The organism is Paractinoplanes tereljensis (assembly GCF_016862435.1).
Lineage (GTDB): Bacteria > Actinomycetota > Actinomycetes > Mycobacteriales > Micromonosporaceae > Actinoplanes > Actinoplanes tereljensis.
Genome location: NZ_BOMY01000051.1, coordinates 112,233 through 169,903 on the forward strand (window position 1 = coordinate 112,233; position 57,671 = coordinate 169,903).

General features: G+C 69.8%; 46 protein-coding genes (1 of these 46 only partly in view). 24 read left to right on the forward strand and 22 right to left on the reverse strand.

The window, feature by feature from the left end; all coding sequences use genetic code 11:
• Window positions 1-186: 186 nt before the first annotated feature.
• From cydC to Ate02nite_RS40500, 5 genes are all read right to left on the reverse strand, one after another.
• Window positions 187-1,848 carry a thiol reductant ABC exporter subunit CydC gene (gene cydC / locus Ate02nite_RS40480; RefSeq protein WP_203813224.1) on the reverse strand — a complete coding sequence of 554 codons (1,662 nt, stop codon included), beginning with the start codon at window positions 1,846-1,848 and terminating at the stop codon, window positions 187-189.
• Complete coding sequence (gene cydD, locus Ate02nite_RS40485) at window positions 1,845-3,461, reverse strand: thiol reductant ABC exporter subunit CydD (protein WP_203813225.1); 1,617 nt, start codon at window positions 3,459-3,461, stop codon at window positions 1,845-1,847. The genes cydC and cydD overlap by 4 nt, the downstream gene beginning before the upstream one ends.
• Complete coding sequence (cydB, locus tag Ate02nite_RS40490; protein WP_203813226.1) at window positions 3,458-4,453, reverse strand: cytochrome d ubiquinol oxidase subunit II; 996 nt, start codon at window positions 4,451-4,453, stop codon at window positions 3,458-3,460. The genes cydD and cydB overlap by 4 nt, the downstream gene beginning before the upstream one ends.
• 17 nt (window positions 4,454-4,470) lie before the next feature.
• The gene (locus Ate02nite_RS40495; protein ID WP_203813227.1) at window positions 4,471-5,865 is read right to left on the reverse strand and encodes a cytochrome ubiquinol oxidase subunit I; all 1,395 of its coding nucleotides are present in this window, start codon (window positions 5,863-5,865) and stop codon (window positions 4,471-4,473) included.
• 74 nt (window positions 5,866-5,939) lie between these two features.
• The gene (locus Ate02nite_RS40500; protein WP_203813228.1) at window positions 5,940-6,584 is read right to left on the reverse strand and encodes a response regulator; all 645 of its coding nucleotides are present in this window, start codon (window positions 6,582-6,584) and stop codon (window positions 5,940-5,942) included.
• An 80-nt stretch (window positions 6,585-6,664) separates the two neighbouring features.
• Here Ate02nite_RS40500 and Ate02nite_RS40505 point away from each other — a divergent pair, with 80 nt between their 5' ends.
• The 4 genes from Ate02nite_RS40505 (at window position 6,665) to Ate02nite_RS40520 (ending at window position 10,968) form a co-directional block, all read left to right on the forward strand.
• Window positions 6,665-8,353 carry a GAF domain-containing sensor histidine kinase gene (locus tag Ate02nite_RS40505; protein ID WP_203813229.1) on the forward strand — a complete coding sequence of 563 codons (1,689 nt, stop codon included), beginning with the start codon at window positions 6,665-6,667 and terminating at the stop codon, window positions 8,351-8,353.
• Between the two features lie 53 nt (window positions 8,354-8,406).
• Complete coding sequence (locus Ate02nite_RS40510) at window positions 8,407-9,366, forward strand: Acg family FMN-binding oxidoreductase (RefSeq protein WP_203813230.1); 960 nt, start codon at window positions 8,407-8,409, stop codon at window positions 9,364-9,366.
• 2 nt (window positions 9,367-9,368) lie between these two features.
• On the forward strand, window positions 9,369-10,340 hold the full coding sequence (locus Ate02nite_RS40515) for an Acg family FMN-binding oxidoreductase (RefSeq protein WP_203813231.1): 972 nt from the start codon (window positions 9,369-9,371) through the stop codon (window positions 10,338-10,340).
• Window positions 10,341-10,407: 67 nt separating this feature from the next.
• A complete protein-coding gene (locus Ate02nite_RS40520) occupies window positions 10,408-10,968 on the forward strand; it encodes a DoxX family membrane protein (protein WP_203813232.1) in 561 nt (186 codons plus the stop codon).
• A gap of 83 nt (window positions 10,969-11,051) precedes the next feature.
• Here Ate02nite_RS40520 and cpt read toward each other — a convergent pair whose 3' ends face one another.
• Window positions 11,052-11,585, reverse strand: coding sequence for a chloramphenicol phosphotransferase CPT (gene cpt, locus Ate02nite_RS40525; protein WP_203813233.1), 534 nt, complete (start codon window positions 11,583-11,585; stop codon window positions 11,052-11,054).
• A 62-nt stretch (window positions 11,586-11,647) separates the two neighbouring features.
• Window positions 11,648-12,019: a tautomerase family protein gene (locus tag Ate02nite_RS40530; protein WP_203813234.1), complete on the reverse strand. Its 372-nt coding sequence runs from the start codon at window positions 12,017-12,019 to the stop codon at window positions 11,648-11,650.
• 70 nt (window positions 12,020-12,089) lie between these two features.
• Between Ate02nite_RS40530 and Ate02nite_RS40535 the strand changes: the two genes are divergently transcribed.
• A complete protein-coding gene (locus Ate02nite_RS40535) occupies window positions 12,090-12,539 on the forward strand; it encodes a MarR family transcriptional regulator (RefSeq protein WP_239148069.1) in 450 nt (149 codons plus the stop codon).
• Window positions 12,540-12,560: 21 nt separating this feature from the next.
• Here the strand turns inward: Ate02nite_RS40535 and Ate02nite_RS40540 are convergent, their stop codons facing one another.
• Complete coding sequence (locus tag Ate02nite_RS40540) at window positions 12,561-13,616, reverse strand: LacI family DNA-binding transcriptional regulator (protein ID WP_203813235.1); 1,056 nt, start codon at window positions 13,614-13,616, stop codon at window positions 12,561-12,563.
• A gap of 89 nt (window positions 13,617-13,705) precedes the next feature.
• Between Ate02nite_RS40540 and Ate02nite_RS40545 the strand changes: the two genes are divergently transcribed.
• Window positions 13,706-14,845, forward strand: coding sequence for a glycoside hydrolase family 53 protein (locus Ate02nite_RS40545; protein ID WP_203813236.1), 1,140 nt, complete (start codon window positions 13,706-13,708; stop codon window positions 14,843-14,845).
• 19 nt (window positions 14,846-14,864) lie between these two features.
• Here Ate02nite_RS40545 and Ate02nite_RS40550 read toward each other — a convergent pair whose 3' ends face one another.
• Entirely contained in the window at window positions 14,865-15,977 is a 1,113-nt protein-coding gene (locus tag Ate02nite_RS40550) for an endonuclease/exonuclease/phosphatase family protein (protein ID WP_203813237.1), read from the reverse strand.
• An 11-nt stretch (window positions 15,978-15,988) separates the two neighbouring features.
• Window positions 15,989-16,420, reverse strand: coding sequence for a MarR family winged helix-turn-helix transcriptional regulator (locus Ate02nite_RS40555; protein ID WP_203813238.1), 432 nt, complete (start codon window positions 16,418-16,420; stop codon window positions 15,989-15,991).
• An 87-nt stretch (window positions 16,421-16,507) separates the two neighbouring features.
• On the opposite strand from Ate02nite_RS40555, the gene Ate02nite_RS40560 reads away from it, so the two are divergent.
• The 4 genes from Ate02nite_RS40560 to Ate02nite_RS40575 all read left to right on the forward strand — a co-directional run bounded on the left by Ate02nite_RS40560 (window position 16,508) and on the right by Ate02nite_RS40575 (window position 20,108).
• On the forward strand, window positions 16,508-16,714 hold the full coding sequence (locus Ate02nite_RS40560; RefSeq protein ID WP_203813239.1) for a hypothetical protein: 207 nt from the start codon (window positions 16,508-16,510) through the stop codon (window positions 16,712-16,714).
• 119 nt (window positions 16,715-16,833) lie between these two features.
• Window positions 16,834-17,721 (forward strand): hypothetical protein, encoded by an 888-nt coding sequence (locus Ate02nite_RS40565; protein ID WP_203813240.1) that lies wholly within the window; start codon window positions 16,834-16,836, stop codon window positions 17,719-17,721.
• Between the two features lie 4 nt (window positions 17,722-17,725).
• Complete coding sequence (locus Ate02nite_RS40570) at window positions 17,726-18,916, forward strand: serine hydrolase domain-containing protein (RefSeq protein WP_203813241.1); 1,191 nt, start codon at window positions 17,726-17,728, stop codon at window positions 18,914-18,916.
• A gap of 619 nt (window positions 18,917-19,535) precedes the next feature.
• On the forward strand, window positions 19,536-20,108 hold the full coding sequence (locus Ate02nite_RS40575) for a hypothetical protein (protein ID WP_203813242.1): 573 nt from the start codon (window positions 19,536-19,538) through the stop codon (window positions 20,106-20,108).
• 22 nt (window positions 20,109-20,130) lie between these two features.
• Here the strand turns inward: Ate02nite_RS40575 and Ate02nite_RS40580 are convergent, their stop codons facing one another.
• From Ate02nite_RS40580 to Ate02nite_RS40590, 3 genes are read right to left on the reverse strand one after another with little or no spacing between them, the layout of a single operon-like run.
• Window positions 20,131-20,847: a tetratricopeptide repeat-containing protein gene (locus Ate02nite_RS40580; RefSeq protein ID WP_203813243.1), complete on the reverse strand. Its 717-nt coding sequence runs from the start codon at window positions 20,845-20,847 to the stop codon at window positions 20,131-20,133.
• Window positions 20,840-22,870 carry a trypsin-like peptidase domain-containing protein gene (locus Ate02nite_RS40585; protein ID WP_203813244.1) on the reverse strand — a complete coding sequence of 677 codons (2,031 nt, stop codon included), beginning with the start codon at window positions 22,868-22,870 and terminating at the stop codon, window positions 20,840-20,842. The genes Ate02nite_RS40580 and Ate02nite_RS40585 overlap by 8 nt, the downstream gene beginning before the upstream one ends.
• A gap of 1 nt (window position 22,871) precedes the next feature.
• A complete protein-coding gene (locus Ate02nite_RS40590; protein WP_203813245.1) occupies window positions 22,872-23,192 on the reverse strand; it encodes a trypco2 family protein in 321 nt (106 codons plus the stop codon).
• Window positions 23,193-23,326: 134 nt separating this feature from the next.
• Between Ate02nite_RS40590 and Ate02nite_RS40595 the strand changes: the two genes are divergently transcribed.
• The 3 genes from Ate02nite_RS40595 (at window position 23,327) to Ate02nite_RS40605 (ending at window position 29,585) form a co-directional block, all read left to right on the forward strand.
• Window positions 23,327-27,970: a hypothetical protein gene (locus Ate02nite_RS40595; RefSeq protein WP_203813246.1), complete on the forward strand. Its 4,644-nt coding sequence runs from the start codon at window positions 23,327-23,329 to the stop codon at window positions 27,968-27,970.
• Window positions 27,967-28,335 carry a hypothetical protein gene (locus Ate02nite_RS40600; RefSeq protein ID WP_203813247.1) on the forward strand — a complete coding sequence of 123 codons (369 nt, stop codon included), beginning with the start codon at window positions 27,967-27,969 and terminating at the stop codon, window positions 28,333-28,335. Before Ate02nite_RS40595 ends, Ate02nite_RS40600 begins: the two co-directional genes overlap by 4 nt.
• Before the next feature lie 119 nt (window positions 28,336-28,454).
• Window positions 28,455-29,585, forward strand: a complete 1,131-nt coding sequence (locus Ate02nite_RS40605) for a glycosyltransferase (RefSeq protein WP_203813248.1) — start codon at window positions 28,455-28,457, stop codon at window positions 29,583-29,585.
• Window positions 29,586-29,653: 68 nt separating this feature from the next.
• Here the strand turns inward: Ate02nite_RS40605 and Ate02nite_RS40610 are convergent, their stop codons facing one another.
• On the reverse strand, window positions 29,654-30,748 hold the full coding sequence (locus Ate02nite_RS40610; protein ID WP_203813249.1) for an LCP family protein: 1,095 nt from the start codon (window positions 30,746-30,748) through the stop codon (window positions 29,654-29,656).
• Between the two features lie 597 nt (window positions 30,749-31,345).
• On the opposite strand from Ate02nite_RS40610, the gene Ate02nite_RS40615 reads away from it, so the two are divergent.
• On the forward strand, window positions 31,346-32,656 hold the full coding sequence (locus Ate02nite_RS40615) for a sugar transferase (protein WP_203813363.1): 1,311 nt from the start codon (window positions 31,346-31,348) through the stop codon (window positions 32,654-32,656).
• A gap of 65 nt (window positions 32,657-32,721) precedes the next feature.
• On the opposite strand, the gene Ate02nite_RS40620 is transcribed toward Ate02nite_RS40615, so the two are convergent.
• From Ate02nite_RS40620 to gmd, 6 genes are read right to left on the reverse strand one after another with little or no spacing between them, the layout of a single operon-like run.
• Entirely contained in the window at window positions 32,722-33,639 is a 918-nt protein-coding gene (locus Ate02nite_RS40620; RefSeq protein ID WP_203813250.1) for a GDP-mannose 4,6-dehydratase, read from the reverse strand.
• The gene (locus Ate02nite_RS40625; RefSeq protein ID WP_239148089.1) at window positions 33,636-34,778 is read right to left on the reverse strand and encodes a glycosyltransferase family 4 protein; all 1,143 of its coding nucleotides are present in this window, start codon (window positions 34,776-34,778) and stop codon (window positions 33,636-33,638) included. The genes Ate02nite_RS40620 and Ate02nite_RS40625 overlap by 4 nt, the downstream gene beginning before the upstream one ends.
• Before the next feature lie 2 nt (window positions 34,779-34,780).
• A complete protein-coding gene (locus Ate02nite_RS40630) occupies window positions 34,781-35,905 on the reverse strand; it encodes a glycosyltransferase family 4 protein (RefSeq protein WP_203813252.1) in 1,125 nt (374 codons plus the stop codon).
• Window positions 35,902-37,449, reverse strand: coding sequence for an O-antigen ligase family protein (locus Ate02nite_RS40635; RefSeq protein ID WP_203813253.1), 1,548 nt, complete (start codon window positions 37,447-37,449; stop codon window positions 35,902-35,904). Before Ate02nite_RS40635 ends, Ate02nite_RS40630 begins: the two co-directional genes overlap by 4 nt.
• Before the next feature lie 22 nt (window positions 37,450-37,471).
• On the reverse strand, window positions 37,472-38,914 hold the full coding sequence (locus Ate02nite_RS40640) for a flippase (protein ID WP_203813254.1): 1,443 nt from the start codon (window positions 38,912-38,914) through the stop codon (window positions 37,472-37,474).
• A 52-nt stretch (window positions 38,915-38,966) separates the two neighbouring features.
• A complete protein-coding gene (gene gmd / locus Ate02nite_RS40645) occupies window positions 38,967-39,992 on the reverse strand; it encodes a GDP-mannose 4,6-dehydratase (protein WP_239148071.1) in 1,026 nt (341 codons plus the stop codon).
• Window positions 39,993-40,383: 391 nt separating this feature from the next.
• On the opposite strand from gmd, the gene Ate02nite_RS40650 reads away from it, so the two are divergent.
• Window positions 40,384-41,193: an SGNH/GDSL hydrolase family protein gene (locus Ate02nite_RS40650; RefSeq protein ID WP_203813255.1), complete on the forward strand. Its 810-nt coding sequence runs from the start codon at window positions 40,384-40,386 to the stop codon at window positions 41,191-41,193.
• A 32-nt stretch (window positions 41,194-41,225) separates the two neighbouring features.
• On the forward strand, window positions 41,226-42,893 hold the full coding sequence (locus tag Ate02nite_RS40655; protein WP_203813256.1) for a glycoside hydrolase family 43 protein: 1,668 nt from the start codon (window positions 41,226-41,228) through the stop codon (window positions 42,891-42,893).
• A 52-nt stretch (window positions 42,894-42,945) separates the two neighbouring features.
• On the opposite strand, the gene Ate02nite_RS40660 is transcribed toward Ate02nite_RS40655, so the two are convergent.
• Window positions 42,946-44,721: an FAD-binding dehydrogenase gene (locus Ate02nite_RS40660; RefSeq protein WP_203813257.1), complete on the reverse strand. Its 1,776-nt coding sequence runs from the start codon at window positions 44,719-44,721 to the stop codon at window positions 42,946-42,948.
• A 111-nt stretch (window positions 44,722-44,832) separates the two neighbouring features.
• Here Ate02nite_RS40660 and Ate02nite_RS40665 point away from each other — a divergent pair, with 111 nt between their 5' ends.
• On the forward strand, window positions 44,833-46,212 hold the full coding sequence (locus Ate02nite_RS40665) for an amidase (RefSeq protein ID WP_203813258.1): 1,380 nt from the start codon (window positions 44,833-44,835) through the stop codon (window positions 46,210-46,212).
• Here Ate02nite_RS40665 and Ate02nite_RS40670 read toward each other — a convergent pair.
• Window positions 46,209-47,333: an ROK family transcriptional regulator gene (locus Ate02nite_RS40670; RefSeq protein ID WP_203813259.1), complete on the reverse strand. Its 1,125-nt coding sequence runs from the start codon at window positions 47,331-47,333 to the stop codon at window positions 46,209-46,211. The genes Ate02nite_RS40665 and Ate02nite_RS40670 overlap by 4 nt on opposite strands.
• Window positions 47,334-47,351: 18 nt before the next feature.
• On the opposite strand from Ate02nite_RS40670, the gene Ate02nite_RS40675 reads away from it, so the two are divergent.
• The 7 genes from Ate02nite_RS40675 to Ate02nite_RS40705 form a co-directional block, all read left to right on the forward strand.
• On the forward strand, window positions 47,352-48,179 hold the full coding sequence (locus Ate02nite_RS40675; protein WP_203813260.1) for a LacI family DNA-binding transcriptional regulator: 828 nt from the start codon (window positions 47,352-47,354) through the stop codon (window positions 48,177-48,179).
• Between the two features lie 132 nt (window positions 48,180-48,311).
• A complete protein-coding gene (locus Ate02nite_RS40680; protein WP_203813261.1) occupies window positions 48,312-49,595 on the forward strand; it encodes an ABC transporter substrate-binding protein in 1,284 nt (427 codons plus the stop codon).
• Window positions 49,592-50,428 carry a carbohydrate ABC transporter permease gene (locus Ate02nite_RS40685; protein WP_239148072.1) on the forward strand — a complete coding sequence of 279 codons (837 nt, stop codon included), beginning with the start codon at window positions 49,592-49,594 and terminating at the stop codon, window positions 50,426-50,428. The genes Ate02nite_RS40680 and Ate02nite_RS40685 overlap by 4 nt, the downstream gene beginning before the upstream one ends.
• Window positions 50,425-51,237 carry a carbohydrate ABC transporter permease gene (locus tag Ate02nite_RS40690; RefSeq protein ID WP_203813263.1) on the forward strand — a complete coding sequence of 271 codons (813 nt, stop codon included), beginning with the start codon at window positions 50,425-50,427 and terminating at the stop codon, window positions 51,235-51,237. The genes Ate02nite_RS40685 and Ate02nite_RS40690 overlap by 4 nt, the downstream gene beginning before the upstream one ends.
• A gap of 11 nt (window positions 51,238-51,248) precedes the next feature.
• Entirely contained in the window at window positions 51,249-53,591 is a 2,343-nt protein-coding gene (locus Ate02nite_RS40695) for a glycoside hydrolase family 2 protein (protein ID WP_239148073.1), read from the forward strand.
• A 29-nt stretch (window positions 53,592-53,620) separates the two neighbouring features.
• The gene (locus tag Ate02nite_RS40700) at window positions 53,621-54,616 is read left to right on the forward strand and encodes a glycosyl hydrolase (RefSeq protein WP_203813265.1); all 996 of its coding nucleotides are present in this window, start codon (window positions 53,621-53,623) and stop codon (window positions 54,614-54,616) included.
• 96 nt (window positions 54,617-54,712) lie between these two features.
• On the forward strand, window positions 54,713-57,671 hold the 5' portion of the coding sequence (locus Ate02nite_RS40705; protein ID WP_203813266.1) for an NACHT domain-containing protein. Its footprint extends 1,394 nt past the window's final position; 2,959 of the gene's 4,353 nt are visible here — the first part of the coding sequence; the start codon lies at window positions 54,713-54,715; its stop codon lies off the right edge, out of view.

A 57,671-nucleotide genomic window follows, 5' to 3' on the forward strand; every position in this document is an offset into this window, starting at 1 on the left:
AGTTGGACTTCTTACGACGACGACTCACCGGACTCACCAATACATCGTGCCCGATCGCCCCCGCCGCCCCAACCACCTCACCCATCCGGTACGGATGCGTGAGGTGGCGCCTCCCGCACAAAAGGAACTCCCCGACACCACGGATCCGCGGGCGGAACAAACCTTGCGGCCGGGTGCATGCGGAATCTAGGCGTGGAGCGGCTCGGCGTCCGCCGCCCTCAGTGGAGCAATTGCCGGTTCGCCGAGGGTGACCACCCGGTCGACCTCGGCGGCGATGCCCAGGCGGTGGGTGATCAGCAGGACGGTGCGGTCGCCGGCGGCGGCCAGCAGATCGCGGGTCAGCGCAGCCGCCGTCTCGTCGTCGAGGTGCTCGGTGGGCTCGTCGAGGATCAGCACCTCGAAGCCCGCCAGCAACGCTCGCGCCAGCGCCAACCGGCGCCGCTCGCCGCCGGACAGCTCCATGCCGTGCTCCCCCACCGCCGTCTCCAGGCCGCGCGGCAGGCCGTCCACCCAGTCCCGCAGCCGGGCCTGAGCGAGGACTTCCCGCAGCTCGTCGCCGGTGGCGTCGGGGCGGGCGATCCGCAGGTTGGCGGCAATGGTGCTGTCGAACAGGTAGGCGTCCTCCGGCAGGTAGCCGACGATCTGCCGCACCCGGTCCGACGGAATGTCGCGCAGGTCCACCCCGTCCATGGTGATGCGCCCGGCAGTCGGGTCGAGGAAGCGCACGAGCAGCGCGGCAACCGTGCTCTTGCCGGACCCGCTCGGCCCGACCAGCGCAACCCGGTCCCCAGGCGCGAGGGTCAGGTCGAGGTCGTGCAGCACCGGCCGGCCCGGCACCCAGGCCGCGCCGACCCCGGCAAGCTCGAGGGTGTGCGGCCCCGCCGGCAGCGCCACCGCTGCGGGCTCGGAGACCGGGGAGACGGTGGCCAGCACCTCGGTGAGGCGGCGCATGGCGGCGCGGCACGCGGCGAAGCGCTGGGCCGCGGCCGGCAGCGTGCCCACCGTTTCGAAGACGGCGAGCGGGGTCAGCACGACGACCGCGAGCAGCTCCCCCTTCAGGTCGCCGGAACGCACCGCGACCGCGCCGGCGGCCAGGCCGACCAGCACGGACAGCCCGGTGGCCAGGGTGGTGACCGCAGCCGCGAGTCCGGCCATCACGCTGGACCTCCGCTCGGCCGCCCGCAGTTCGGCGCCGACCCGGGCGAGCCGGTCGAGGCGGTCGGCGGCCGCGCCGTACGCGATGAGATCCGGCAACCCGTGCAGCAGATCGGCCGCGCCGGTGGCGAGCTCGCCGCGCAGCGGAGCGAGCCGGCCGTCCGCCCGCCGCGCCGCCCGCGCCTGCAGCAGCGGCACCCCCACGCCGACCAGCAGGATGCCGCCGGCCAGGGTGAGGCCGGCGATCGGCGACATCGCGCCGATCAGCAGCACCGATCCGGCGCCCACCACGATCGCCACCGCGTACGGCAACAGCACCCGGGTGAGCAGATCGAGCACCGCGTCGACGTCGGCGGCGAGCCGCTGGGCCAGATCGGCCCGGCGGAAACCGGCGAGACCGGCCGGGGCCACCCGCGCGAGGTGCCGGAAAACCCGCACCCGCAGGCTACCGAGCGCCCGCAGGGCGGCGTCGTGACCGAAAAGCCGTTCCAGGTAGCGCAGCGCGCCCCGGCCGACCCCGAAGGCCCGCACCGCGACGATCGCCACCATCAGATGCAGGACGGGCGGATGCAGGGCGGCCCGCGAGATCAGCCACGCCGAGGTGGCCATCAGGCCGACCGCGCAGCCGGCGGCCAGGGCGCCGGCCAGAACCGCAACCCAAAATCCAGGACGGAGAAGACGAAGGTACGTCATTGAGCACCGACCGGGGTGAGATCCAGGACGCGCCCGGCGAGCGCGATGAGTTCGGGCCGGTGGGCGGCCATCAGGACCGTACGGCCGTGTGCCAGCCGCCGGATCGCCGCCATGACTCCCTCGGCCGTGGCCGCGTCGAGGTTGGCGGTCGGCTCGTCGAGCAGCACGATCGGCGCGTCCCGCAGGAACGCGCGGGCCAGGGCGAGACGCTGCCGCTGCCCGGCGGAGAGCCCGGCCCCGTCGTCACCCAGCACGGTCTCGTAGCCGGCCGGCATGTCGGCGATGAAGTGGTGCGCGCCGGCGAGGCGGGCGGCGGCTTTCACGTCGGCGTCGGCGGGGGCGCCGAGGGCGATGTTGTCGCGGATGGTCCCGGCGAACAGATAGGGCCGCTGCGGCACCCAGGCGATGCGCTCCCGCAGGTCCGATGCGGACAGCTCGGCCCCGCCGACAAGCACCCGCCCCTCCTCGAGGGCCGCAAAGCCCAGCAGAACGTTCAGCGCGGTCGACTTGCCGCACCCACTGGGCCCGGTCAGCGCAACGAACTCGCCGGCCTCGAAGGTCGCGGAAAGTCGAAGCGCATCCCGCTCGCGATAGCGAACCACCACGTCCTCAAAGCGAATCGCACCACCGGTCGCCCCGGCCGCTGAGGCCGGCGCAGCGGCCGGAGACGGCGACTCCAGGATGGCGAAGGCCTCTTCGGCGGCGGCCACGCCCTCGGCGGCCGCGTGGTACTGCGCTCCTACCTGGCGCAGCGGCAGATAAGCCTCGGGAGCCAGGATCAGCACCAGCAACGCGGTGGCCAGGTCGAGTTTGCCGTCGACCAGGCGCAGGCCGATGCCGACCGCGACCAGCGCCACCGACAGCGTGGCCAGCAGTTCCAGGACCAGCGAGGACAGGAACGCGATGCGCAGCGTGCGCATGGTGACCCGGCGCTGCTCGGCGCTGACCCGGCGGATGTTGTCGGCCTGCGCCGCGGCCCGCCCGAAGATCTTGAGAGTGGCCAGGCCGGCGACCACATCGAGGAAGTGGTGGCCGAGCCGGGCCAGCAGCCGGAACTGTTTGCGGTTGGCCGCCTCGGTGTGCAGGCCGACCAGGGCCATGAAGACCGGGATGAGCGGCAACGTGAGCACGATGGTGACGGTGGCCAGCAGGTCGGCCGGCAGCAGCCGGGCCAGCACCACGGCCGGGATCAGCGCGGCCAGCACGAGCTGCGGCAGGTAGCGAGCGAAGTACGCGTCGAGCGCGTCCAGCCCCCGGGTCACCAGCGCGATCATCTCGCCGGTCTTGACCCGGCCGGGCCCGAGCGCGGCCGCCCGGGCGAACAGCCGGCCGCGCAACTCGTCCTTGACCGACGCCGACGACCGGGCCGCCGCGGCCTCCTGCAGCCAGCTGAGGCCGGCCCGCCCGACGGTGACCGCGGCGAGCGCGATCAGCGTCGGGGTGAGGCCGTCGAGTGAAAGTTCATCCAGGAAGACCGCGGCGATGCCGTGCGCGAGAAGGGTCGCCTGGACGACGATCAGGACGGCCTGGGCCACGCCGAGAACGACGGTGGCCGCGAGGTAGGCCCGGCTGGCGCGGGCGTACCTCAGAAGCCGCGGGTCCAGGGGCTTCATACTGGGATCTTCTCCACCGTGAGGCGCTTGCGGAACACCCAGTAGGTCCAGCCCTGGTAGAGCAGCACGATCGGGGTGAAGAACACCGCCACCCAGGTCATCACCTTCAACGTGTACGGCGTGGAGGACGCGTTGTCGACGTTCAGGCTGTTCGCGGCGTCGAGCGACGACGGCATGACGTCCGGGAAGAGCGTCACGAACAGGCCGACCACCGCCAGCACCAGGGTGGCGCCGGTCGCGATGAACGCCCAGCCCTCGCGGCCCAGCCGGTTCGCGACGAGCGCGCCGACCAGGGCGAGCGCGGCCACCGCGAACAGCGCCACGCCGACCCCGTCGAAGTGCGCGATCGCGGTCCAGATCAGGAACGCGGCCGCGATCGCCACGGCCGGGATGCCGATCCGGGAGGCCAGGGCGTTGGCCCGCTGCCGCATCTCACCGTCGGTCTTGAGGGCCAGGAACACCGCTCCGTGCAGGGTGAACAGCACGAGAGTGGTCAGGCCGCCGAGCAACGAATACGGGTTGAGCAGGTTGAAGAAGCTGCCGACGTATTCGTGGTGCTCGTCCAGGCGTACCCCCCGGACGATGTTGCCGAAGGCAACTCCCCAGAGGATCGCCGGCAGCAGGCTGCCCACGAAGATCGACCAGTCCCACCGGGTCTTCCACTGCTCGCCGTCGCGCTTGCCGCGGTATTCGAAGGCGACCCCGCGGATGATCAGCGCCGCCAGGATGAGCAGCAGCGGCAGGTAGAAGCCGGAGAAGAGCGTGGCATACCACTCCGGGAAGGCGGCGAAGGTGGCGCCGCCGGCGACGATCAGCCACACCTCGTTGCCGTCCCAGACCGGGCCGATCGTGTTGATCAGCAGGCGGCGTTCCCGGTTGTCGCGGCCGAGGAACGGCAGCAGGATGCCGACGCCGAAGTCGAAGCCCTCGAGCAGGAAGTAGCCGGCCCAGAGGATGGTGATGAGTGCGAACCACACCGTGGTCAATTCCATGATCAGCAAACCTCCTTTCAGTACGCGAAGGCCAGCGGGCGGTCTTCGGCGTCCTCACCGGTGTCCGGTGGGATCTCGGGCGCGCCGGCCTTGGCGTATTTGACGAAGAGCCCGACCTCGATCACCGCGAGCACGCCGTAGAGCAGGGTGAGCCCGATGAACGAGGTGGCGACGGTGCCGGCCCCGACCGAGGGCGAGACGCTGTCGGAAGTCTTGAGAATTCCGAACACCGACCAGGGCTGCCGGCCCATCTCGGTGAAGATCCAGCCGAACGAGTTGGCGATCAGCGGCGCCCCGATGGAGAAGATGCCGGCGATCCAGAGCCAGCGGCTCCGCGGTGACCGCCCGCCCCGGGTGAACCAGAGCGCGGCCGCCGCGACCAGCATGGCGAGCCCGCCGAACCCGATCATCAGGCGGAACGACCAGTAGGTGACCGGGACGTAGGGCTTGTAGTTTCCGGCGCCGTACGCCTGTTCGTATTCCTTCTGGAGGTTGTTGATTCCTTCGACCTCGCCGTTCGGGCTGCCGGTCGCCATGAAGGAGAGCAGCGACGGAATGCGAACGCTGAACACTTCCTCGTCGCCGTTGAGCGAGCCGAGCGTGAAGATCGAGAAGCTGGCCGGCTTGGAACTGTCGTAGAGCGCCTCGGCGGCGGCCATCTTCATCGGCTGCTGCTCGGTCATCACCCGGGCCTGCAGGTCGCCGGTGATCAGCACACCGACCCCGGCGATCAGCACCACCCAGGCGCCGAGCTTGAGGCTGGGCCGGAAGACGTCTTCCTGGTTGCGCCGCTTGAGGTGCCAGGCGCTGACCGCGACCAGCACGGCGCCGGCGGTCAGCAGGCAGGCGGTGATGGTGTGCGGGAAGGTGACAAGGGTGGTCGAGTTGGTCAGCACGGCTCCGATGCTCTTCAGCTCGGCGCGGCCGCGGGCCTCGTTGATCTCGTAGCCCACCGGGTGCTGCATCCAGGAGTTGGCGGCCAGGATGAAGTAGGCCGAGAGAATCGTGCCGAGCGAGGCGAGCCAGATCGTCGCCAGGTGCAGCTTCTTCGGCAATTTGTCCCAGCCGAAGATCCACAGGCCGAGGAAGGTCGACTCGAGGAAGAAAGCGAGCAGGCCCTCAATTGCCAGCGGGGCCCCGAAGATGTCCCCGACAAAGCGCGAATAGTCGCTCCAGTTCATGCCGAACTGGAACTCCTGCACGATTCCGGTGACCACGCCGATCGCGAAGTTGATCAGGAACAACTTGCCCCAGAACTTCGTGGCCCGCAGGTAATGCTCCTTGCCGGTCCGCACCCAGGCGGTTTGCAGACCGGCAACCAGAACCGACATGCCGATGGTGATCGGCACGAAGAGAAAGTGGTAGACGGTAATGACCCCGAACTGCCATCGGGCCAGGTCTAGCGCGTCCACGAGCGGATCCTTTCAACAGATTCGCTCGTATCCTTTCGATCGGTGCGTCCCGTCGGGCAGGGCCAAAGGTCCTGTCAGCTTGACCGGTGATCGCCGAGCAGCCGGGTGGCCAGAACCGCGGCCTGGGTGCGTCGTTCCAGGCCGAGCTTCGCGAGCAGGCTGGACACGTAGTTCTTCACCGTCTTCTCGGCCAGGAACATCCGGGACGCGATCTCGCGGTTGGTCAGGCCCTCGGCGATGAACTCGAGGATCCGGCGCTCCTGGTCGGTCAGCCCGGCCAGCTCGCGCGGCGCCTCCACACCGTTGCGGATGCGCTCCAGGACCCGCTGCGTGATCGCCGGGTCGAGCAGCGACTGCCCCTCGGCGACCCGGCGCACCGCGTCGACCAGGTCGGTGCCGCGGATCTGCTTGAGCACATAACCGGAGGCGCCCGCCATGATCGCGGCGAACAGGGCCTCGTCGTCCTCGTAGGAAGTGAGGATCAAGCCCTTGATCGACGAGTCGATCGCCCGGACGTCGCGACACACGTCGATGCCGTTGCCGTCGGGCAGCCGGGCGTCCAGCACCGCGACGTCGGGACGCAGGGCCGGGATGCGCCGGGCGGCCTCCTGGGCCGAGCCGGACTCGCCGACGACCTCGATGTCGCCGTCCGCTTGCAGCAGGTCGACAAGGCCCCGGCGGACCACTTCGTGGTCGTCGAGCAGAAAGACTCTGATCATGACTCTTTCCTATCGGAAGTTATCCACAGGTTCCAAGTGCCGAAGGTCCCGACAGCCGCCGGGCCGCTAGCCTTTGCGGCATGTCGTCGGAACCGCCTTCGCTGGGGCTTGGCCCGCTCTCCAGGGTCCGCCTGGACGAACTATTGCATGAGATGCTCGACCGGGTCAGCGATGTCATGGCCAGCCGCGAACGACTTCGAGCGCTGCTCGACGCCGTCGTCGGCATCGGCACCGACCTCGACCTCCGCAGCACCCTGCAGCGCATCGTCGAGGCCGCCTGCGCGCTGGCCGGCGCCAAGTACGGCGCTCTCGGCGTGATCGGCGCCGACCGCAACGACCTGGTCGACTTCATCACCCACGGCATCGACCCGGCCACGCACGCCAAGATCGGCGACCTGCCGCACGGGCGCGGCGTGCTGGGCCTGCTCATCACCGACCCGCACCCGGTGCGACTGCCCGACATCACCAAACACCCCCAGTCGTACGGTTTTCCCGCGCACCACCCGCCGATGCACAGCTTCCTCGGCGTTCCGGTGCGCACCCGCGACCAGATCTTCGGCAACCTCTACCTGGCCGAGAAGAAGGGCGCCGCCGAGTTCAGCCAGGACGACGAGGAGATCGTGGTCGCGCTGGCCGCCGCGGCCGGGGTGGCCATCGACAACGCCCGGCTCTACGCGATCGCCCAGCGCCGGGAGCGCTGGCTGGCCGCCACCGCCGAGATCACCGGCGTGCTGCTCGGCGAGGTCCGCAGCAACGACGCGCTGCGCCTGATCGCCCGGCGCGCCCGCGAGGTCTCCGGCGCCGAGCTGGTCATGGTCCTGCTGCTGGACGAGGAGAACAGCCGCTACACCATCGAGGTGGCCGACGGCATGGAGCAGCTGGCCGGCCGGTCGGTCTCGGTCGACCCGGAGATCTCGGCCGAGCTGGGCACCGAGAAATACCGGATCGTGGAGGAGCTCTACGAGATCACCGAGTGGCCCGAGGTGGTGCCCTCGACCCGGGCGCTGGCCGCCCCGCTCACCACCGCCGAGGGTCTGCGCGGCGTGTTGATCGTCACCCAGCCGCCCGACCGGATCGTCGACGACGAGGAGGCCGCGATGCTCTCCACGTTCGCCGGCCAGGCCGCCCTGGTCCTGGAGCGGGCCCGCGCCCAGGAGGAGCGGGAGCAGTTCGTGGTCCTCGAGGACCGCGAGCGCATCGCCCGCGACCTGCACGACGTCGTCATCCAGCGACTGTTCGCCACCGGCATGCAGCTGCAGGGCGCGGTGCCGCACGCGGCCCGCCCGGAAGCGGTCAAACGGATCAACTCGGCCGTCGACGACCTGGACGCGACGATCCGCGACATCCGCCGGTCGATCTTCGAGCTGCGCACCCCGACCGGCCCGTCGCTGCGCACCGAGTTGCGCGAGGCGGTCGAGGCCGCGGCCGGCACGCTCGGTTTCCGCCCGGTGCTCGACACGGTCGGCCCGGTTGACAGCGCGATCCCCGACGACATCGTGCCCGAGCTGATGGCCGTGCTGCGCGAGGCCCTGTCCAACGTCGCCCGGCACGCCCAGGCCACCAGCGCCCGGGTCACCGTGCACGCCACCGGTGACGAGGTGGTGCTGCGCATCGAGGACAACGGCGTCGGCACCGACGTGATGCAGGCCCGCGGCGGCATCGTGAATATGATCGACCGCGCCGGTGACCTGGGCGGAGAGTTCGAGATCGGGCCCGGCCCGGGCGACGTCGGCACGGTGGCGACCTGGCGTGCGCCCATAACCGGCTGATCCGGGACCTTCGGCCCTGACCGGCGGGACCCAGCGCGCGGCACTGTGGTCACATGACAGCACTGGAAGACGCCGCCCGCGCCGCTCAGCACGCCCCCTCGGTCTTCAATACCCAACCGTGGTCGTGGCTGGTCACGGGCGACACCATGGAGCTGTTCGCCGACGTGAGCCGCCGGCTCGACACCGTCGACCGCGACGGCCGGCTCCTGCTGCTGAGCTGCGGTGCCGCCCTGCACCACGCCCGGGTCACGCTCGCCGCGGCCGGTCGCCCGGCCGTGGTCGAGCGCATCCCCGACCCGGCCCGGCCCGAGCTGCTGGCCCGGGTGCGGCTCGGCGAGCCGGCCGAGCCCGACCCCGAGGCCCTGCGCCTGGCCGACGCGATCACCATCCGGCGCACCGACCGGCGCGCGTTCGGCCCCCGGCCGGTCGACGAGCAGGAGCTGACCCAGCTGCGCCGGCTGGTCGAGGCCGAGGGCGCCTACCTGCACGTCGTGCGCCCCGAGCAACTCCCCGAGCTGGCCGTGACCGCCGAGCTGGCGGCCCGCGCCGAGCAGGCCGACCCGGCCTACCGCGCCGAGCTCGGCCGCTGGACCAGCCGCCCCGACTTCGCCGGTGACGGCGTGCCCGCCAGCACCGCGGTGCGCGACGAGCTGCGCCGGGTGCCGGTCCGCGACTTCGCCCCCGACGGCGACGCCGGCCTGGCCGCCGGCACCGAGCACGACCAGGGCGCGGCCTACGTGGTGCTGTTCGGCACCACCGACGAGCCCGCCGACCTGCTGCGCGGCGGGGAGGCGCTGTCCGCCCTGCTGCTGCGTGCCACCGCCGACGGCCTGTCCACCGCGCCGCTCAGCGACGCCATCGAGGTCGAGTGGCCCCGCAACCTGCTGCGCGGCATGCTCTCCGGCCTCGGCGACCCCTACCTCGTGGTCCGCCTCGGTTACCTGCCCGCCGACATCCCGCTGCCGCGCGCCCCACGCCGGGACCCGCGCGACGTCATCACCATCGTGGAGTGATCATGGACGCCTACAACGAGGCCGACCTGCATCTCGCGGCCGCGGCCGCCGTTCGCGCGCCGTCGCTGCACAACAGCCAGCCGTGGTTGTTCCGCCGGTCCGGCGGGGCGATCGAGATCCTGGCCGATCCGGCCCGCCGGTTACCGTCGGTCGACCGCACCGGCTGGGCGGCCCGCATCGCCTGCGGTGCCGCCACCTTCAACGCCCGGCTCGCGCTCGCCTCGGCCGGCCGACCGGCCGTCGTGCAGCTGCATCCCGACCCGCGTGAGCCGGGCCTGATCGCCCGGCTCACCCCGGCCGCGGAGCGCCCGCCGACCTACGCCGAGGTGGAGTTGTTCGACGCGATCCCGCGCCGGCACAGCAACCGCCAGCCGTTCTGGCCCGACCCGGTGCCGACCGACGTGCGGGTCCGGCTGCTCGAGGCGGCCCGTTCCGAGAGCAGCTGGCTGGCGCTGCTGGTCGGCACGGTCGCGGTGGCCGGCTTCTCCGAGATCGCCACCAGCGCCGACCGGGTGCTGCGCCGCGACACCGGCTACCAGGCCGAGATGGAGGCCTGGCGGCACGCGATCCCGGCCTACGCCCGGGCGCCGATGGCCGAACCGCAGGACATCCTGCCGCAGCGCTTCTTCAACGAGCGCCGCCGCGCTCCCGGCCACGACTACGAGCCGGAACCGCTGATCGGCATCCTCGGTGTGCCCGGCGACAGCTCGGCCGACCAGAGCAACGCCGGCCAGGCCATGCAAAAGGTCCTGCTCACCGCGACCGCGGCCGGCCTGGACACGTCGCTGATCAGCCAGCCGATCGAGGTGCCCACGGCCCGCGACCAGCTGCGCCGCGCCCTCGGCCGGCCCGGCCACCCGCAGATCGCCATCCGCTTCGGCTACGGCACCCCCGGCCACCCCACCCCGCGCCGCGAGATGTCCGAGGTCCTCACCGGCTTGGGGACTTTGGTCCCGGGCATTCCGGGAGCTTAGGCCCAGGTGGAAGGCCCCTACCGAGAGGAGAGTCAAGCCCAGAGAGATTGAAATCTAGGAGGAAGAAATGACCACCATCGGCCGGAACAACGCGGCCCACCTCGAACAGGTGGAAGCCCCCGGCGCCATGCTCACCAAGGCAGGCGCCCGTGTCCTAGCCGCCCTTCGGGTAGCCACCGGCTTCGTCTTCCTCTGGGCTTTCCTCGACAAGGCTTTCGGCTTCGGCTACTCCACCCCGTCCGCCAAGGCCTGGATCAACGGCGGCAGCCCCACCAAGGGCTTCCTCGCCAGCGTCGAGGCCGGCCCGCTCAAGGGCTTCTTTCACAGCATCGCCGGCACCCACTTCGCCAACTGGGCCTTCATGATCGGCATGCTGGGCCTCGGCCTGGCCCTGATCCTCGGCATCGGCCTGCGCGTCTCGGCCGTCGCCGGCACCCTGATGATGGCCTTCATGTGGCTGGCCGAGTGGCCGCTGGCCAGCGGCTCGTCCAACCCGCTCGTCGACTACCACGTCGTCTACGCCCTGGCCGCGATCGTCTTCGCCCTCACCTACGCCGGCCAGACCTGGGGCCTGGGCCGCATCTGGGCCAAACTCCCGATCGTCCAGAAGAACCGCTGGCTGATCTGACCACCGAACCCCAATGCCCTGCCGGCCTTCCGGCAGGGCATTCGCGTGCGCAGACCCATCCGGTACGCCGTGGAAGCCGCCGGTCAGCTCACGTGCTGGGCGATGACGCGGGCGCAGTCCAGCGATTCGGCGTGGGTGGTGTCGACCTCGACGTCGTACACGACGCCCTGGTGCACTTTCTCGGCCTGCCCAGCCGCCATCCCGGGCGGCCGGTCACCTCGGGCGAATTCCCGCGCGGCGGCGGCCTCCGGCGCACAGTGCACGCCGACCCACAGCACCTCCAGGCCCCGCAGATGGCCACGGAGGCGCTCCTGCGAGGTCCGGCCGCCGAGGAAGACGTCGTCGATGATGATCCGTGCGCCCGCTCGGGCCATCGCGGCCACACCCGTCGTCCAGGCGGTTTCGATCGCACGCCAGTCGTCCCCGAGGACGACCTCGCCGGCCTGCCCGAACGAGATGCCGGCACCGGACTCGAGAAGTGCGGGCGGCAGCCGGTCGACCAGATCGTCCACGCCCAGGTTGATCCACGGCTGCGGAAGGATCGCCTTCAGACAGCGGACGATGCCGGACTTCCCGGAACTGGACCCGCCGTTCACCACGATGACATCAGTGCCCATGCGCTGAGCTCGCCCCCAGAGATCGTGCGACCTGCCAGGCTAGTGGCTCGGCCGCCAGCCGGTTACCGAATATCGGCCGGACCCCCCGGTGCCGTGCCGAGGAATTCGACGGCCGCCGCCGCGCGCACCTGTTCACCAACGGCGTCGGCCAGCGCGTCGGTCACCCCGGCCGCGAGCCGGCCCAGCACGTCGGACGCGTCGGGGCGATCGAGGACGGTCGCGCGAATGCCGAACGTGACCAGCGGGGCCGGACCCTCGGCCGGCCGGCCGCCGATCCCCCACCGCCCGGCCGGGACGCCCACGAGCAGAACCTGCACGCTCTCCCGAATCCAGTCGCCGTAGACCGCGACGACGGCATCGGTGAGCCCGGCGATCAGCGCGGCCTCCCGACCGGCAAGATCGCTTTCCGGTGCATGCACGGTGAGATGAGGCATGCTGCCCTCCCCTAGGATGCCTTTGACGACAAATAACCTTTGACTTCAAAGCTATTCGGGAGGCCGCCGAGTGTCAACGCCCGACAAGCTGGACGACGCCGTGCGCGAGCTGATCATGCTGCTGCCCCGGCTGGTGGGCCGGGCCAAGCGCATCACCCCGCCCGCCCGGCTGGAGGGCCTCGACCTGGCCCCGCGTCACCGGTCGCTGCTGTCCCTGCTGCTGCTCGACGGCCCGCAGACGGTGTCGGAACTGGCCGCCCGCCTGGAGGTCGCCCCCACCACGGTGAGCCTGCTGATCGGCGACCTGAGCCGCAAGGACATCCTGGTCCGCCGCGAGGATGACGAGGATCGCCGCCGCCGGATCGTCGACATCGCCCCCGACGCCCGCGACGCGATCTCGCAGTGGCTGTCCCCGTTCGCCGAGGCCTGGCGCCGGGCCTTGGCCCCGCTCTCCCCCACCGAACGCCAGCTGATCGTCGACACCCTGCTGACCTACGAGGCCGCCGTCTCCGACACTTGACCGTGAGCGCTCACGGGGAATTCAGGCCGACTCGCGGCGCACCAGGGTGGTCGGCAGGACTCGGGAGGACGGGTGCCGGCCGGCTATCAGCTGCACCAGGACCTCGACCAGCTCGGCTGCCACCTGGGCGAGCGGCTGGCGGATGGTGGTCAGCGGGGGCATGGTCGCCGACGCGATCGCGGAGTCGTCGAAGCCGCCCACCAGCACGTCCCCGGGCACGCTGCGACCGGCCGCGTGCAACGCCTGCAGCGCCCCGACGGCCAGCAGGTCCGACGCCACGAAGACCGCGTCCAGGTCGGGATATCCGTGCAGCAAACGGTCCATCGCGGCCCGCCCGGCCTCGATGCTGTACGACTCGGCGCGAGCGATCGCGCCGTCCGGAACGGCCTCGCCCAGCACGTCGCGGAAGCCGGCCAGTCGTTCCGCCCCGCCGGGGGTGTCCGGTGGGCCGGCCACCGTGGCGAGCCGCCGGGCGCCGCGGTCCAGCAGGTACTGCGTCATCAGGCGGGCGCCGCCGCGGTCGTCGGCCGCCACGTACGGCATCAGCGGGCCGGCGGCGGGCACGCGACCGCAAATGACCACCGGCACCCCGGTCTCGTGCAGCGCGGCCGCCAACGGGTCGCCGTCGTGCATGGACACCAGCAGGACCCCGTCCACGTGGCCGCCCCGGGCGAAGTGCAGCACGCGTTCGCGCTCGTCGGCGTTGCCGGCCAGCATCAGCATCAGGCCCCGGCCCTGGGCGCCGAGCAGTGCCGTGCAGGTGCGCATCAGGCCGCCCAGCACCGGGTCCTCGAAGAGCCGGTCGGGCGGCTCGGACAGCACGAACGCGACCGCCCCGGACCGGCGGGTGACCAGGCTGCGGGCGCTCTCGTTGACCACGTAACCGGTCTGCCGCATCGCCTCCCGCACGGCCTCGAGGGACGCCGAGCTGACGTGGTTGGCACCGTTGAGCACCCGCGACACGGTGCCGCGGGAGACGCCGGCGATCTCGGCGACGTCCTCCATGGTGGGTCCGCGGCGCTGGGCCCGCCGGGCCGCACCGCGCGATTTCGGGTGGGCGGGCGCTTCGTCGGACATCGGTGCACGATAACGCGCCCTTGACAGGAAACGTAGCGCCGGGCACCGTGAGCGCTCACAGTCTCCTTCGGACCGAGGAGCTCCTCAATATGTCGTCGTCCTCCATCACCCGCCGCGGGCTGCTCGCCGGCGCCGGCGGCCTCGCGTTATCGACACTTCTGCCATCAGTTGCGCAAGCCCACGGAAGAGCAACCACCCTCTCCGTGCGCGGCGCCGACCTCTCCTTCCTCCCCCAGCTCGAAGAGGCCGGTGTCCGCTACCGCGACCTGGCCGGCCGGGTGCGCCCGGCCGAGCAGATCTTCGCCGCGGCCGGCGCCAGCTACATCCGCCTGCGCGTCTGGGTCGACCCGCCCGACGGTTACAGCGACAAGGCTCGCGCGCTCGCCCTGGCCCGACGGGCCAAGCGCGCCGGCCTGAAGATCCTGCTCGACCCGCACTACAGCGACTTCTGGGCCGACCCCGGAAAGCAGCCGATCCCGGCCGGCTGGCCCACCGACCTGCCCGGCCTGACCAAGAAGATCCGCTCCTACACCCGCGAGCTGGTGCGTGACTTCGCCCGGCAGGGCACGCCGATCGACATGATCCAGATCGGCAACGAGATCACCAACGGCATCCTGTGGCCGGTCGGGCAGCTCTACCTACCGGACGGCACCCAGCAGTGGCAGGCCTTCACCGACCTGCTCAAGGCCGGTCGCCAGGGCGCGCTGGAGGGCCAGCCGGACGCCAAGATCGTGCTGCACATCGACCGGGGCGGGAAGCTGGGCGACACCCGCTGGTTCTTCGACAACATCACCACCTACGAGGTGCCGTACGACATCCTCGGCCAGTCGTACTACCCGATGTGGCACGGCTCCTTGGCCGAGCTGCAGGCCAACCTGATCGACTCGGAGCAGCGCTACGACAAGCCGGTGCTGATCGCCGAGCTGGCCTACCCGTGGACGTTCGAGGACGGTGACGGCCGCGGCAACATCGTCGGGCCGGACTCGGTGCTGCCCGACGTGGACCGCTTCCCGGCGACGCCCGCCGGTCAGGCCGGGTTCTACGAGGCCGTGCGCGACGTTCTCAAGCAGGTGCCGGACGGGCGCGGGCTGGGCTTCCTGGCCTGGGAACCCGAGTGGATCCCGGGGGTGGGCTGGCAGCCGGGCGCGGAGGCGTCCAACGACAACCTGACCCAGTTCGACTTCACCGGCCGGGCCCTGCCCTCGATCCGGGCCTACCGGCGGCCGTAGCAACAGACGCCGGCGAGGATCACGCCAGATCCAGATCCGCGTAGATCGCGGCGTGATCCGAGCCGGCGTGCACGGCACTCGTCATGGACGAGTAGATCGGCCACAGCGTGCCCCGCCGGCCACCCCAGACCCCCTGGCGGAAGATCCCGCCCCCGGTGGTGACGGCCCACAGCGCCGGCGAGAGCAGGACGTAGTCGAGCTTGTTGCGAGCGGTGCAATACCCGTACGTGCCGGGTCTGCCGTTGTCGTCGAAGCCCGGATGGGCGGAGATGTCCCGCAGATCGCTGCCGGCCAGCAGCGGCCGCAGTGGTTCGCTGTCGGGTGTGTCGTTGAGGTCGCCGACCACGGCCACGTGCGCGATCCCGTCGGCCACCAGGTCCCGGTAGATGTCAGCCACCCGAGCCGCCTGACGGAACCGGATAGCGTCCGAGGCAACCTTCCCGCCGTACCCCTTGCTCTTGAAATGATTGACCAGGACGGCGACCTTGACCCCCGCCGGGGTTCGAAAGTGGTATTCCGCGCAGTCGCGGCTGAAGACCCGCCCGACGTGGTCCACGTCGTCGACGTGGCTGCGCTGCGCGACAAGCGGAAACCCGCGGCCGGCCAGCACACCCACGTCGATGCCGCGTTCGTCGTTGCCATCGACGACCATGACGTGCGGATAGCGCGGCCGCCCGTCCACCACCAGCCCGGCGTCGGCGAAACGCTTGAGCGCGAAGCGGCTCTCCGCCTCGATCACCCCGACGATGTCGGCGCCGACGTCCTCGAGCACCCGCGCGGTGTGGCTGAGCGCCAGTTCGTCGCAGCGGTCGGTGGTCAGCTCGACCCAGCCGATCCAGTCGGCCCGCCCGCCCGCGACGACCGTGACCTGCCCATCTCGCGAACGCCGCAGCAACCGGCCGCGATTTTGCCGCAGCCGGGCGAATTTCGCCTGGTCACCGCGCCGCAGGCCGAGTTTCCCGAGCTCGCGGAGGATCTCCCGCTGGACAGTTTCGGTGTAGACAACCTCTTCGAGCAAAGAGCAAATTCGCTGGTACGCCTCCAGCACCGGCCGTCCCGACGACCACGTGCGCTGGTCGAGGGCGCGGGCCCGGTTGAAGAGGTTCTCGACGTTGAACGCAGCGATCCGCATCGACTTCAGTTTTACTGCGCGGCGGCAATCACCCGGGTTAGCGCGGCGTGCAGAGTGCGTAAATCTTCGATCGGCAGGCCGAGCCGCTGCACCACGGCCGGCGGGATCTTCTCGGCCTCGGCGCGCAGCGCGCGGCCGGTGTCGGTGAGCGTGATGGCCAGGCTGCGCTCGTCGCCGGCCTTGCGCTCGCGGCGCAGGTAGCCGATCGCCTCCAGGCGCTTGAGCAGCGGCGACAGCGTGCCCGGGTCGAGCTGCAGCAGCTCGGAGAGGCGGCGCACGGAGACCGGCGCGTATTGCCAGAGGGCCAGCATCACCAGGTATTGCGGGTGGGTCAGGCCCATCGGCTCGAGCAGGGGGCGGTAGACGGCGACCACGCCGCGGGCCGCCACCGACAGCGCGAAGCAGACCTGCTCCTCCAGCGCGAGTGGATCCTCGTCACTCAAATGCCCGTCCCCCTTCAGTTCGACCCCATCCTACCGATAGTTTGTACACCAACGGTTGGTGCACAAACTATCGACTCGGAGGCCGTCATGGCGAAAAGCCGGTTCGCGCAGTGGTTCCGCAACACGTTTCACGACTGGATGTTTCGATCGTTGATCGGACCGGCCCAGACCCAGAATGCTGTGCAAGGCTGTGACCAGAGTGCCCGCGAGCAATGGAAACGCGATCTCGCCGCGCGCAAGCGCTACACCCAGGAGCAGCGCGAACGCCGTCGGCAGGAGCGTTCGATTTCTTAGAGTAATTGCACGGTCACTAATAGCGACTTTTTCGCATTCCTAAATGTCCAGAGTTCTAGCCTCCGAGTACTACGCACGTGCGCACTTGAGTTGGCCGAGAATCGGACAACAATCAACGCATGACGTACGGCAAGAAGGACCTGCCTTACCCTTACAGCCAGGACTTTTCCGGCATCGTCACCCGCGTGAAGGGTGTCCGGGAGTCCACCCGTGCCGCGCTCGTCAACTCACTGAAGGTCGCCTCCTACCTCAAGGCGGGGGCAAATCTGGTGGAACGAAACCTCGGAGCCCCCAAGGAGGTCGCCCCGAGGAGTGACGGACGCAAGGAGTACTGGTCGGGTCTGAACTTCTTGTCGGAGCGGGCGCTGTCCCGGGAGGTGGCCGAGTTGGAGCCGCCGTTCCTGCGCCAGCGCGGCACCGGCCCCTACCGGTCAACCTGGGCCAGCCACGACGACTACCTGAACGACCTGCTGGCCTTCCTGTTCCACGGCATGAACTACGACCCGCAGTACGGCGCCGAGCTGGAGACCCGCGGCGACTGGCTGGTCGACGACGACAGCTTCGTCGACGCCGTGCACCGCGCCGCCTTCCACGAGATCCTCGCGGTCTGCCGGATGCCGCTGTTCCGCCTGCAACTGGTCGTCTGCGCGACGGCCGACCGCAACGACGGCATCCACGACGCGATCGCCAACAACTACGCGGGCGCCCTCCAGCCCTGGATGAAGGTCTACGAGCAGACCATCGCCGCCCGCGGGTTCCGGTTGCGCCAGGGCATCACCCTGGAGCAGTTCACGAACATCCTGGCCGCGATGACCGAGGGTTTCGTGATCCGGCACCTCGGTGACCCGGCGGCCGGCGTGCTCGGCGACGGGGCCACCGACAACCTGGCCGGCATGGCGATCCTGGCCATGATGAACAGCTATCTCGAACCGGTTGATGAACCACCTGGCCCAACTCTTCGTGAACTGTTCGAAGGCGCAGCGCAACCGATCGAGCACGGGGAGTGACGACATGACGAGCACCACGGAACGGCCCGCACCCCGCGCGGCTAAACCTCCCTCCTGGTGGGAACGCCAGGGTGACCTGCTTATGCGGCGTCCGTTCAGCGAGTTCACGTTCACCCACATGAACTGGCTGATGCCGACCGAACGGGTCCAGCGGGGCGAGGTGCACCGGCCGCTCCCGGCCGACCCGCACCGGCTCGACCTGACCTACCGCTTCGAGGACACCGACCACACCCTCGCCGACCTGCATCGGCACACCAACACCACGGCGTTCGTGGTCATGCACCACGGCCGCGTCATCCACGAGTACTACCCGGGCATGTTCGCCGGCCCGCGGGTCCGCATGCAGCTCTTCTCGATCTCCAAGTCGGTCACGTCGCTCCTGGTCGGGATCGCCATGGCCGAGGGCCTCATCGACAGCCTGCACGACCGGGTCATCGACTACCGCAAGGACTTCCTCGGTTCGGCCTACGAAGAGGTCACGCTGGCCGAGCTGCTCACCATGACCAGCGGGGTCGGCGACCTCGAGGCCTGGGACGTGCCCGACAGCGACATCAAGCGCTTCGAGCAGGCCGCGATGGGCGGCGGCGACCTGGCCGAGGTGGTCAAGTCGGCGCGCCGCCGGGCTCCGGCCGGCGAGGCCTTCAACTACTCGACGCTCGACGCCCAGGTGCTGGGCTGGATCCTGGAGGCGGCCACCGGCACCACGCTGGCCGGTTACGCCGCCGACCGGCTGTGGCGCCACCTGGGCGCCGACCGGGATTCCTACTACTGGCTGACCCGGGCCCACCCGCGCACCGCGCTGGGCGCCGGCTCGTTCAACGCCACCGCCCGCGACGTGGCCCGCCTGGGCCTGCTGATGACCCACGACGGCGTGGTCGCGGGCCGCCAGGTGGTCCCGCGCGACTGGGTCCGCCGCAGCCGCGGCAGCGACCTCCCGCAGCTCGCGGTGGGCGCGCTCGGCCCCAGCGGTTACGCCCACTACGGGTACGCCAATCAGTGGTGGACCCTCGGCAGCTCCAGCTTCGACGCCTTCACGGCGTTGGGCGTCCACGGTCAGTACCTCTACGTAGACCCGTCAGCCGACATCGTCATCGTCAAGTGCAGCGCCTGGCCGACCCAGGACGACGAGCGCCGCGACCGCGAGACCATCGCCGCCCTGCGCCGCATCTCCGATCACTTCGCCTGCACCCGCTGACCCCTGGACCACACCTCCAGCAACACCACGTTGGCTCCGCCGTGCCCTTTTGCACCAGGAAGGGAGGGACAAACCGGTTCACGGCGGTAATTGCCCAGCCCCACCCAACGGCGACGGCATCCCATGCGCCGACCCCCCGTATGGGGTGCCGTCGCCCCACCACCAAAGCAACACCCACCACGGCGACCCAGCCGCGCAGTGACTCGGTCGCCCGGCGTTGAACCCAACCGCAGCCTGACACGCCGCCACGCCGGGCGACCGTCCTGTTCCGACCCATCCGTCAGCCGGCTTGCCCAGATCCGAGCAGGCGGGTGGGTCGTCCGACCCCCTCAGTGGGAAGAGCTGATTGCCGGCCGGCAACCTCGCGGCCGGCCGGCAATCTCCCCCACGGTCACCCGCTCGGGGGCCACTGAACTCGCGACGCCGACGACCTCCACGGTCACGGCCGACCCGCGGGATACCGTAAGGAATGCCGAAAATTGGGTACAAATCAGTCAGACTTGCCGCCACCATCGCCGCCGGAATGGCACTCACGGCGCCCGTGCCGGCCATCGCATCGCCGGCCGCGCCCGCCACGCCCGGAGCGCCCGCGGCGGCATCCGCGCCCGCTCTCACACCCGTGCCCCACACGCCCCGGCCGAGGCGACTGACCGCCGCGCTGCTGACCATCAAGGACCTGCCCGAGGGCTACCAGCCGCTGGTGGGCACCACCGGAACGTCGATGATGGGCGACATCAGCACCGACGCCGACATCTGCGACAAGCGCGTCGGCCCCACCGTCGGCATCCCCAAGTCGGAAACGGCGAACGCGGGGTTCAGCAAGAACGGCGGCCCGATGCTCTTCGAGAGCCTCACGGTCACCGGCCCCCGCACGGCGCACGCGCTGGTCGCCGGGCTGGCCTCCGCCCCGCGCCTCTGCCCGTCGATGCTCACCACCGTCCCGTCCTCCGGCCAGCAGGCCCGCCTGCGGATCCGCCCGCTGCGGGTCCCCCGCCTCGGCGACGCGGCCGCCGGGCTGGCCTTCTCGGTCACCTTCCCGGCCCTCAAACTGACCGTCCAGGGCAAGCTGATCACCGTGGCCCACCGCGACGTGGCCCTCACCATCATGGTGATCGGCGTCCCGGCGACCAGCCCGCGCGAGGCCAACGCCATCACCGCCGCCGCGGTCCGCAAGCTGCAGCGCATGCGCTGACCGGGGAAAGCCGCCGGGCCGCTCACAGCTCGCGCCGGAGCTGGGCCACCGCCTCGACCAGGCCGGGCCGCTGCTCGGCGGCCGCCTCGGCCAGTGGCTCGAGGGTGGCGATGGTGCTCTCCAGCACGAAACGCTGCGGCCGCAGACGAAGGAGCCCCTGCAGGGTCGCCAGTCCTCGCCCGCTCGCCGGTTCGGCCAGCAACTGAATCGTGGCGAGGTCGCAGTAGGCCCAGGGGTCCCGCTGGCGGAAAGTCTCGATCTGCGTGCGCACGATCGACTCCGCCTCGACCAGCTCCCGGCGGATGTCCAGGCCGCTGTCCGGGCCGCCGCTGTGCGGGCCGCCGCTGAGCGTGCCGGCGTCGAGCAGGACCCGGCCGGTCAGCCGGTTGATCCGGTTGTACGTGCTGGCGTCCTTAGTGCCCTCGAGGTCGCGTTCGTAGCCGAAGCCCTCGTCGTACGCCTCGATCGAGTTGGTGAGGTACGACCGGCGCTCGGCCCCCGGCGCCTTGAATCCCCGCCGCCGCCACGTGCCGCCGAGCAGTCCGTAGAGGTCGGCCAGCGCCGCCTTCACGCTCTCGTCGGTCGAGGCCGCCTCGTTCGCTACCGCGGCCCGGGCCTGGCCGATGGCGTCCCGCAGGATATCGATCGACTCCTGCCACTCCTCTTCGTCGCGGGCGCTCGTGGCGAGGGCCTTCGCGGAGATGACCCGCCGGAGGAGGCGGTCGGCGACCTCACTCATGCTCTGTCCGCTCCCTCTCGAAGTCCGCCAGTTGTCGAAGGTACCCGCGGACCTCCCGGCGAAGGCCGGCGTGGCGCGGCTCGCTCGAGCCCTTCAGCATCTCGAGAACCAGCGGTCCGAGCTCCATCAGCTCCTCCCGTAGCTCGTCCAGACCCGGGTCGTCCGCCTCGGCCCGGTGACGCAGGTAAAGCCACTGGGCGATGCGGTTCTCCTGGGCGGCCGCACTCAGGGCAGCGTCGAAGGCCGTATTGCCGGCGAACAGGATCATACGTTCCGGCAGGCGGATGGGATCGGCGCCGAGGATCTGCTCCGAGCGGCGGCGGTGCTGGTGGTCCGGACGGGACAGCGCCGAGTCGTGCTGCCACCGGTATGCCTCCTGCGCGGCCGAGAACGTGCCCGCCGACGGCAGCGTGGACACGTCGTTCACCTGGGGCGGGGACTCCGGCGAGGGAGTTGCCAGCCGGCCCGCCCAGTCGGCGAGGGCGAGCTGGACGACCTTCTTCTCGTGGAGCCGTTCCGGATCGTAGGCAACCGGCTGCAGGAGACGGACGAGCAGGCTCTTCTGCGAGGTGTCCGCGGAGTCCGGCTGGTCACTCACGTCGATGATGGACAGCGGATCCCGGTCGGAGCAGCCCAGCCGCACGCCCAGCTCGAAGAACACGTTGGGCCGCCAGTGCGACCAGTCGACGACACACTTGGACGCCCACCGGATCTCCTCGTAAAGGGCCTGACCGACCAGGCGCGGCGAACGCAGGTCGAGCATGCGCCGCGGTTCGGCCTTGGTCGCACCCTTGATCATCGAGTAGAACCGGTCGAAGGTCTTCTGGTAGTTGAATCCGTAGGGGCAGAGGACCAGGACGTTGTCCCGGTCCGAGGTCGCCCACGACTCCGGCCGCGGAACGCGCACCGCGTGGTAGGCGGGCAGGTCGAGATATGCCGGGTCGTTGGCCAGGCTGGCCGCGCCCTCGGCCAGCGCCTGGTGGATCCGCTTGTAGAAGGAGGAGTCCTGGGAGAACGGCACCAGCCGGGTCTCCTGGACGTTGAACGGCAACTCCTCGTCGGCCGGGGCCACCGGGTCGGCGCCGGTGCCGGAGACCGACACGGTGACCCCGCGCCGGAGCACCGACCGGATGCCGAGCAGCAGCATGACCGCCGGTTGGAAGAGCGTCACATCGGCCACCAGGTAGTCGGCCCGGGCCAGGGCCTCCACGGTCGCCACCCAGTTCCGGACCGAGCCGAGCGCCGACCGCACGTCGATCTCCACCGGTTCCGGGTGCAGGCCGGCGAAGGTCGTCGCGGATTCCCCGGCCAGCACGTTGGCGACCGTCGCCACCAGGTCGGCCGAGCCGCCCTCGCGGGTGAGGACCGCGCAGAACGGATCCTGCGGCAGGTCACCGAGGAAGGACGGCGTCAGGTGCGAGACGAAGCCGATGTCGGCGGCCAACTGGCTGATCGGCAGGCCGAACAGACCGTTGGCCAGACCCCGGCTGGCGTCGGTGATCAGGCCGATCAGCCCGCCGTGCGCGCCGTCCGCGAATATGGGGCTGCCGGACACTCCTCCCCAGCCTGATATCCGGCTCTCCAGCATGTGCTGGTCGAGACTCAGCGCGAGCAACGGCTGGCCCTGGCCCCCGCTGAGGCCGAGTGATCCGCTCAGCGGCAGCGTTTTCCAGTCCGGCGGGCCACCCGCATGCTGGTCCACCGCGATCGACGCGAAGCCGCTCGACCGCCACGGCCCGGAAGTGACCTCCGGCCGCAGTTCGGGCGGCTCCCAGTCGCCGAACGACCGGTCGGTTCGGAGAAGCTTGGCATCGACGTTGCCCGCGCCGGTCCAGACCACCGTCGCCGGAGACCACTTCTCCGCCCCGCCGGTCTCGCTGCGCACCTCGAAGCTGCTGTCCGAGGTGCCGACGTGCTTGGCGGTCAGCACCAGGCTGCCGGTCAGGAAATAACCCGTCGCGGTTTCCCGCTTCGATCCCTCGGCCTGGACCAGGGCGACCCGGCGCTCGTCGAAAGCTGACATCTCAGTCCCGCCGGACGGGCTCCCCGCCCACGGCACTCACCGTGAACTTCGTGCCGTCCCGGGTGACCGGACCGAGGCTGAGCGTGACCCGCTGGGTGCTGGCGTTGGACTTCTCGCCCTTCGCCCCGATGTTGATCACCCAGATCTTCAGGCCGCCCTCACCGCCCTTGGTGCCGGTGGTGGCGATCTCCACCTCCAACTGCACGTCGTTGACCTCGAACTGCAGGTCTTCGTCGCGGGCGCGCAGGGCAGCCACCTGCAATTCCGCACGCACCGCGTCGATCAGGTCGGCCAACGGGACGCCGGGGGTCGTATCCGCCATGGCAAGGACAGTAACGGCGGCGCGCAGCCCCGGAGTTCACACAGGACGGTGGCAAGAATTGGATGATCGGCCGCTGGCGGGCGGATTTCCGACAAGCACCAGAATGGAATTGACCATCGGCGTTAGCGTGAGCCATGCGTAGTGCGGACCTCAGCAGCGAGGTCGGTGGGGGCGCGCAGCGCGAGGCGATTGCCGCGGCGCCGGCTGGGGCCCTGCCGCAGTTCGGCGGTAACCGGGCGATCGCCGCCCTGATCGACGCCGCCAAAGACGTGGCGGTGGTGCTCACCGCGCCGCCCTCGCCGGCGCTCGACGATCCGTCGTTCAACCCGACCAGCCGGGCCCACGATCTGGTCCGGGCCGTCGACACCTCCGACTACGACCCGCGCTTCAAGCCCGGCACCTACCTCGAGGACGTCGAGGCCGAGCGCCGGAAGGTCGACTTCGCCACCGCGGTGGCGGCGCTGGACGGGCTCACCGCCAGTCAGGTGGTGCGGGTCGAGCAGATCTTCTACGAATTCGACAAGAGCAGCCTGCGGGACGGGCTGTTCGGGCTCGGCACCTCCGGGCGCAAGGCCGATCTGAAGCCCGACCAGGTCGTACACCTGCAGGCGCTGATGCGGGGCACCAAGCCCGAGCCGATCCCCCTGGAGGTGATGGCCGAGCTGCGCACCTACCCGCCGGAGATCGCCGGGCGGCTCAAGGCCGACCTGGAGAGGCGGGCCGACGCCGGGCCGGCCCTCAACCGGCACACCGCCGAGGCAGCCGAGCTGCACCGGCTGCTGGCCGGCGACCTCGACGAGGGCCGCCGGGAACGGGTCATGGCACTGCATCGCCGGTCCGGCGACGAGATCGACGCGATGGACGCGCTCTACGCCAAGGAGTTCGGGAAGGACACCCTCGCCGTCGACCTCAACCGGCGGCTCACCGGCCTGCAGGCGATGCGGATGACCGAGCTGCGCGAGGGCAACTTCGCACAGGCCGACGCGTGCGCGATCGAGGACAAACGGCGTCGGATCGAAGAACTCAACCAAGAGGACCAGCAGGGGTACGGCGTGGTCGCCGACGTCCTGCGGGAGCAGCGTAAGGAGAAGAAGCAGGAGCTGACCCGGGACATCCAGGGCATCCTCGAGCTCAACCGGCAGGAGGCGCTGGCCGACCCGTCGAAGAGCGCCGGCGTCGCGGTCGCCGAGCGATTCCAGAAAATTCTGGGGCCGACCCTCGGCGAGGAATTGAACCGCACGCTGGGCAAAGAGGACGCTGCGGTGATCAACGCGGCGATGGATCCGTGGAACAGCTCGGGCAGCGCCAACCTGATCCGGGCGGCCGCCGCCCAGTTGGTCGCCGACGAGAAGAACGGCAAGACCTCGTCGAAGCGGATCGCCGAGACGCTGGAGACGTTCCGCAAGCTGGCCCAGCACGATCTGATCGCGCAGGCACACGACCCGCAGGTGCCGCCCGCGCAGAAGCAGGCCCTGCTGGCCGACCTCGACGGCGCGGTGACCCGGCTGGCCCGGCGCTACATCGACGACTACCGCGCGGAGTACGCGAAGCTGACCGGCGGCCAGGGCCGCACCTACGACCAGATCGTGGCCGGCGCGTCCGACGCCGACGAGAAGTACCTCGGCGACCTCACCACCGGCGGCGGGCAGGCCGCCGACCTGGACGAGCTGGAACACGCGATGGGCAAGCGCGACGTCGGCCAGGTCAAGGCGATCCTCAAGCGGCAGCCCTCCGGCGAGCAGGTCGACGAGCTCGTCGCCGCTTACCAGCAGCGGCATCCGGAACGGGATCTGCGGCGGGAGCTGTTCGGCCGGGACGCCCTGGGCGCGACGGCGTCGCCCGAGCTGGCCCAGATCGGCAGCTCGATGCTGGTCAAGGGCGGCCTGGTCACCGGCCGGGACGCCGCCCAGGTGGCCGAGCAGCTGAGCAAGCCGGCGGCCGGCGCCGGCCCGGAGGCGGAGGCCCGCTGGCTCGCCCAGGGCGGCCGCACCGAATACGACGTGACCATGGACCACCGCGGCGCCACCGGGGTACTGCGCGAGATCGGCGACGACCCGGAGACCCAGCGCCTGCTGGAGCGGACCAAGTCCGATCTGGTGACGCTGGGCAAACAGGTCGAGGCGGAGAAGGACCCGGCCAAACGGGCCCGGCTGGTCGCCGAGATGCGGCGGCTGCGGGCCACCCTGACCGGCGACGCCGACGCGTACGAGAAGGACAACGCCCGAGTCCTCGGCCAGATCCAGTCGGCGCTGAGCTTCGCCGTCTCCATCGCCTTGGCCGTCGCGATCCCCGGCGGAGGGGCGACGCTCGCCGCGTTCCTGCAGACCACGGCGGTGAACATCGCCGCCACGGTGGCCTCCAACTTCGTGATCAAGATGGGTGACTACAGCCTCGCCGACCTCCGGGCCGACGTGCTGGGCGGCGCGCTCGGGGCCGGCGGCGCCAAGTTCGGCGAGGCGGTGATGGGCAAGGTCGCGGCGGCGGTGATGCGCCCGGCCGGCGAGGCCGCCGCCGAGGCGGCCGGCAAGCTGGGCGTGCAGACCGCGCTGGCCCACGAGGTGGGCGCGCTGGCCGCCGCCGGCGAGAAGGTGATCATCGAGGTCGAGGAGTTCGGCGTCCGCGCGGCGGCCGGCGAGGCCGCCACGATCGCCGTCCCCACGGCCTGGGAGATCGGCGCCCAGGAGGTGGGTGGTTTCTTCGGCGGGCTGTACGGCCCGAAAGTGCTCACCGGCGACTTCAGCCTGTCCGCCGAGGAGGTCCTGCAGGCGCTCGCCGGCACCCTGGCCGGCAAGGTTGCCCACCGCAACAAAGGTAAAGGTGCGACCGAGGAGCCGGCCCACCCCGGTGAGGAGGCGCCGCAACGGAAGCCCGGCGAGGGCGAGGCCGCCCCGCCGCCGATCGAGAGAGCGGTTTTCCATCCGGAGCCGGTGCTCAGCAACGCGGACGCGTTCGGGCCCCGCTCGCCGAAGGAGATGCTGCTGGACAGCGGCATCCCGCCGGCCAGCGCCAAGGGTTTCCAGGAGGTCGCCGACGCCTTCAACGTCGTGCTCAAGGTGCGGCCGACCAACACCGCCTCGCTGCCGGTCCTCGACGCCGGTGGCGTCGCCAAGCCCGAACTGATCAAGGCGAAGACCGTCAACCGCACCGACCAGCTGATTGGCGCGCCCGCCGACGGCCTCGGCAAGGTCGGCTTCTTCGACCCGAAGATGCCCAGCGCCCAGATTCTGGAGGTGCTGTCGCCGGGGGAACGGCAGGCGGTCGACCAACGCTTCAAACAACGAGCCGAGGAGTACGCCCATTACCGCGACGAATACGGAAAACTGCAGGCCGAGGGGCTGCTGAAGATGGCGGACGGCGTGCTGCAGATCGCCGACCCCAGGACCGGCGAGTTCCGGGACATCGGCGGCGACCACGACCTGTTCGAGATCACCAACGCCGACCCGAACGGCCCGCCGCTGCACCCGGACGTGCGCCGCGGCATCATCAACCAGCTGCGCTCGATGGGCATCAACGTCGAGCACGGCGACCACGCCGGCTGGAAGCACGACAGCCCGCAGACGCACGACCCGGCGGCCGACGCGAAGATCCGCGAGCAGCACGAGACGACCGAGCCGCTTGTCGCGTTCGTGCCGAAGTCCCAGCCTCGGCACGTGATGGCCGGCGACCCGGTGACCGGCCCCGCCCGTACCGAAGGAGTGGGTGACCGATTCCTCCCGGCCGCCACCGGCACGGTGATCGAGCCCGGCCCGGCCGGGCCGGAGCGCAGGCCCGGCGAGACCGACTTCTCGGTCGAGCCGAGGCCGACCACGGCCGAGGAGATAGCCGCGTCCCGGGAGCGCGAGCCGTCGGCGATGATGGGCCGTTCCACCGAGGCGCCGGCCGGGCTGGAGGTCGAGCCGGTCAACTACCGGATGGCGGTCGACCTGCACCGGCTGCGTCAGCAGTGGGCGGGCGTGAAGGAGGCGCACGACCGGGCGCGGATGCTGGTCCTGGGGGTGGCGATGAACGTCGAGCACACCGGTGTCCCGATACCCACGGTGCACGCGGTGACCGGCGAGAACTCCTACTTCCACCCCGATGTCTGGCTGATCGAGATCGGTCATCCGGCGATCGCGAACGACCACCCGACGACGGCCCAGTTCGCCGAGATGGCCGACCACGCGCGGCACGAGATGGAGCACGCGGTACTGGAGTTCCGGGTCGCCCGGCGGGAGGCCGCGCGCAGCGGCGAGACCGCGGAGGCCCTGTCCGCCCGGCTGGGGATCGCGGAGACGACCGCGAAGGCGGCGATCGCGGCCAACCAGGGCGGCTTCGAGGACATCGCGAACACTCCGCTCGACGCCCGGACGGCCGCGATCAACGAGAGCATCCGCGGCGACGGCGCCCGCGACCGGGCCGAGATCCTGGCCCGGCTGGAGGCGGCCGAGACCGCGCTCGAACAGGCCCGGGCCCGGGTCGACCGGGACGCGGCGACGGCGATCGACGAGGCCCTGGAGATCTACCACGAGGCGCACGAGGCCTACACCGGTCTGCCGGACGAGGCGCTCGCCTGGGACGCCGGCCGGCAGGTGCAGCTGGCGGTGCGGCAGCACCAGGACTTCCTGGGCCGGATGGAGGCGGCCGACAAGGCGCTGGGCGGGGCCAAGGAGGCCCTGGAGATCGCGAAGGAGAGCGGTGGCCCGGTGAAGAAGCTGCGCGATGCGGTGGGTGACGCCCAGAAGCGCATCGACGGCCTGCTGGCGGAGCTCGCCGACCGGACCGGGACGCCGCAGCCGTGACGACGTTTCCGGCCGCCGAGTGGACGGAACTGCTGACCGCGCTCTGCGCCGGCGACCCCGGCCGGGCCGGCACGCCCGGCTGGCTGCGCCGGATGACCTGGCAGCCGGTCACCGACGGCCTCGGCTTCGCGGTGCTGGAGCTGACCGACCCGGCGACCGTCCCGGCGGCCGCGTGGGAGCCGGTGTGCGGGCCGCTGCGGCCGGCCCCGCCGACCCGGCAGGGTCATGTCCTCACCGGACGGTTCGCCGCTCCCGGAACCGGCCACGCGGCGACCGTCACGCTGGTGACCGACCGTTCCCCGGCGGGGACCGCCGCAGCGGTGCGATCCGTGCGCATCCGGATCGAACCCGGCCGAGTTGCCTAGGTCACACAGCCCGGTTGACAAACGTGAGAGGCCGCCGACTAAGTTAGTGCCGCTTTGGAGCGCGGGGGATCTTCCTCGCGCGCGGATAGCTTTCGGGGGACAGAAGTGGGCGCCGCCTCATGACAATGCCGGACTCGACCGCACGCCTTCCGCAGCTGCCGCTTCTGGCCGGCCGCTCGGTGGCGCTGGTTCACGAGTGGTTCGGGGCCACCGGCGGCTCGGAGGCCGTCTTCCTGGCCATCGCCGACCTGCTGCCGCAGGCCGAGCGCCTGGTCCTGTGGGCCGACGAGGGGGTCGACACCGAGCGGCTGCGGCTGAACCAGTCCTGGATGTCGAACACCCCGCTGATCAAGAGCAAGGCCCTGGCCCTGCCCGCGATGCCGCTGGTCTGGCGCACCCTGTCCAACCACAAGTTCGACGTGGTCATCTCGTCGTCGCACGCGTTCGCGCACACCGTGAAGCTCGGCGATCCGGCGGAGACCCGGCACCTGAGCTACATCCACTCCCCCGCGCGCTACGTGTGGAGCCCCGACTTCGACGGGCGGGGCTCGCACCCGGCCCTCAAGGTGCCGCGCAAGGTGCTGCAGAAGGCCGACATCCGGCTCAGCAAGCACGTGCACGCGTACGCCGCGAACTCCCGCGAGGTGCAGGGCCGGATCCAGCGGTTCTGGAACCGCGACTCGGTGGTGATCAACCCACCGGTCGACGTGCGGTACTTCGCGGGCGCGCCCGCGCAGGATCAATATCAGTCCCGGGACTACCTGCTCGGCATCGGCCGCTGGATCCCGTACAAGAACTTCGACCTCATCATCGAGATCGCCGAGGCGGCCGGCATGCCGCTGGTCATCGCCGGCTCCGGCCCGGAGGAAGAACGCCTCCGGCAGCTGGCCGCCACCAAGCGGGTGCCCATCCACTTCGAGGTACGCCCCGAGCGCGACCGGCTGCGGCAGTTGTACTGGGGCGCCCGGGCGCTGCTGTTCCCGGCCCACGAGGACTTCGGCATCATCCCGGTCGAGGCCCAGGCCTGCGGCACCCCGGTGCTCGGGCTGCGCCGCGGCGGTCTACTGGAGACGGTCGTCGACGGCGAGACCGGCTTCCTGCTCGACGGCCTGGAGCCGGGGCCGTACGCACAGGCGATCCGCCGCCTGCCCGAACTCGACCCGAACCGGATCCAGTGGCACGCCAACTCCTTCTCCAGCGACCGGTTCGCCGACCGGATGGCCCGCTGGATCGACGACGAGACGCGCTGATCTGAGTCGTCAGGGCAACAAAAAATCGGCCGGGTCATCGACCCGGCCGATTTTCGTTGGTGCTCGGATTACTTCTCGACGCCCAGCTTCTCGATGGTCGCCGTGTCGTCCTTGCGGACCGCCTCGAACAACGCCTTGGCCTTCGTGGTGTCCGGCAGGACCACGCTCTGGTCGCCGACCCGGCCGGTGCCCTTGCTCGGGCTGGTGTAGAAGTTCAGGTTGTTGCTGCGCAGGTGCCGCAGCTGGGTGGCCATCGACAGCATGTTCAGGCCCTTGTCGACGCTGACCGTGTCGGTGGTGGCGTTGAGGAACGAGTTGATCCGCGACGGGCTGGACAGCGTGCCGCCCGACGACGCCTTGTCGAGGATCGCCTTGATCACCTGCTGCTGGTGGCGGATGCGGGCGAAGTCGCCGTCCTTGAACGCGTAGCGCTCGCGGGCGTAGTCGAGAGCCTCGGCGCCGTCCATCTTCTGGACGCCCTTGTCGAAGTGCCGGGTGTGGCTGGCACTGAGCGAGTGCGTCGAGGTGAACGACGTCTCCACGTCGACGGTGATGCCGCCGAGCGCGTCGACGACCTCCTTGAAGCCGGCGAAGTCGATAAGTGCCACGTGGTCGATGCGGACGTTGGTGTAGTCCTCGACGGTCTGCACCATCAGCGGGACGCCGCCCCACGCGTACGCCGCGTTGATCTTCGAGTCGACACCGCCGTGCTTGCCGTCCTGCGACTTGGGGATCGGCACCCACGAGTCACGCGGGATGGAGATCAGCTGCGCGGCGTCCTGCTTGCCGTTGAGGTGCAGCACGATGATGGTGTCGGACCGGGAGCCGCCTTCGTTCTCCGGGTCGCGGGTGTCGCTGCCGAGCAGCAGGAAGTTGGTGGCGTCCTTGGCGGCCGCGTCCTTCTGCGGCCGGCTGGCCTCCGGCACCTGGGTGAAGGCATCGACGCGCTGCACGTTCGACTCCACATTGTGCAGGTAGAGACCAGCACCGATGAGGCCGAGCCCAGCCAGGATGACCGGCACCAGAACGACGATCAGGATGATCTTCTTCCGGTTGCGCTTCTTGTGAGTCTTGGGACCCCCGCCAGGGATGTTCCCGTCGTTGCCCACGCCGCCGATCACCTCAGTGGCATCGCGGTCATAGGTCGGCTGTCTGGTCGGCATGGCTGAGATCGTACTGACCGGTGCAAGTCGCCACCGACCTTGAACAGCACATAAACAGCCGCAAAATGAAGTTGTGAGGAATTGCATCTCGTTACCCCGGCGAACCAATTGCGGGGATTCGACAGCAGATGACCACAATGCAAATGCCAACCAGTTTCAGGAAAAGGTATAAATAGGACACCAGCCATCGACCAACCGACCTGGTCCGGGGCCCGGGGTCGGGTGGCGCACATCCCACGGCGCCCTCTATCATTCCCCGTCGATCGCGGTATATGAGCCGCTTTCGTAACACGGGGGAACGCGATGGTGCAGACCGGCCCTACGTTTTCGGGACACTCCCCGAGACCGTCCGACGACGGGCCAGCCGACGTGCTCAGCGAACGAAACGAGTTCGACTGGTGGACGCCGACCGGTGAGCACGAGGCGATCGGGCCGATGGTGATTCCCGGCCCGAGGCGCAGCCCCGAGGAGACGAGCAAGCCCGACGACCCGCCGACCGAGCGTCTGGTCCTCCCCGGCGGCAACTCCCGCTCGACCGTCGTCCTGCCGTACATCCCGTCGGCCAAGGCGTCCCGCACCCGGCCGCTGCGCGCCTGGATGCTCGCCCTCCCGATCGACCTGGCCGCACTGCTGGCCCCGATCGCCTGGAACCAGCAGTACTGGAAGGGCGTCGCCTCGGTCGCGCTGCTGACCGTGTGCGCGTTCGCCATCGGCGGGCTCTACCGCGCCCGCCGGCACCTCAGCGTGCTCGACGAGCTCCCCTCGATCTACTTCCGGTTCCTGGCCGCGACCGCGGTGGCCGCCATCGTGATGGCCGGCCGGCACGGCTCGATCGACTACATCGACGGCTTCCTGCGGCTGGTCGCCGTCTCCGGCGCCCTGCTCCTACCGGCCCGCGCGATCAGCCGGCTCGCGGTGCTCTACGCCCGCCGCAAGCGCATCGTCGAGCACTCGGCCATCATCCTGGGCGGCGGTCCGATCGCCCTGGAGCTGGCCCGCCTGCTGCGCCGCTACCCGCAGTACGGCCTGCGCTTCGCCGGCTTCGTCGACGTGCCCTCGACCGCGCACAACAAGCGGGAGAGCATGCCGCTGGTCGGCGAGCCGGAGTCGCTCGAGGAACTGGTCCGCTACACCGAGTGCGACGTGGTCATCATCGCCGACATCGACTGCTCGGAAAATCGGCTGCTGCGCGCGGTCCGGGCGCCCGGACTGGCCCGCACCGACCTGTGGATGGTGCCGCGGCTGCGCGAGTTCCCGGGCTCGGTCGGCTCCCCCGACCACATCGGCGCCATCCCGGTGGTGCCGCTGCGCCGGCCCAACCTGTCCGGCCCGAAATGGGCGGTCAAGCGCAGCACCGACGTGTTCTTCTCCGGCCTCGCCCTGCTGCTGCTGTCGCCGATCCTGGCGTTCTGCGCGATCGGCACGCTGTTCGAGGGCGGCCGGGGCATCATCTTCAAGCAGCAGCGGATCGGCCGCTACGGCAAGCCGTTCAACGTGCTGAAGTTCCGCTCGATGCGGCCGGTCGACGACGCCGAGTCGCAGACCAACTGGAACATCGGCCACGACCCCCGGGTCGGCCCGTTCGGCAAGTTCATGCGGCGCACGTCCCTCGACGAGCTGCCGCAGCTGTGGAACATCCTGCGCGGCGACATGACCATCGTCGGCCCGCGGCCGGAGCGGCCGTACTTCGTCGACCGCTTCTCGGTCGACTACCCGGAGTACGCGATGCGCCACCGGGTGCCGGTCGGCCTGACCGGCCTGGCCCAGGTGAGTGGCCTGCGTGGGGACACCCCGATCTCCGACCGGGCCCGGTTCGACAACTACTACATCGAGAACTGGTCGCTCTGGCTCGATGTAAAGGTCATCCTCCGTACCGTCGGTGAGGTTTTCCGCGGCGGCGGCCGGTAACCGGTAAAGAAGCCCAACAGAAACGGGCCTGAGCGATCCGCTCAGGCCCGTTCCTGGTTCTGTGCTTAGCGGGACCGCCAGTAGGCCAGCGTGTCCGACAGCGTCTGTTCCAGCGGGATCTCGGGGACCCAGCCGGCGTCCAGCCGGATCTTGGTGGCGTCGCCGCGAAGATCCGGGACGTCGGCCGGCCGCATCCGGGCCGGGTCGGGTTCGGTGCGGATCTGCGCGTCCGAGGCGGTCAGCAGCAGGTCCAGGATCTCCTGCCCGGACCGGGACCGGCCGGTGCAGACGTTGTAGACCTCACCGATCGTGCCCTTGGCGGCCAGCTGGATGTAGGCCCGCACCACGTCCCGGACGTCGGTGAAGTCGCGCTTGGAGCTCAGGTTGCCGACCCGCAGCACCCCGCCGCCGTCGCGCTCCAGGTCGGCGATCTGCTTGGTGAGGTCGGCGACCAGGTAACCCGGCTGCTGACCCGGTCCGATGTGGTTGAACGGCCGGGCGATGACCGACTCGACACCGAGCTTCGCGTACATCGAGACCAGGTTCTCCTGGCCCACCTTGGCCACCGCGTACGGGCTCGGCAGGTCCAGCGGCGTGCTCTCGTCCAGCGGCAGCCGGGCGGCGTCGCTCATGCCGTAGATCTGACCGCTGCTGACCACCACTATGCGCGGCTTGATCCGCAGGGCCAGGCAGGCCTGGAACAGGTTGATCTGCATCGCCAGGGTGGACGTCACCGCCACCACCGGCTCCTTGAACGACAGCGCCGGTGAGGCGAAGGCGGCCAGGTGGAAGATGGTCTCCGGCCGCAGTTCGTCGAGCAGGGCCACCACCGCGTCGTAATCGGTGAGGTCGGTCTGCCGGATATGACCGTCCGCGCTTCCCGACAGCGAGGTCCCGTAGGCCTCCGCCTCACCCGACTGCCGCAGCGCCTCCATCAGGTGGGCGCCGGCGAACCCGGTGGCCCCGGTGACCAGCGCGGTCACTGCTGCGCACCGTACTTGTTGATCACGTCGAGAAGTCGTCGCGCGCTCTCGTCCCAGTTCGAGGACCGCGCGCGTTCGAGGCCCCGGCGGCGCAGCTCGGCGGCCAGCGCCGGGTCACCCAGGACCTTCTCCAGGTACATCACCAGGGAATCGACGTCGTACGCGTCGACCAGCACGCCGGCGTCGCCGACCACCTCGGGCAGCGACGAGTTGTTGGCCACGATCACCGGGGTGTTGCACGCCATCGCTTCCAGGGGCGGCATGCCGTACCCCTCGTAGAGCGACGGGTAGACGAACACGGTCGCCCCGCTGTACAGCGCCGGGAGGTCCTCGTCCGGGACGTACCCGGTGGTGATGATGTCCATGTGCTGCAGCTCGTCGAGCCGGTTCTTGATGTCCTGGTCGAGCCAGCCCTTACCGCCCGCGAGCACCAGCGAGTACTTCTCGCGCACCTCGGCCGGCAGCTTCGCGTACGCGTCCAGGATGCTGCGGATGTTCTTGCGCGGCTCGAGCGTCCCGGCGTACAGGATGTAGGCCTTTTTGATGTTGTATTTCGCGGCTACCGCGTTGATCTCGTTCGACGGGCGCGGGTAGAAGAAGCTGTGGTCGATGGCCGGGCTGACGATCGAGATCTTGTCCGGATCGGTTCCGTAGAACTCCACGATCTCACGCTTGGAGTTCTCCGAGATGGTCACGATGTGCTCGGACTTCTCGATGGTCAGCGGCACGTACCGGGTGAGGAACTCACGGTTGCGGCGGGCCACGTGCTCGGGGTGCAGCACGAAGGAGAGGTCGTAGATGATCGCGACCGCGCGGCTGCCCAGCGGGAGCGGGTAGCGCACGAAGTTGGGGAACAGGAACAGGTCGGGCTTGCTGCCCAGCATGACGTCGATCGGCGGCGACGTGACCTTGCGGACGACCGCGTTGAACATCTTCAGGTGCATGTACCGGATGAACCGGTAACTGAGCCGCGGCGACTCCGGGATCGGCCGGACGTCCGTGCCCTTGCCCAGGAAGGCGAACGAGAAGATCGTGTAGTGGTTCTCCGCGTCGAGCCGGAAAAGGGCTTCGAGCAGGTTCTTGGTGTACTGACCCACGCCGGTGCGCTGGCGGAAGAGGGGCGTCCCCTCGATGAACACTCTCAACGGCGCCACTGAACGGCCTCCAGGTAGATCTGGTGGGTTGCTTCCGCGGTTGCCCGCCAGGAGAACAGCGGCAGGCGCGCGTATCCCCGGGACGCCATCTCGGCCGCGAGTTCCGGCCGGGCCAGCAGTTCGGCGATCTTCTGCGCCAGGTCCCCGGCCGCGTGCGGGTCGAAGTACAGAGCCGCGTCGCCGTACACCTCGGGCAGGCAGGTCGCGGTCGAGGAGAGCACCGGCAGGCCCTGCGCCATCGCCTCCAGGCCCTGCAGCCCGAAGCCCTCGGACAGCGACGGGTAGACGTACATCGCGGAGTTCTTGTAGAGCCAGTTGAGCTGGCCGTCGCTGATGAAGCCGGGCAGGATGACCCGGTCGGCCACGTTCAGCGACTCGGCCAGCGCGAGCAGGCCCTCCTGGTACTCGCCGGTCTTGCCGGCCAGCACCAGCTTCACGTCCGGCCGGCTGCGCGACACGAGAGCCAGGGCCTCGATGAGCACCCGGACATTCTTGTACGGGAAGTAGTTGCCGACGTAGAAGATCAGCGAGTCCGACGCCGACACACCCTCGAGAGTCTCCTCCCGGGCCTCGGTCAGCTCGGCCGAGTCGGCGGCGATCCACACGGCCGTGACCTTGGCCGGGTCGAGACCGAAGCGTTCGATCAGCTGGTCCCGGACGTAACCGGTGTCCGTCACGATGCGCGTGGCGGTGGCCAGCTGCCGCTGGAAGATCAGCCGGAACGGCAGGCGCTTGGCCTTACCGGCCAAGCGCTTCGGCAGCGATCCCCGGCTGGTGTCGAAGTCCAGCAGGGTCAGGTCGTGGACCGTGACCACCTTGGTGCCCCGGTAGAGGGCGGCCGCGTTGGGGGTCACGAAGTGCACCACGTCCGGCGCCAGGTCGCGGAGAATCTTGGGCAGCGTGGTCTGCTCGGCCGGCGAGTACGGGTCGATGTTGCACTCGACCCGCCGGAAGTTGGCCTCCTGCGGCTTCCACCGCGCCCAGTCCTCCTGGCGCATCAGCACGATGTACTCGTTGCTGCGGTCGATCGCCTCCAGCCCCTCCAGCAGAGCGGCGGTGTACCGGCCGATGCCGGTCCAGGACAGCATGCGTCCGTCGATCACGATTCTCATGCGGTCTTCGAACCAGCCGATCCGAGGTTGAGGATTGCGGTCTCTTCCAGCGCCGGGTTGAGGATCACGGTCTCGGCCAGGTGCTCCGTGTTTCGGACCCGGACCTGCCGCTCGCGCATCAGCCGCGCTCCGGCGATCAGCAGCCCGATGACCACCCAGGTGCGCAGCAGCGAGAACGACTGGAAGAAGTTGGCCTCGACGGCCATGCCCACCACGGCGAACGCGTACGGGCTGGACGGATGGTCGAGCCGGGTCCGCACGACACCCCACAGCGCCCGCAGGATGAGCCAGAGAAGGGGCAGCGCCAGCAGGACGCCGACCAGACCCAGCTCGCTGAGGAAGGTCAGGTAGTCGTTGTTCACCGGCTGCAACGCGTTCGCCTCGGCCGGCGACGCGGTCGAGGCGCCGTCATGCAGCAGCAGGCGCACGTTGTTGAACCCGACGCCGGTGACCAGGTGCTCCTTGATGATGTCGACGGTCGCGGGCCAGAGCTCGTACCGGGTCTGGGCCGACGGGTCGTTCACGTCCATGGCGTGCCCGGTGAACGAGCCGACCACGCCCGGCTTCGTCGGCTCGGCCGCGGGGGTGGACGGTCCGGAGGAGGGCGACGACGCGTCCGGCGCGGCCGACGGGGCCGTCTCGGCCAGGCGGGCGTTGTGCTGGGCGCTGGCGAGCAGCAGCATCCCGGCCACCACCAGCAGGGTCAGCACGCCGTTGCGCACCAGGAAGAGCAGGGGACGCCAGGCCCGGCCGACGGCGATCAGCACGAGGACGGCCAGCCCCAGCCCCGCGATGGCGCCCCGGGACAGCGTGAGCAGGAACAGGGCGAGAGCCAGCACCAGCAGAACCTGCTCGAAGATCGAGGCCTTCCGGGTGCGCCAGTACCGCGTCAGCAGGATGCCGATCGGCAGGAACATCCAGTGACCCAGATAGAGCGGCTCCAGCGAGAACGACTGCACCCGCGGGAACGGGTAGGCGCCGGTCGAGCTGTTGTACTGCGGGAGCAGCTGCGTCCAGGACTGGGAGAGGCCGTAGGCGTCCCCGATGAACTGGAAGTAGCCGAGCGCGAGCACCACGACCAGCACCCACAGCACGACGTTCTCGAACATCTTGAGTTCGCGCTCGCGGATGTACTGGGCCAGCAGCCAGCCCCGCCCGAGGGCGAAGCAGAAGATCAACGACGCCAGGACCGCGACCTTGAAGTTGAACGCGGTCACGGCGGCCACCCCGACGGCCACGGCCAGCAGGCCGAACGCCAGCAGGATGCCGGAGCTGGGCCAGGCCCCGCCCTTGTTGCGGAGCCGCTCCCAGGCCATCACCAGACCGCGCTGCAACAGCAGGAGGAAGGCGAGCAGTTCCTGCGGTGCCAGCCCGCGGCTGTCGACGAGCGAGAGGTACGGGAAACTCGTCGCGACGTGCGGCACCCGGTCCCAGGACATGATGACCGCGGTGAGCACGAGACCGGCTACGAACAGTGCGTCGGAGATGATCGCCGACCGGGGGCGCCCCGTGGTTGGAACCGCCGAGCGCAGCTCTCGCACCATTGATGTCAACACTGCAGTCCAATCATCTCGCCGCGGCTCCACTGCGGCGCTGGGGCAGCGCCGCGCGCAGGACTTCCTTGTCCTGCTCGGTGAATCCGCGCAAGGCGTACAGGGCGATCACGTACACCAGGATGTAGACGGGCACGAGCCAGATGCTCCGGTAGAGGAACATGGCGCCGGCCATGACCGCGCTCGCCAGGATCGGACGCCACAGCACACGCCAGTACGGCAGCTCGAAGACGTGGCGGTTGATCATGATGGTGCCGATCACCAGCACGATCAGCTGCGTGGCCACGCTGGTGATCGCCGCTCCGGCCAGACCGAACTTCGGGATCAGCAGGAAGTTGACGGAAACGTTGAAGATCACGCTGAGCAACGCGATGTACGTGTTGAGCTGCGGCCGGGTGCTGGCGTGGAAGATATTGGCCGTGATGTGCGCGATGAACGTCGGAATGAGACTGAAGCTCATCAATTGCAGGACCAGAATGCTGTCCGGGTATTTGCTGCCGTAGAACAGCGTGATGACCGGGGCCGCCAACAACGACAGTCCGATCGCCAGCGGGAAGCACAGGTAGCTGAAATACCGGACCGCCCGCATGGTCAGCGCGTGCGCCGCGGCCTTGTCCGAGTGCAGCCGGGCCGACGTCGCCGGCAACAGCACACCGGCGAAGATGGCGGGCACGATCAGGAACAGTTCGAAGATTCGGTACGCGGCCGAATACTCACCGACCACATCGGTCGACTCGAACAATCCCAGAATCAGGGTGTCCACCCGGTAACTGATCGCCACCAGTACCGCCAGCGAGGCGAACGGCAGAGCCAGCTTCAGCAGATGGGTGTATTCCTGGTTGGACTCGGGCCAGCGGAAGCGGAAGAGCTTCCGATAGCTGTTGACCGCCTTCATGTACAGCGCATTGACGATGGTCAGGGCCGAGGTCATCGCGACGATGACCACGATGCCGTAGCCCAGCGCCAGCAGCAGCGCGCCCAGACCGGTGGTCAGGAACGCGATGCCGATCCGGCCGTAGGCGTCGTACTGCATGATCTCGTACCCGCGGAAGATCGACGACATGCTCGTCGTGTACGCGGTCGTGATCAGCGTCAGCGCGCTGAGGATGTACATCCAGGTGAGGTCGCTCGGCATCCGGGACACCAGCACGACCGCGATGATGGCCAGGCTCGAAAGGAAGCCCACCGCGACCTTGATGACCAGCATCCCGGACCCGATGCGATTGATCGACTGCGGCTCGGCCGCGATCAACTTGACGCCGAGGGTGCTGAAGCCGAAGTCCGTCAGGTTCGCGGCAATTGCCATAACCGACAGGACCAGCGCCTGCTTGCCGTACTCCCCGCTACCGAGCGTCCGCGCTACCAGAACCAGCTGAATGAGCAACGTCGCGCGGGCGACGAACTCGGCCACGTACAACGCGGCCGCGTTCTTCAGGATTCGCCGGTTCTGGCTCATGCGGCGATGTGGTGCAGGGCGGAGATGACGATTCCGCTGCTGAACATCGACCTCACCGAACGAGGCTGGTTGGCGGCACGAACTGCCGCGGAATCCGGGTGCTCTCGATCTGCAGGTCGTTCTCGACCATCATTTCCACGAGCTGCGGGAAAGAGACCTCGGGCTCCCAGCCCAGCACCTTCTTGGCCTTGGTCGGGTCGCCGTGCAGAAGGTCGACCTCGGCCGGGCGCATGAAGCGCGCGTCCTGCTTGACGTAGGGCTTCCAGTCCTCGATGCCGACCGCCGCGAAGGCGAGGTCGAGGAATTCGCCGATCGAGTGGGTCTCGCCGGTCGCCAGCACGTAGTCGTCCGGCTCGTCCTGCTGGAGCATGGCCCACATGCCGCGGACGTAGTCGCCGGCGAAGCCCCAGTCGCGCTTCGAGTCGAGGTTGCCGAGCGAGATGGAGTCCTGCAGGCCCAGCTTGATCCGGGCCACCGCGCTGGTGATCTTCCGGGTCACGAACTCGTGGCCACGACGAGGGGATTCGTGGTTGAACAGGATGCCGCAGGAGGCGTGCAGGTTGTACGACTCGCGGTAGTTGACGGTCATGTGGTGGGCGTACGCCTTCGCCACGCCGTACGGGCTGCGCGGGTGGAACGGGGTCAGCTCGGTCTGCGGGGTTTCCCGGACCTTGCCGAAGAGCTCGCTTGTCGACGCCTGGTAATAGCGGATGCGGCCCTTGCCCTCGTCCACGATACGGATCGCGTCGAGCAGGCGCAGTGCTCCTAGCCCGGTAATGTTTCCGGTGTGTTCCGGCTGCTTGAACGAGAACGCAACGAACGAAATGGCAGCAAGGTTGTAGACCTCGTCCGGCTGGCAGTAATTGACCGCCTCGACCAGTGAGGTCATGTCGCCCAGATCGCCTTCGAGCAGCTCAACGGCCGGCAGCAATTGCTCGACCATTTCCCGCTTGGGGTTGTTCTGCCCTCGGATCAATCCGAATACCTGGTATCCCTTACCGACCAGAAGCTCGGCGAGATAGAGCCCGTCCTGGCCCGTGATGCCGGTAATCAGGGCCCGCTTCTGCACTGGTGCCATCCCCGCTCGTTCTCCATCCGGTCAGTTCAATTGCTCGAATTCCCTGCTCCGCCATTCGCAGGGCAAGGCGCGGTCATGCTACGCGAAGTCTGTGCTCCCCTCTACCCGGGTCCGGAGCGCGATCCGGCCGCGAGTGAGCAGGACAACTCGGGCTGTAACGGGATGCGTCCCGAGCTGCCGCGAAGGCCGTCAGGTTCGCGCTACTCGTCCGTATTATTCGGTTTACGTATTTACTCGCGCGCATACCGAAACGACGACTCCGATCACCGGCGTGACCTCCCGACCTTTCGGCCGCGCCCGGTCCGACCCGATTCACCTTTGGGTGACAAACTTCACAATCCCGGCCCGAGCAGTTCACCTGCTGCTTCGACAGCGCCCCGACAGTACAAACATGTCCACGTTCAGGTTCGCATCCCTCGGCGACTCGGTGACGAGTGGCTATGGCGACCCGATGCCCGGCGGCAGTTGGCGCGGCTGGGCGGCGATCCTCGCCGAAAGTCTCGAACCCGCCCATTTCACCAACCTGGCGGTCAGCGGAGCACGGATCGCCGACGTCGCCGAGCAGCAGCTACCGGCGGCCCTCGAACTGCGCCCGACCCTGGCCTCGGTGCTGGTCGGCATGAACGACACGCTGCGCGGCGACTTCGACGCCGGGCAGCTGGGCGTCGTGCTGAGCGACACGGTGGCCGCGCTGACCGCGGCCGGGGCGACCGTGCTGACCGCGCGGCTGCCCGACCCGGGCCGGATGTTCGGCCTGCCGGCGATGATCGCCCGGCCGCTGGACCGCCGGATGACCGCCCTCAACGAGACCCTCGACCGGATCGCGGCCGAGCACGGCACGATCCACGTGGACCTGGCCGGCCGGCCCGAGGACACCTCGGTCTACGCGCGTAACAACTGGAGCGTGGACCGGCTGCACCCGAGCGAGCGCGGGCACCGGCTGATCGCGTTCCGGTTCGCGACCGCGCTGCGGGCCGCCGGTCACGTCGTGCCGGCCCTGCCCGGGCTGGCCGCGACCAACCCGGAGCCGACCCTCGCGGCCCGGGCGTGGTGGCTGGCCACCGAGGGCAACCGCTGGTTGCTGCGGCGGTCGACCGACCTGATGCCGGCCCTGGCCCGGATGGTGGCCGAGGAGTTCCGTGGCGGTCCCCACCGAATAGCGCCGATAATCACCGCTCCCCCGAATCGCAACTTGCGATAGAGTCACGGAACTTACGACCCGGGGGTTGAGCGATGACGAGCACCGAGACCACGACCGCCGACGCGGAGGCCGTGGCCGGCCGGGCGCTGTCCAACCCGGTCCTGACCGGCTTCCACCCGGATCCGTCGATCCTGCGGGTCGGCTCCGACTACTACATAGCCACGTCGACCTTCGAGTGGTTCCCGGGCGTGCGCCTGCACCACTCCACCAACCTGATCGACTGGCGGCCGCTGGGTGGCGCGCTCAACGAGACCCGGCTGCTCGACCTCACCGGCGCCGGCGACTCGGGCGGGGTGTGGGCGCCCAGCCTGACCTACGCGCACGGCCAGTTCCACCTGCTCTACACCGACGTCTCGACCTTCGCCGGCGGTTACTGGGACCCGCAGAACTATCTGGTCACCGCGGAAAGCCCGGAAGGGCCCTGGTCCGACCCGGTGGTGCTGCACGGCCGCGGTTTCGACGCGTCGCTGTTCCACGACGAGGACGGCGAGACCTACATGCTGTCGATGGTCGCCGACTGGCGCCCGGGCCGGAACCGCTTCGGCGGCATCTCGATCCAGCGCTACGACCGCGCCACCCAGAAACTGACCGGCGACGAGCAGATGATCTTCGAGGGCACCGAGGCGCGGGTCACCGAGGCGCCCAACCTCTACCGCAAGGACGGCTGGTATTACCTGGTGACCGCCGAGGGCGGCACCAGCTGGACGCACCAGGTCACCGTCGCCCGGTCGAAAGACCTCCTCGGGCCGTACGAGGCGGACCCGGCCGGCCCGCTGCTCACCTCCAACGGCCACCCCGAGCTGACCCTGCAGAAGGCCGGGCACGGCAGCCTGGTCGAGACCCCCGCCGGGCAGTGGTATTTGGCGCACCTGGTCGGCCGGCCGTACTCCACGCTCGGCCGCTGCGTGCTGGGCCGCGAATCGGCGATCCAGGAGGTCACCTGGACCGAGGACGGCTGGCCGCGGATCGCCGGCGGCGTCCCGGCCGACATCGTGCCGGCCCCGCTCGGCGTGACGGTTCCGGCCGAGCGGCCGGTGTCGACCGAGAATTTCGAGGACGACGACTTCGACGCCGAGAAGCTCGGCGTCAACTGGTCGACGCTGCGCCGGCCGGCCACCCCCGACTGGGTGTCGCTCACCGAGCGGCCGTCGCACCTGCGCATCTACGGCGGCCAGTCGCCGATGACCCGGCTGCGGCCGAGCCTGGTGGCCCGCCGGGTGACCGCGCGCCGGCTCACCTTCGACGCGGTGCTGGAGTTCCAGCCCCGCAACTACCGGCAGCTGGCCGGCATCACCGGCTACTACAACACCCGGAACTGGTACTACCTCTACGTCACGGCCGAGGACGACGGCACGCCGGTGCTGGGCATCCTGGCCTGCGACAGCGGCAAGGTCCGGGTGGTCCCGGACGTGCGCCGCGACCTGAGCGGGGTGTCCCGCTTGGCGCTGCGCCTGCGCTTCGACGGACCCGAGCTGACCTTCGCGTACGCGACTGAGCCCACCGACGAGCCGGAGTGGGAAGACCTCGGCCCGGCGTTCGACGCCACCACGCTGTCTGATGAGTACGCCGCGAGCGTCGCCGACGGCGAGCCCGAGGCGTGGGGGTTCACCGGGGCGTTCGTCGGCCTGTGGGTGCAGGACCTGGGGCGCGAGGGCGGTTTCGCCGACTTCGACCGCGCCACCTACAAGACCTCTGGGTGAAGAGGGGTGCCCGGGCTGGGCAGGGTGCGCCCGGCCCGGGCATTAAAAATCGTCAGGAAGCAGTGGCGGCCGCCGCCGCGCGACCCGCCTGGCGACCCGAGAACAGGCAACCGCCCAGGAACGTACCCTCCAAAGAGCGGTAACCATGCACCCCGCCGCCGCCGAACCCGGCGACCTCGCCGGCCGCGTAGAGGCCGGGGATGGGCGCCCCGGCGGCGTCCAGCACCTGCCCCTGCAGATTGGTCTGCAGGCCGCCGAGGGTCTTCCGGGTCAGGATGTTGAGGCGCACCGCGACCAGCGGCCCCTTGCTCGAGTCGAGCAGCTTGTGGGCGTCGGCGGTGCGGCTGAGCGAGTCCCCGATGTACGACAGCGCGTTGCGGATGCCCATCACCTGGGCGTCCTTGCTGTAGTTGTTGTCGATCTCCCGGTCCCGGGCGTCGATCTGCTTCTTCAGGTCGTCCAGGTTGATCTGGTTGGTGCCGGTGATCCGGTTCATCCCGGCGACCAGCTCGGGCAGCGTGTTGGCGACCACGAAGTCCTCGCCGTACTTCTCGAACTTCTGCACCGGCTCCGGCGTCTGCCAGATCCGGGACAGCAGCTGCCAGACGTTCTTGTTGGTCAGGTCCGGGTTCTGCTCGGAGCCGGAGAGCGCGAACTCGGCGTCCACGATGTCCTGGGTGGCGACGAACCACGAGTAGTCGTAGCCGGTCCCGGTGATCGTGCCGAGCGTGTGCAGGGTGTCGTAACCCGGGAAGTCGGGGGCGCTGAACCGCTTGCCGTTCGCGTCCAGCCACAGCGAGGACGGTCCGGGCAGGATCCGGATGCCGTGGTTGGGCCAGATCGGCGCGTAGTTGCGCAGGCCCTCGGTGTAGTGCCACATCCGGTCCGGGTTGACGATCCGGCCGCCGGCCGTCTGGGTGATCGCCAGCATCCGGCCGTCCACGTGGGCCGGCACGCCGGTGATCATCTTGGTCGGGGCCTTACCGAGCCGGGCCGGCCAGTTCTGCCGGATCAGGTCGTGGTTGGCGCCGATGCCGCCGGAGGTCACGATCACCACCGGGGCGCGCAGTTCGAAAGTGCCGACCGCGGTGCGCGAGCTGGGCGTTCCTCTCGCGGCGGTGCTGGGTTCGAGAATCGCTCCGCGTACGCCGGTGACCGCTCCCCCGGTTTTCACCACCTCGTCGACCCGGTGCCGGAACTTGAAGACCACCTTGCCGGCCGCGACTCCGGCCCGCACCTTCTTCTCGAACGGTTCCATCACGGCCGGCCCGGTGCCCCACGTCACGTGGAAGCGGGGCACCGAGTTGCCGTGTCCGGTGGCCAGTCCCCCGCCGCGCTCCGCCCAGCCGACGAGCGGGAACCACTGCACACCGAGACCGGACAGCCATGACCGTTTCTCCCCGGCCGCGAACTCCACGTACGCCCGCGCCCACTTCGCCGCCCAGTAGTCCTGGCCGGCCGGGTCGTCCACGCCGCGGTCGAACCCGGCCGTACCCTGCCAGTCCTGCCAGGCCAGGTCGAGCGAGTCCTTGATGCCCATCAGCCGCTGCTCGGCCGAGTCCACGAAGAACAGCCCGCCGAACGACCAGAACGCCTGCCCGCCGAGGCTGGCCTCCGGTTCCTGGTCGAGCAGCAGCACCTTGCGCCCGGCCGCGACCAGCTCGGACGTGGCGACCAGCCCGGCCAGGCCACCGCCGACCACGATCGCGTCGGCGTCGTAGGCGGCCGCGGCCCCGAAGGCGGGCGACGCGACCTGGGCGACGGCCGTCGCGGCCACCGCACCACCGGCTACCGCCAAGGCTCGACGACGACTGATACCTGACTCCATGTGCCCTCCCGGGGCCGGTGCGGTGACGTGGAGCACATGGAAACAGTTCGATCGATCGCGGCGATAGTCGCCGAGCGCCAAGCCTGAGCCGGATCGTTGTAGCGTCCGGACATGATCGTGAACTGGAGCGCCTCCGAGCTGTCAGCGGCAATTCGTCGCAAGGACGTCAGCTGCGTCGAGGTGATGACCGCCTATCTCGACCAGATCGAGCGCCTCAACCCCTCGGTGAACGCGATCGTCGCCCTGCAACCGCGCTCCACCCTGCTGGCTTCAGCCGGGGAAAAAGATCGAGGCGAGCCCAACGGCTGGATGCACGGCTTCCCCTTCGCGGTGAAGGATCTCGCCGACGCGGCCGGCCTGCCGACCAGCGCCGGCTTCTTCCGCGACCCGCCACCGGCCGCCGCCGACTCGCTGCACGTCGCCCGGATCCGCGCGGCCGGCGCCATCTTCATCGGCAAGACCAACGTGCCGGAGTTCGGGCTCGGCTCGCACACCTACAACAACGTCCACGGCACCACGCTCAACGCCTATGACCAGACCCGGACGGCCGGCGGCAGCAGCGGCGGCGCGGCGGTCGCGGTGGCGCTGCGGATGCTGCCGGTGGCCGACGGCAGCGATTTCATGGGCTCGCTGCGCAACCCGCCCGGCTGGAACAACGTGCTCGGCCTGCGCCCGTCGGTCGGCCGGGTGCCGAGCCTCGCCGACGAGGTCTTCGTGGCCCAGTCCGGCGTCGAGGGCCCGATCGCCCGCACCGCCGCGGACCTGGCCGCGCTGCTGCAGACCATGTCCGGCTACGACCCGCGCGCGCCGCTGTCCCTGCCGGACACCTCGTTCGCGTCGCTGGGCGATGTCCGCGGCCGCAAGGTGGCCTGGCTGGGCGATCTGGGCGGTTACCTGCCGATGGAACCTTCGGTGCTGCAGGTGACCCGGGCCGCGCTTGCCGACTTCGCCGGCCTGGGCATCACCGTGACCGAGACCCTCCCCGACTTCCCCGTGGAAGACCTCTGGCCGACGTGGCTCACGCTGCGACATTGGCTGGCGGGTTCCGACGCCCCCGCCCCCATCGAAACCCTGAAACCCGAGCTGGCGTACGAGTTGGAAGGCGCCCGTGGTCTGACCGCCCGCGAGGTGCTGGCCGGTTCGGTCCGGCGAAGCGCCCTCTACCAGGCGTTCCGCAAGCTCTTCGAAACGTACGACTACGCCGTCCTGCCCACCGCCCAGGTAATGCCGTTCGACGCGACCTTGCACTGGCCGTCCCACATCGGAGAGGCCGAGATGTCGTCCTACCACCGCTGGATGGAGGTCAGCACCCTGGCCACCCTGATCAATGCTCCCGCCCTGGCGATGCCGGCCGGCTTCAGCACCGACGGCCTCCCGATCGGCCTGCAGGTGATCGGCCGCAACCACGACGACCGCTCCCTGCTGGAGCTGGCCCAGGCCTGGGAGCGCCACACGAACTGGACCGACCGCACGCCGCCGCTGCTCGGCTAACGCACTCCGACGGTGTGGCCGGGGGCGATCGAAGCCTGTACGACCAGGGCGGCGGCGCCGATGCCGGCGGCGTCGCGCGGCTGGGCGGACAGTTCGACGACCACCTCGTGGCGGTGCCGGGCGTGGGCGGTCCCGGCCAGGTGGGTGCGCAGCCGGCGCGCGTAGATCGAGCCGGCCACGGCGACCCCGGGGCCGGTCAGCACGACGCGGCCGAGGTCGAGCAGGTTGACCATCGACGTCACCGCGACGGCCAGGTAGCCGGCGGCGGCGTCGAGCACCGCGAAGGCCTCGGCGTTGCCGCTGACCGCGGCCCGGGCGACGGTGTCGTAGGTGGCGCCGGCCAGCGCCGGGATGGCCCGGGCGGCCTCGACGGTGGCGGCCATCGAGGCGTACCGCTCGACGCAACCACGGTTGCCGCACGGGCACGGCCGGCCGTCGTACGCGATGGACAGGTGGCCGAGCTCGCCGGCGTCGAAGCTCGCGCCCCGGAACAGCGCGCCGCCGAAGACCAGGCCGGCGCCGATTCCCTGGGACAGGTAAACGCTTCCGAAGGCCTGTTCGCGGGAGACCCGGCGACTCCAGAATTCACCGAGCGCGGCCGCGGCCGCGTCATTCTCCACCAGGATCGGAATGCCCAAAATATCGGCCAGCGCCGAGCGCACCGGACCCCATTCCGGGGCGGTCGGCGCCACGATCGCGAGGCCTTCGACGCGGTCGCGGGGCAGGTCGAGACCGGCCGTGAACTCCTCGAACCGGCCGGCCAGGAACGTCTCCAGCGGACCGGGGCCGAGCGGGACCACCTCGCGGCCGACCACCCCGCCGGTGAGGTCGGCGGCCACGCAGGTGACCGTTTCCGGGCCGACCTGGAAACCGATGCCGAAACGGTTGGCCGGGCGGATCTCCAGCAGTTTCCGCGGCTTTCCGCGAATGGAGTCGACCGAGCCGGTCTCGTGGATGACGCCGTCGGCGATCAGGTCGCGGACGATGTTCGAGATCGACGCCTGGGTGAGGCCGGTCAGCTCGGCCAGCTCGACCCGGCTGATGGAGGTGGCCGACCGGATCACGTCGACGACGAGTGCCCGGCTGCCCGGCCCCGCTACCGGCGTTTCACGACGTGCCATGCCCGTACAGTATCGCTGGTGAATCGAGCGCAGCGCCGGGTCGGGCTCGTTCTCGCGCGCGCCGCGCGAGTGCTGGGCGAGGAGGCGTACTACCACGAGTTCCTCGACGGGCTCGAGCGCGTGCTCACCCCGGCCGGAGTCTCGGTGCTGGTCAAGGTGGTCACCGACCGGGCCGCCGAGGCCGAGACCTACGAGCGTTGGGCGACCCGGCAGGAGATCGACGGGGTGATCCTGGTCGACCTGGTGCCGGACGACGACCGGGTCGCGCTGGTCGGCCGGCTCGGCCTGCCCGCGGTGGTGCTCGGCGCCCCGTCGACCGCGTCCGGCCTGCCGACGGTGTGGACCGACGACGCCGGCTGGGCCCGGGAGGCGATCCGGTTCCTGGCCGAGCGCGGGCACGAGGTGATCGGGCACATCAGCGGGCCGCTCGCGTTCGCGCACACCCAGCTGCGCCGGGCCGGCGCCGACGAGGAGGCGGCGGCCCGCGGGGTGACGCTGCTGCGGGCCGGCGGCGACTACTCGTACGAGTCGGGGGCGGCCGCGACCACCGAGCTGCTGGCCGGGAAGCCGACCGCGATCGTCTGCGACAGCGACGTGATGGCGGTGGCCGCCCTGGACACCCTGCGCGGGCACGACCTGGCCGTGCCGGCCGACGTGTCGGTGGTGGCCTGGGACGACTCGGCGCTCTGCCAGCTGGCCGTGCCGGCCCTGTCGGCGATGAGCCACGACGTGAGCCGGATCGGCGAGCTGGCGGCGTCGGCCCTGCTCGACGCGATGGCCGGGGCCACCCCGGCCGTTTACGAGGCCCCCGCCGCCCACATCGTCGTGCGAGAAAGCACGCGCTAGGTTTTCGCAGGTCACAAGGCACCCAAACAAAACTCGCGAGTACTTAAATTATTAATCTAAGCTTGACATGACGGCAACAGCCGTCCCATGCTGGCCCGCAACCCCCACCCGAACGACAGACGGGCAACCGGCATGATCAATAGACGGCACCTCTTCGGCATGACCGCCGCACTCGCCCTGCTCGCCGGCTGCACCGGTGGTGCCGGCGACGACACCGAACAGAGCGGCGAGATCACCGGCGCCATCACGGTTCTGACCAACCGCACCGACCTGGTCGACACCGCCCTCCCGAAATACGCGAAGGCGTTCGAGGCGAAGCACCCGGGCACCAAGGTCAGCTTCGAGGGCGTCACCAACTACGAGGGCGACGTCACCACCCAGCTCAGCGGCGGCGACTACGGCGACGTGCTGCTGATCCCGAACACCGTCACGGTCGACCAGCTGTCGCAGTTCTTCGAGCCGCTCGGCAGCGTCGACTCGCTCAAGCCGAAGTTCCGGTTCACCGACGAGAAGGCGTACGACGGTCAGGTCTACGGACTGTCCGTCGGCGGCGTGGCCAGCGGCGTCGTCGTGAACAAGCGGATCTGGGCCGACGCCGGGATCACCGCTCCCCCGAAGACGCCCGAGGAGTTCCTGGCCGGCCTGCAGGCGATCAAGGCGAAGACCAAGGCCACGCCGTTCTACACCAACTACAAGGACGGCTGGCCGTTGAGCATCTTCAACAGCGAGCGGTCGATCCTCGACGACCCGGCGATCAACGAGAAGTTCCCGGCCGACCCGGCTCCCTGGCAGCCCGGGAAGATCCAGTACCTCACCGACGGGCTGTTGTACGACATCGTGCACGCCGGTCTCAGCGAGAAGGACCCGCTGACGACCAACTGGGAAGGCTCCAAGCCGATGATCGCGAGCGGCAAGGTCGCGACCATGCTCCTGGGGTCCTGGGCCATCCCGCAGATGAAGGCGGCCGGTTCGGCCCCCGACGACATCGCGTTCTGGCCGTTCCCGTACCAGACCGGCGGGAAGTTCTACTCGAGCATCCAGGGCGACTACAAGGCGGCCGTGGCCAAGACCTCCAAGAACAAGGCGACGGCCCGGGCCTTCCTGGACTTCTTCGTCACCGAGTCGGGCTTCGCCGCCGACCAGCAGGCCGTCCCGCCGGTCATCGGCCAGCCGCTGCCCAAGGCCCTGCAGGACTTCCAGAACACCGGCGTCGAGCTGATCGAACTGCCCGCGGCGACCACCAACGCCGGCAAGGAAGACCTGATCATCAAGGACTCCGAGATCGACCTGGGCGGCAACATCTACCGGCAGAAGCTTGTCGACATCGCCCGCGGCGCGGCCAAGGGCGACAAGGAGTCGTACTTCGCCGAGCTGAACAAGCGGTGGGCCGCATCCCAGGCCCGGGTCATGAAGTGAAGCCCTGGCTCTACGTCGCCCCGGCGCTGGCCCTGCTGATCACCTTCACGTACGTCCCGGTGGTGAACATGATCTGGTACAGCTTCCACTACTGGGACGGGCTGTCCACAGTCATGGCACCGGCCGGCTGGGACAACTACGTCCGGGTCTTCACCGACGAGCGCTACTGGCAGGTCTTCCGGGTCAGCCTGTACTACTTCGGAGCGTCGTTCGCGCAGATCACGATCGCCCTGTACTTCGCGACCGTGCTGTCGTTCAACACCCGGTTCCGCAACCTGTTCAAGGGCATCCTGTTCTTCCCGTACCTCCTGAACGGGGTCGCCGTCGGGTTCGTCTTCCTCTATCTCTTCCAGCCGGGCGGCACCCTGGACACCATCCTCGGCGGCCACACGCCGCTGTGGCTCGGCGATCCGGACGTCGCGAACTTCTCCCTGGCCGGCACGTCGGTGTGGCGGTTCACCGGGCTGAACTTCGTGCTCTTCCTGGGGGCGATCCAGTCGATCCCGGGCGAGATCTACGAGGCCGCGGAGATCGACGGCGCCAACCGGTGGCATCAGTTCCGGCACATCATCGCGCCCGGGATCCGCCGGATCATCAGCCTCTCGGTGATCCTGGCGATCTCCGGCAGCCTGAGCGTCTTCGAGATCCCGTTCATCATGACCGGCGGCGCCAACGACACCCGCACGTTCGTCATCCAGGCCTACGACACGGCATTCCAGTTCCGGCAGATCGGGCTGGCCTCGGCGATGGCCGTCGTCCTGTTGCTCATCGTGCTGGCGGTCACCTGGGTGCAGCGGCTGATCCTGCCCGACGAGGAGGTGGCGCTGTCGTGAAGAGCGTCCCCAAATACCTGTCGCTGGTCGTGGCGAGTGTGATCGTGCTGGTCCCGATGGTGGTGGTGCTGTTCGCGGCGTTCAAGACGCACGCCGAGTACAACTCGACCGGGCCGCTGACGCCGCCGCGGAACTGGCTCAACCTGGACAACTTCGCGACCGCCTGGACCAACGGGCACATGCTGCGCGGCTTCTGGAACACCACGATCATCCTGGCCGTCTCGCTGACCGGCACGGTATTCGTCGGGACTCTGGCGGCGTACGCCATCAGCCGTTTTGCCTTTGCCTTCAAGCGTCTTGTGCTCGGGTTGTTCCTGGTCGCCGCCCTGGTGCCCGGGGTGACCACGCAGGTCGCGACGTTCCAGATCGTCAAGTCGATGGGCCTGGTCAACAGCCTGTGGTCGGCGATCGTGCTCTTCCTCGGCACCGACATCGTCTCGATCTACATCTTCATCCAGTTCATGCAGTCGATCCCGAAGAGCCTCGATCAGGCCGCGATGATCGACGGCGCCGGCCGGTTCACCATCTACCGCCGGATCATCCTGCCGCTGATGCGCCCGGCCATCGCCACCGTCGTGATCATCAAGGGCATCGCGATCTACAACGAGTTCTACATCCCGTTCCTCTACCTGCGCTCGCCCGATCTGAGCGTCATCTCGACCGCGCTGTTCCGGTTCAAGGGCCCCTACGGCGCGCAGTGGGAGACGATCGCGGCCTGCACCATGATCGTCATCCTGCCGACCGTCGTGATCTTCCTGCTGCTCCAGCGCTTCATCTACAACGGCATCACCGCCGGAGCGACCAAATGAAAGGATCCGCGATGGATCTCGCCGGCGGTTGGACGCTGTCTGGCCCTGTCCGCACGGACGCCGAAGTTCCCGGCTGCGTGCACACCGACCTGCTGACCGCCGGGCTGATCCCCGACCCGTTCCTCGACGACAACGAGAACGCGGTCGCCTGGGTGGGCCGGGCCGATTGGACCTACACCCGGGACATCGCCTGGGACGGACCCCGGCCCGACCGCATCGACCTGGTCTTCGAAGGACTCGACACGGTCGCGGAGATCTCGCTCGGCGGGGTCACGCTGGGCGCGACCCGCAACATGCACCGAAGCTATCGCTTCGACATCACCGACTTCGTCGATGCCACCCCGCGGCCCCTCTCGGTGAAATTCACGTCCGCCTACACCGAAGCCGAGAGCGTACGGGCGGAGCTCGGTCCCCGCCCCAACGCGTATCCCGAGCCGTTCAACTTCGTCCGGAAGATGGCCTGCAGTTTCGGCTGGGACTGGGGTCCGACGCTGGTCACGGCCGGCATCTGGCGACCGGTGCGGCTCGAGGGGTGGAGCACGGCCCGGCTGCGGTCGGTGCGCGCGCTGACGACGTACGGAAATGGCAGTGGTTTCCTAGATCTTGATCTTGCCGTTGAGCGCACCCGGGACCGGGACCTGCGCGCCCGGATCCGGCTCGACGGCACCGAGATCGCCACCGTCCCGGTCCACGATGGCTCTTCCTTCAAGACCGAGATCCCCGGCGTCGTGCCCTGGAGCCCGGATGATCCGGCGCTGCATGACCTGAGCGTGGTGCTGCTCGACGGCGACGACGAGCTGGATCGGTGGGAGCGGCGGATCGGTTTCCGCACGGTCGAGATCGACACCACCGACGGCGCGTTCGTCTTCCACCTCAACGGCTCGCCGACGCTGATCAAGGGGGTCAACTGGATCCCGGACGACATCTTCCCGTCCCGGATGACCCGCGCCCGGTACGCGCGGCGACTCGGCGAGGCGGCCGCGGCCGGCGTCAATCTCGTGCGGGTCTGGGGTGGCGGCATCTACGAGAGCCGCGACTTCTACGAGGTGTGCGACGAACTCGGGCTGATGGTGTGGCAGGACTTCCTGTTCGCCTGCGCCTGCTATCCGGAGGAGGAACCGCTCTACTCCGAGGTGGTGGCCGAGGCGCGGGAGAACGTGGTCCGGCTGTCCTCGCACCCGAGCCTGGTGGCTTGGAACGGCAACAACGAAAACCTTTGGCTGTACGAGGCCGGCGGCTGGTCGTCGCAGCCGGGCGGCTCGTCTTCCTGGGGCTCTGGCTACTACCTGGACACTCTGCCGTCGATCATGGCCGAACTGGATCCTTCCCGGCCCTATATGGCCGGCAGTCCCTGGTCCGGGTCCTGGGAGCACGAGCCCAACTCGGTCGACCACGGCACGTTCCACTCCTGGGAGGTCTGGAACCGGGAGGACTACCTCCACTATCGCGACTCGGCGCCACGGTTCGTGGCCGAGTTCGGCTGGCAGGCGCCGCCCGCCTGGCGCACGTTGCGCGACGCGGTCTCCGACGAACCACTGCGGCCCGACTCCCCCGGCGTGCTGCACCACCAGAAGGCCGAGGACGGCAACGGCAAACTCGCGCGCGGGCTGGCCCCGCACTTCCCGCCGCCGACCTCGGCCGAGGCCTGGCACTACCTGACCCAGCTCAACCAGGTGCGGGCGGTCCGGACCGGCATCAGCCACTGGCGGTCGCACTGGCCGCACACCGCCGGCACGATCCTGTGGCAGCTCAACGACCTGTGGCCGGTCACGTCCTGGGCCGCGATCGACGGCGCCGGCCGCTACAAGCCCCTCTACTTCGAGTTGCGGCAGCTCTATGCGGCGCGGACGCTCTCGTTCCAGCCACGCTCGGGTGGGCTGGTCGTCGCGGTGGCCAACGACAGCGACGTCCCCTGGACCGGCCGGCTCAGCATCGAGCGAGTCGACCCCGTGCCAGACAATTCGGAAATGTCGGTCGAGGTCGCGCCGCGAACCGTGGTGTTGGTTCCGGTGCCGGGATCCCTCGCCGGATCCGCATCTCTCGTCGCCCGGCTCGACGGCGTCCGCGATCTCTGGTTCGCCGGGGACTTCTCGCCTGCCGACGCCGGGCTGACGGTCACCGCGGAACCCGTCGACGGCGGGCTCGACGTGCTCGTGCACGCCGCCGGCCTGGCCCGCGACCTGCTGCTGCAGCCGGACCGGATCCATCCCGAGGCCGTCGTCGACCGCGGGTTCGTGACGCTGCTGCCCGGCGAGTCGGCCACCTTCTCCGTTCGCGCCCCGGTCGAGCTCGATGCCGGCCTGGTCAAAGCCCCGTGGGTCCTCACCGATCTGGCGTCGGTCCTGCGGTCGTAAGGAAAGTCCGTCCCCCAACGGAGGTACGCATGAAAATCCCCCGACCGGCCCTTGCCGTCGGCGTCGTCGTGGCGCTGCTCGGTGCCGGCATGATCGCGCACGCCTCGACCGCCGAGGCGTTCGCGGCCACCCCCAAGGCCACCGTCCTCAACTACCTCAAGTCGATCACCGGCACGTCGATCGTCTCCGGGCAGCACAACAAGGAACCGGCCACCTCGCCCGGCCAGTACACCCAGCAGGTGCACGACATCACCGGGCAGTGGCCGGGCCTGTGGGGCGGCGACATGATGTTCCGCTCCGACGACATCGCCAACCGGCAGCGCGTGATCGACCAGGCCAAGACCGAGTGGCAGAACGGCTCGCTTGTCGCGCTGACCTGGCACGCCTGCTCCCCCACGGTCGGCCGCACCTGTGAGTTCGACGGCGGCGTCAAGACCGGCATCACCGCCGCCCAGTTCCAGCAGATCGTCACCGGCGGCACCGCGCTCAACACCACGTGGCGCAGCCGGATGGCCGAGGTGGTGCCGTACCTGAAGCAGCTCAAGGACGCCGGCATCCCGGTGCTGTGGCGCCCGTTCCACGAGATGAACGAGACGTGGAACTGGTGGGGCGGCCGCCCCGGCACCAACGGCGGCGCCAAGATCTACCAGCAGATGAAGGACTACTTCGACAGCCAGGGCCTGGACAACCTGATCTGGGTCTGGAACGTCCAGGACAACCCGGCCGGTGGCTGGTCGCAGTACTACCCCGGCAGCAACTACGTGGACGTAGTCTCCCTCGACGCCTGGTACAAGAACTACCCGTCCACCGCGGACTACCAGCAGATCCAGACGATCGCGGCGGGCAAGCCGATCGCGATAGCCGAGATGGGCAAGCTCCCGAACGCGTCCCTGCTGACCAGCCAGCCACGCTGGGCGTACTTCATGATCTGGTCCGAACAGCTACGAGGCAACAACACCAACGCCGAGATCCAGGCCGCGTACTTCCACGCCCGGGTACTGAACCAGGGCGAGGTCCACTTCTGACCCAAAGCCGCCCGGGACGAAGGTCCCGGGCGGCCCCCGACTGTCTGTCGAGGATCTGACTGGGTGCCCAGCCGCGGTTACCAGCAGGATGGCGAGGTGCGGAAATCCTCGCGGTCCTCGATGACGACGGTGGTCACGGCGCTGATGGCCGCAGCAGTGGCGACCACGGTGGCCGACGTATTCGGTCTGGATATCACGGCCGGAAACCTCTGGACCCCAGTCGCGCTGGCCGGCGCTACGGCTCTCATCGCGTTTGCACTCACCCCGGGCGAGCGTGGTCGGCAGCAACCCACGCCGTGGGATCTCGACGAGGCGACCGACCGGCTGGCCGATGCCGAACGCCGACGGATCGGGACCGACCGGCTCGGCCGGTACCAGGAGGCGAGCCTGGTCACGGCCCTCTGGCGCGATCCGTCGGGCCCACGTCCGCTCGAACTCCACGACGATCCGGCCGCCCAGATGGCAGATATCTTCCGGCACCTGTCCTCGCGGCGTCTGTGCATCGTCGGTGCCCCCGGCTCGGGAAAGTCGACGCTGGTACTGGCCCTCGTCGAGGGTCTGCTGCGCAACCGGCGCCCCGAGGATCCGGTGCCGGTGCTGCTGCCCCTGGCCGGCTGGGACCCGCGTTCGGAGCCGCCGGAGGCCTGGGTCAGCCGCCAACTCGCCGAGATGTTCCCGATGCTGGCCACGTCCGGCGAGCAGGCGGCGTCGATGCTGGTGTCGGACGGCCGGGTCCTGCCCGTGCTGGACGGCCTCGACGAGTTGCCGGCCGATCTGCGAAGCGCGGCTCTGGCCCGCCTGGCCGGCTCCCGGCTGGCCCGCCGCCCCTACGTGCTGACCAGCCGGACCGACGCGTTCGACCAGGCGGTGGAGTCGACCGCCTACCCACTGGACATCCCGATCATCGAGCTGCTCCCGGTCACCGCGCAGGTGGCCGTCGACTACCTGCACCGGCATCAGAGCGCGGACGACCGGCGCTGGGATCCGGTGCTGGCGGAACTGAACGCCGATCCGGACGGGCTGCTCGCCCAGGCGTTGTCCGCGCCCTGGGCGGCGTACGCCATTCGGAAGGCCTACTCGAGCCGTTCCACCGATCCGGCCGAACTGGTGGACTACGACCGGTTCCCGTCGGTGGCGGCGCTGGCAGGTCATCTGCTCGACGTCTGGCTCGACAGCCCGGTGCGTGGCCCCGACGTGGACCCGCACGGACGGCGGCGGGCGCGGTTCGAACCGGCCACGACCCGGCGTTCGCTGGCCTGGCTGGCCGATCATCTGCGGGACACCGGCCAATTGCAGGTCGCGTGGTGGGACCTGGGACAGGCGCTGCCCCGCCCATTCCGGGTGGGCACCTACTGGCCTTTCCTGGCCGCCCTGCTTCTGCTGCCCTTCGACCAGCGGGTCGCGGCGGCGGTCGGGTTCACGGCGGCCGTGCTGGTTCTCCTCGACCAGTCCCGCGGACCGGAACCGCGACAGCTGGCCCGGCCGGCGATCCGGCGAACGGCAGTCCGCAGCGCGGCCGGTCTCGGCTTCGCGGCCGCCCTGGCCACGCCGATCACGTTGCTGTACCGGCCGTCGCCGGTCAGCACGTCGTCGCTGGCGGTGGCCATGGTGCCGGTCCTGGTCGCGGTCCTGCTCTATGCGGTCGTGGACGGCGCCGCCGCGCCCGTCGCCGAGCCCGGTGGAACCTTCGCCGAGCAGCTTCGCCGGGACCGCCACGCCCTCTGGATCCGGAGCGCCGCGGCCGCGGTGGTGGCCGGCGCCTGGGCCTGGGCCATGGTGATGGAGACCGTCGGCTATCGGGTGCCGGCCGCCGCGGTGGCCGCCGCCGTCACCGCCGGGCTGGTGGTCGTGACCGGCAATGCCTCCGGGCGGTTCGCTGTCACCCGCGTCTGGCTGGCACTTCGCGGCCGGCTGCCCTGGCGGCTGATCACCTTCATCGGGCACGCCAACCACATCGGCGTGCTGCGGTCGGAGGCCGGGCACATCGAGTTCCGCTACGCGAGCCTGCAGGGCATGTTCGCCTCGACGCCGGCCGCCGGTCGCGGGCCGGCGATCGAACCGGATCTGGCCCGGGCGGTCGTCGAGGAGGTGTGCGTGCTGCCCGAGGTGGCGGTGCGGCTCGCCGCGGACGACTCGGCCCGGGGTGAGATCGAGGAGCGGGCCCGGGTGATCCTCGCCGAGCGGCCGGACGAGGTGCTCGGCCGGGGCCAGGAGGACCTGGTCCGCTACCGGCTGGCCCACGACCGGCTGGTGCAGGCGGTCGGCCGGCCGGGCTGGACCCGGCTCGCCCCGGCCTACCGGATCGTGGCCGGGCTGTCGCTGTCGCTTGTCGTTCTCGGGGCGGGGCTGCGGTTCCTGCCGCGCCTCGGATTCGTCGTGGTCGCGGGCGTGGCGCTGGTCGTCGCCGGTGTCCTTCTCACCCGGGCCTGGCGCCATCACCGGCGCCGATCCGGCTGGGCGAAGCGGGGTCCACGCTGGTGGGACGTGGCCTGGCCGGTGCTGGCCGCGATCGTCGCCGGGGCCGCCTTCGTCGTACCGGAAAAGCACGCGCACGGCCCGGAAGTCCTGGCCGCACTGTTCGTCGTGGCGGTGTGCTGGCCGCTGGCGATGGTGGCGGCGCTGCTGAGCCGGCCGCACGAGCGGGTGCTGCGGAGGCTGGCCGCCGACGACCCGGCCTACTGGCCGGACGCGCCCGGCACCGGGCAGCTGCGCACGGCCGCCGAGCAGGCCCGGCAGGACTGGATCACGGCGCTCGCCCGGCTCGGGGTGATGCCGCTGCTGCGGGACCAGCTGGCCGCGAACACCGGCCTGTTCAGCACCGTGCTGCCCCGGTTCGATCCCAGCCGGCTCGGCGGGGTCAGCCGGGTCGACCAGCTCGTCGAGACCGCGGCGACCCGGCAGCTGAGTCGCTACCTGCGGGATCTGAGCAGCATCAGCGTCGGGATCAGCGGGTCGCGCGGCGCCGGCAAGAGCACGGTGCTGCAGCGCTTCTGCACCGCCCAGTTCACCCGGACCGCGGAGGACCTGTTGCTGCTGGTGCCGGCGCCGACGGCGT

Excerpts from the sequence above, each read along its gene's own strand:
- cydC (WP_203813224.1), bottom strand. The coding sequence starts at position 1,848 with ATGACGTACCTTCGTCTTCTCCGTCCTGGATTTTGGGTTGCGGTTCTG.
- cydD (WP_203813225.1), bottom strand. The coding sequence starts at position 3,461 with ATGAAGCCCCTGGACCCGCGGCTTCTGAGGTACGCCCGCGCCAGCCGG.
- cydB (WP_203813226.1), bottom strand. The coding sequence starts at position 4,453 with ATGGAATTGACCACGGTGTGGTTCGCACTCATCACCATCCTCTGGGCC.
- Ate02nite_RS40500 (WP_203813228.1), bottom strand. The coding sequence starts at position 6,584 with ATGATCAGAGTCTTTCTGCTCGACGACCACGAAGTGGTCCGCCGGGGC.
- Ate02nite_RS40505 (WP_203813229.1), top strand. The coding sequence starts at position 6,665 with ATGTCGTCGGAACCGCCTTCGCTGGGGCTTGGCCCGCTCTCCAGGGTC.
- Ate02nite_RS40510 (WP_203813230.1), top strand. The coding sequence starts at position 8,407 with ATGACAGCACTGGAAGACGCCGCCCGCGCCGCTCAGCACGCCCCCTCG.
- Ate02nite_RS40515 (WP_203813231.1), top strand. The coding sequence starts at position 9,369 with ATGGACGCCTACAACGAGGCCGACCTGCATCTCGCGGCCGCGGCCGCC.
- Ate02nite_RS40520 (WP_203813232.1), top strand. The coding sequence starts at position 10,408 with ATGACCACCATCGGCCGGAACAACGCGGCCCACCTCGAACAGGTGGAA.
- cpt (WP_203813233.1), bottom strand. The coding sequence starts at position 11,585 with ATGGGCACTGATGTCATCGTGGTGAACGGCGGGTCCAGTTCCGGGAAG.
- Ate02nite_RS40530 (WP_203813234.1), bottom strand. The coding sequence starts at position 12,019 with ATGCCTCATCTCACCGTGCATGCACCGGAAAGCGATCTTGCCGGTCGG.
- Ate02nite_RS40540 (WP_203813235.1), bottom strand. The coding sequence starts at position 13,616 with ATGTCCGACGAAGCGCCCGCCCACCCGAAATCGCGCGGTGCGGCCCGG.
- Ate02nite_RS40545 (WP_203813236.1), top strand. The coding sequence starts at position 13,706 with ATGTCGTCGTCCTCCATCACCCGCCGCGGGCTGCTCGCCGGCGCCGGC.
- Ate02nite_RS40550 (WP_203813237.1), bottom strand. The coding sequence starts at position 15,977 with ATGCGGATCGCTGCGTTCAACGTCGAGAACCTCTTCAACCGGGCCCGC.
- Ate02nite_RS40560 (WP_203813239.1), top strand. The coding sequence starts at position 16,508 with ATGGCGAAAAGCCGGTTCGCGCAGTGGTTCCGCAACACGTTTCACGAC.
- Ate02nite_RS40565 (WP_203813240.1), top strand. The coding sequence starts at position 16,834 with ATGACGTACGGCAAGAAGGACCTGCCTTACCCTTACAGCCAGGACTTT.
- Ate02nite_RS40570 (WP_203813241.1), top strand. The coding sequence starts at position 17,726 with ATGACGAGCACCACGGAACGGCCCGCACCCCGCGCGGCTAAACCTCCC.
- Ate02nite_RS40580 (WP_203813243.1), bottom strand. The coding sequence starts at position 20,847 with ATGAGTGAGGTCGCCGACCGCCTCCTCCGGCGGGTCATCTCCGCGAAG.
- Ate02nite_RS40585 (WP_203813244.1), bottom strand. The coding sequence starts at position 22,870 with ATGTCAGCTTTCGACGAGCGCCGGGTCGCCCTGGTCCAGGCCGAGGGA.
- Ate02nite_RS40590 (WP_203813245.1), bottom strand. The coding sequence starts at position 23,192 with ATGGCGGATACGACCCCCGGCGTCCCGTTGGCCGACCTGATCGACGCG.
- Ate02nite_RS40595 (WP_203813246.1), top strand. The coding sequence starts at position 23,327 with ATGCGTAGTGCGGACCTCAGCAGCGAGGTCGGTGGGGGCGCGCAGCGC.
- Ate02nite_RS40605 (WP_203813248.1), top strand. The coding sequence starts at position 28,455 with ATGACAATGCCGGACTCGACCGCACGCCTTCCGCAGCTGCCGCTTCTG.
- Ate02nite_RS40610 (WP_203813249.1), bottom strand. The coding sequence starts at position 30,748 with ATGCCGACCAGACAGCCGACCTATGACCGCGATGCCACTGAGGTGATC.
- Ate02nite_RS40615 (WP_203813363.1), top strand. The coding sequence starts at position 31,346 with ATGCTCGCCCTCCCGATCGACCTGGCCGCACTGCTGGCCCCGATCGCC.
- Ate02nite_RS40630 (WP_203813252.1), bottom strand. The coding sequence starts at position 35,905 with ATGAGAATCGTGATCGACGGACGCATGCTGTCCTGGACCGGCATCGGC.
- Ate02nite_RS40635 (WP_203813253.1), bottom strand. The coding sequence starts at position 37,449 with ATGGTGCGAGAGCTGCGCTCGGCGGTTCCAACCACGGGGCGCCCCCGG.
- Ate02nite_RS40640 (WP_203813254.1), bottom strand. The coding sequence starts at position 38,914 with ATGAGCCAGAACCGGCGAATCCTGAAGAACGCGGCCGCGTTGTACGTG.
- gmd (WP_239148071.1), bottom strand. The coding sequence starts at position 39,992 with ATGGCACCAGTGCAGAAGCGGGCCCTGATTACCGGCATCACGGGCCAG.
- Ate02nite_RS40650 (WP_203813255.1), top strand. The coding sequence starts at position 40,384 with ATGTCCACGTTCAGGTTCGCATCCCTCGGCGACTCGGTGACGAGTGGC.
- Ate02nite_RS40655 (WP_203813256.1), top strand. The coding sequence starts at position 41,226 with ATGACGAGCACCGAGACCACGACCGCCGACGCGGAGGCCGTGGCCGGC.
- Ate02nite_RS40660 (WP_203813257.1), bottom strand. The coding sequence starts at position 44,721 with ATGGAGTCAGGTATCAGTCGTCGTCGAGCCTTGGCGGTAGCCGGTGGT.
- Ate02nite_RS40665 (WP_203813258.1), top strand. The coding sequence starts at position 44,833 with ATGATCGTGAACTGGAGCGCCTCCGAGCTGTCAGCGGCAATTCGTCGC.
- Ate02nite_RS40670 (WP_203813259.1), bottom strand. The coding sequence starts at position 47,333 with ATGGCACGTCGTGAAACGCCGGTAGCGGGGCCGGGCAGCCGGGCACTC.
- Ate02nite_RS40680 (WP_203813261.1), top strand. The coding sequence starts at position 48,312 with ATGATCAATAGACGGCACCTCTTCGGCATGACCGCCGCACTCGCCCTG.
- Ate02nite_RS40695 (WP_239148073.1), top strand. The coding sequence starts at position 51,249 with ATGGATCTCGCCGGCGGTTGGACGCTGTCTGGCCCTGTCCGCACGGAC.
- Ate02nite_RS40700 (WP_203813265.1), top strand. The coding sequence starts at position 53,621 with ATGAAAATCCCCCGACCGGCCCTTGCCGTCGGCGTCGTCGTGGCGCTG.